Origin of the sequence: Vibrio sp. SCSIO 43136 (genome assembly GCF_023716565.1) — a bacterium.
Lineage (GTDB): Bacteria > Pseudomonadota > Gammaproteobacteria > Enterobacterales > Vibrionaceae > Vibrio.
Genome location: NZ_CP071848.1, coordinates 1897587 through 1953019, shown reverse-complemented (window position 1 = coordinate 1953019; position 55433 = coordinate 1897587). Strand labels below are relative to the sequence as shown.

Genomic DNA, 55433 nt, shown 5'->3' with positions numbered 1-55433 from the left:
CAGCCTGTTAGCAGATTTAGTGGCGGCACTGCTTGACCCACGCTTGAGCAAACAAGGCCAGTAGTAATGAACACTCTATTGAATAAAAAATATCAGTTCTACCTTGCGCTGTTTGTCGCACTGTTTACCGTAGTTTTGGCGCTTATTGGGCCACTATTGGCACCTCATGATCCCCTTGAGGCGGATTTTCTCTACCTATTGTCACCACCCAATGAAGAGTATCTGCTCGGGACTGACCAAGTCGGGCGCTGCATTTTGTCGCGTTTACTCCACGGTGCTGCAATCTCGCTGGGTATCACATTTGGCATGCTCGCCATCATTTTTGTGCTCGGGGTTGCGATTGGCAGTTTAGCGGGAATGCGTGGTGGCTCAACAGATACGTTTTTGATGCGTCTCTCAGATACCTTCTTAGCCTTCCCAGATATGGTGTTTGCTATCGCAGTCGTGGGTCTATTGGGGCCGGGACTTATCAATATGATGTTGGCGCTTGGCATCATCTGGTGGACCAAGTTTGCTCGTTTGAGCCGAGTGCTGATCAAAACCGAAATGCAGAGTGAAGCCATTATTGCTGCACGTATGGCAGGGGCGAGCAATTTCAAGCTGTTTCATGCTTACTTACTTCCAGCCGTAATGCCAGCCTTGTTAACTCAACTTAGCCTTGATATCGGCAACATGATGCTCGCAATGGCGGGGCTCTCTTTCTTGGGGCTGGGTATTCAGCCGCCAACACCGGAGTGGGGCAACATGCTCAGTGAAGGGCGAGCGTATCTTCAAAGCGCACCTTGGCTGGTTATTTATCCGGGCATTGCCATTTTTATCGTCGTCATGATCTTCAATGTATTGGGCGATGCTACCCGTAAGTTTTTAAACCCTGAGCGCCAATAGGGCGTCGTTAAATATGGACTTTAAGATGAAAACATTTCTTCGTACTTTGCTGCTCGCAGTGAGTGCTATTACTTGTGCATTCACTGCCAATGCAAGTGATTCGGACAAAACCGTCAATATGGCGCTATTTTGGCTAGATGGTGATGTTGAACCAACCTCTGGATGGAATGGCTGGACACTAAGCCGCTGTGGCGTGGGTGAAAACCTAGTTCAAATTGACGAGAACCTTAAGTTCAAACCAATGATCGCATCGAGCTGGAAACAACTTGATGAGCTGACCACTGAGTTTACGATTCGTGAAGGCGTGGTATTTCACAACGGTGAAAAAGTAGATGCAGCAGCAGTAAAAGCGTCACTTGAGCGTGTTGCAAACATCACAGACAGAAAAGACCTTGAACTTCCAATTGAATCTATTCAAGCAGATGGTATGCGCCTAGTGGTTACGCTGAAGTACCCATACGCAACGCTACTGAATGAGCTTGCCGATCCGCTATATACCATCATTGATGCGAATGCAGCACAAGGTAACGACAACTTCCGTTTCCAACCTATCGCAACAGGTGCTTTCAAAGTCGAGAGCTTTAACGCAGAAACTGGGCTTGTACTGAAAAAACATGCGGAATACTGGAATGGCGAGCCAAGCATTGAAACCATCAATGTTAAGTACATTCAAGATGCAGCGGCTCGTTCTATGGCACTTCAGTCGGGTGAACTGGATCTGGCAACACAAATTAGCCCAATGGATCTTAAGATTCTACAAAACGATCCAAAGCTCAACGTACTTACTGGTCCGAACCTGCGTATTTTCTTCCTGCGTACTAACTTTGACCATCCTTGGATGCAGGTGCCTCAGTTCCGTCAGGCAATCCGTCACGCTATTCGTAAAGACGTATACGCAGAGCGTATTGCTGGTGGTATTCCAGCGCGTGGTCCATTTACCGAATTGCTTCCATTTGGTCTAGGTGGTGATGATGTTTACGCTTACGATCTAGACAAAGCGAAATCTCTGCTTGATCAAGCTGGAATCAAAGATACCAATGGCGACGGTTTCCGTGAGTTTGAAGGCAAGAAACTTACGCTGAAGTACGTGAGCATGACTCACCACGGCGCTGTTGCGAAAAACATTGGTATCGCTATGCAATCTGAACTGAAGAAAGTCGGTATTGACGTTGAAGTTCTGCAAATGGAAAACCATGTTGAAGTGGCAAAACAGGGTCAATTTGACTTCATTTATGAGCGTTGGACATCTGCCCCAACGCTCGATCCTCAGTACTTCCTAGAATCAAGTTTTAAGACCGGTGCTCGTGGTAACGTTGGTGGCTACAGTAACCCTGAATTGGATGCACTGCTGGCAAAACTTGAGCGAGTGACGGACAAAGAACAACGTAATGAGCTAGGTAAACAGGGCTCTAAACTGTTGATGGAAGACGCCGCTGGCATTTTCTTGTTCTATCAACAAGGTAACCTAGTACATAACAAGCGTATTGAAGGCATCTACAAGTTTATCTCAGAGATCTACTACGTCGATGACCGCATAAAATTAGCTGAATAATTCCGTAGATAACGATGACAAAACCCATTCTTGAAGTCACTGATTTGTCGGTATCTTATGACCGCAGCTCTCAAGTGTTGAAGCAGATTGAGTTTTCCTTGCAGCGAGGAGAGATCCTCGCTGTTGTGGGAGAAAGTGGCAGTGGTAAATCGACCTTGATTCGTACTATTATCAACTTGCTCGGCAAAGGGGCAAAGATTGATACTGGGAGTGTCCGATTTGATGGCCAAGATCTGTTTCAGCAGTCGCCTCGTCAGTGGCGCTCATTGAGAGGCGGGCGTATAGCAATGGTGTTTCAAAACCCCGGTGCAACGCTAAGCCCTATGGTGAGCATTGAACGTCAGTTTGTGGAGGCGATACGCAATCACAAAGCTATCTCTAAACAAGAAGCGAAAAAACTTGCGATTGAGGAGATTGCTAAGCTCGGTCTACCAGATCCAGAAGCGATCCTTAAGTCTCGCCCTTGGCAGTTAAGTGGCGGCATGAAACAGAGGGTTGCTATAGCGATCTCTTTGGCGATGCAGCCAGAGTTGATTTTGGCGGATGAGCCGACGTCTGCACTCGATGTATCTACTCAAGAATTGGTACTTAATGAGCTTCGTCAGCGTAAAGAGCAGCATGATACGGCGGTGATTATGGTGAGCCATAACTTAGCTGCATGCGCTGCTATTGCGGACAAAGTCTTGGTGATGAAAAGCGGTCAAGTCGTAGATTTCGGAACGCTCGACCAGATCCACTCAAGGCAATCAGACTGCTACACCTGTGAGTTGTTGGACGCTGTGCCGCGACTTAAACCATCGAGTAAGGCGGTTTAATATGGCTCAAGTTGTTGAAACAAAAAACGTTTGTCAGACTTTCTTACGTAATGGTGAGAACTTCAAAGCTTTAAACAATGTCAGTGTTCATGTCGGCGATAAAGAATGCGTTGGCATTGTTGGTGCGAGTGGCTCTGGTAAATCGACGTTGGCGAGACTGCTGTGTCGAATCAAATCTGCTGACAGCGGTGAAATTACTTTTGATGGGAAACCAATCGATAGCTGGAAGCTGAATGATTATTACCAGCAAGTTCAGATGGTGTTTCAAGACCCGTTAGCGACTTTTCCAGCCAGAATGAAGGTGAAGAAGTATCTTCTTGAGCCTTTCATCAACTTCAAACTGATCAATAAATCGCAAGGTGATGCGTTGGCGCAAGAGCTTTTAGAAAGAGTTCATCTTCCAATAGAGTTGCTTGATAGATATCCCAATCAGTTATCTGGCGGTCAGCTTCAGCGAATCGCTTTTGCCCGGGCCACTGGCTTGTCACCTAAACTACTGATATGTGACGAAGCTACTTCGGCACTAGATGCTACCATCCAAAAGCAGATTGTCGCTTTGTTCCATGAGCTCAAAGCGAAGCTTAATTTTGCTTGCCTATTCATCACTCACGACCTAGCACTTGCCGAAATGCTATGTGACCGAATCTATGTAATGCATGAGGGTGAAGTGGTCGAAGAGCTCTCTAGTGGGTGCATTGTTGATGAAGCGAAACACCCAGTCACGCAAAACTTGGTGACGGCGAATCTTAAGTTGTCGAGTGCGCTTAGGTAGCAGCGATTTTAGTGTAAGGGCTAGTGAAAACTAGCCCTTTTTTTGTGCCTATCTTAGCTCGGACTTCTAGTATGCAATTGCGTGTATAAATTCGGATTTGTCTTTGTTATGTTAATCATTGTTATTTAGGCTGTTTTTGAGATCAATAGACCACAGGTGTGCATTCTAAACATTGGTGGGAAGTGAGGTACACATGGAAGACGTAATTGCACAATACACAGGGGCTGATGAAGACTCCCGACTTACAAGGCAATATATCGCCCAACTTGAATACGATACCACCATGCACAAACTAGCGACTTACCTTACGGTTGGGACTAAAGTGTGCGAGGTCGGGGCGGCGACGGGTCGATACTCGTTGGCTTTCGATGAGCTAGGTTGTGAGGTGACAGCGGTAGAACTTGCTCCGGAACAAGTAGAGATGCTGCGGAGCAAAGCGCTTGAGCAGCAAAGGTGTTTGTTGATATATCAAGGTAACGCCTGTGACTTATCGTTCATTGAAAGTGGCTCGCAGGATGTGTGTGTTATCTTGGGCCCTTTGTATCATTTGAAAACGAGCCAAGAAAGGGTTCAAGCAATAACAGAAGCTAAGCGGATTTTGAAATCTGGAGGCATTCTAGCAGTAGCGTATATTTCTAGGTTTTTTGTCGCAGGCTTATTTGCGCATAAGTTCCCACACTTGATGACACCAGCAGTGCTTAACGAGCTACATCAATCTGGCACAGTGTCTGACCCAACAGCACCTGACTTCTTTAACGTCGGCTATTTTTCTAGTCCAACAGAGATCGAAACATTACTTGCTAAGCAAGGCCTGTCTATTATATCCCATTCAGCGACAGACAGTTTTAATCGATATATCGCAACTGGTGTGAACAACTTTAGCCCATCACAATACCAAACTTGGCTCGATTACCATTTGCAGTGTTGTGATGAACCCTCATTGCTGGGAGCAAGTAATCATGGGTTGGTGGTAAGTCAGGTCTAGCAATTAGACCCCAATACATTAGGACACTTATGAAATTCTATGACCCATGCGATTACCAAGCCAAATGCGATCAGCTATTTGCTGAGTATAAGCCTCGTATAGAAAAGTTATTGCCTCACGCTACCATCGAACATATCGGTGCATCTTCCGTTCCTAATTTGATCTCTAAAGGCGACCTCGACATTTATATTGGCGTGGAAGCGGGTTTGTTAGAGGCCTCAGTGGAAACACTTAAAAAGATTGGTTTTGAGGAGAAAAGTGGCACTTTGAGAACCGATGAACTTTGCATGCTTGAGTCGCAGCGAGGTGATGATGTCGCACTCCAGGTCGTCGCCCAAGGTTCTCGCTATGAGTTTTTCCTTAAGTTTCGAGACTGTTTACGGGCAAACCCTGTATTAGTCGATGAATACAATATTCTGAAATCATCCAGCATGGATTTGTCTCATGATGAATATCGAGCCAAAAAATCTGTGTTTATTCAACGAGTCTTAGACAAAGGTGAGTAAAAATTAGCAGGTTATGTTGGGATTCATGCTTGAGAAAACTGACCATTTCGTTGTTAAGCAGTGTTCATTTGAGTTGAAGAGTGTGGCTTACTGACGTTAAACAAGGAGGTTTATATGTTTAGTCATATCATGATTGGGTCCGATGACATTGAAAAGTCACGACAGTTTTACAATGAGGTACTTGGTGTACTGGGAGTAGAAACGCCGGTTGAAAACAGTAACGACACTGGGCAAAAGCGGATTTTCTATATCCATAACGGTTCTATTTTCGGTATTACCGAGCCGATCAACCAACAAACAGTGACAACAGCCAATGGGTCAACGATTGGTTTTAGTTGTAACTCCCCCGAGCAAGTGAAAGAGTTTCATGATGTTGCGGTAGCAAATGGTGCCACTAGCATTGAAGATCCTCCCGGCTTACGAGATAACTCAACAGGCAAAAAACACCTCTGCTACTTTTTAGATCTCGATGGTCACAAGATTTGTGGCATGTACAGATGCTAGGCACTTATCTGACTTTAAGATCATGAAGACTTTCAAACTCATCTGTCATCGTGCCATTGGTCCAATTCAATTCGGCATGACTAAGCAGCAGGTGTTCGAAGTGCTCGGTGAGCCGGATGTGGTTGTTGGTCATCACTATGGGTTTCTCGGTGGGCTATTTGTGCATTTTGATGCAAGCAGCAAAGTCGAATTTATTGAAGCGACAGCCAGTGAGCAGTATGAAGTTTTGTTCGATGGGGTTGATGTACACCGAAGGCTAGCGGTAGAGGTCATTGAGGTGGCGTTGCAGCAAGATACCTTTGATGCTCAAGACCCAGACTTAGGACATGCCTACGTATTTAATCGGCTCGGGCTATCTTTTTGGCGTTCAGTGATACCAGAGAGCTTTGATGGGGAAGGGCGTTATTTTGATTCTGTTGCGATTAAGGCGCATTGAAATTTAATCATCTACACGCCTTAATCTGTGTACCTACACCAGAGCTAGTTCTTTTCTTACGATTTCTGCCCCTTCGCTCAGAGCATTAAGCTTCGCTGATGAAACCTCCCTAGACAGAGGTGCCATACCGCAGTTTGTACACGGATAAAGCTTATCAGGGTCAACGTACTTAAGCGCTTGGCGCAGTGTGTCCGCTACTTGTTGTGGTGTTTCAATTTCGTTGGTGGCGACATCAATCGCACCGACCATCACTTTCTTGCCTCGGATCAGTTCTAGTAACTCGATTGGCACTCGTGAGTTATGGCATTCCAGTGAAATGATATCAATGTTGGATTGCTGCAATTTTGGGAACACTTCTTCGTATTGACGCCACTCCGTGCCAAGTGTCTTTTTCCAGTCAGTATTGGCTTTAATGCCATAGCCATAACAAATGTGGACTGCTGTTTCACATTTTAGTCCTTCAATAGCACGTTCAAGCGCAGCGATACCCCAATCATTCACGTCATCAAAAAAGACGTTAAATGCCGGTTCATCAAACTGAATAATATCGACGCCAGCGGCTTCAAGCTCTTTAGCTTCTTGATTGAGGATTTTGGCAAACTCCCAAGCCAGCTCTTTGCGACTCTTGTAGTGAGCGTCAAACAGTGTATCAATCATGGTCATTGGGCCGGGAAGAGCCCACTTGATTGGCTTATCAGTTTGCGAGCGCAGAAACTTCGCGTCTTCAACAAAGACGGGTTTCGGGCGGCTTACTGGGCCAACCACACTTGGAACGCTCGCTTCATAACGATTACGTATTGTCACGGTTTGGCGTTTTTCAAAATCAACGCCGTCTAGATGTTCAATGAAGGTAGTGACAAAGTGCTGGCGAGTCTGTTCACCATCACTAACAATATCGATGCCAGCCTGCTGCTGCTCGTGAAGTGCAATACATAGCGCATCTTGTTTGCCATCTTTGAGTTCCGAGTCTTGCAGTTTCCAGGGAGACCATAGTTTTTCTGGTTCTGCCAACCAAGAGGGTTTTGGCAAGCTACCTGCGGTGGATGTTGGTAAAAGTGTTTTCATATATCTGTCGAACCTCTTAATCGATACTTATGCGTAACTTGCTGACCATTGTTCAAGAATGGCCTGATATGGCTTGATGAAATGCTCCTCGGCAAACTTACCTTGTTCAATCGCTAGTCGGCTGCGCTCTTCTCTGTCGTAGACAACTTGGGTAAGAGAGTGATCAGCATTTTTCAAGTTCGGTTGGTAGCGGTTGCCAGCGACTGCATTGGCGTTGTAGATCTCTGGTCGATAGATTTTCTGAAAAGTCTCCATAGTGCTGATGGTACTGATCAGTTCGAGGTTGGTGTAATCATTAAGCAAGTCACCAACAAAGTAGAATGCAAAAGGTGCAACACTGTTTGGCGGCATGAAGTAGCGTACCTGTAGACCCATTTTTTGGAAGTACTGTTCGGTGAGCGAAGACTCATTCGGCAGATACTCAAAGCCCAATACCGGGTGCTGGTTTTCAGTTCTTTGGTAGGTTTTATTGTCCGAAACGCTCAAGCAAATAACAGGTGCTTTTTTGAAGTGGTTTTTATAAGTTTGAGAGTTAAGGAAGTACTTAAATAATTTTCCGTGCAGTTCACCAAAATTATCAGGAACACTAAAACCTTGCTTGCCTTTATTATGGTCCAACAATAGAACGCTGAAATCGTAATCGCGAACATACGATGAGAAGTTATTTCCTACAATGCCTTCAAAGCGCTCATTGGTTTTATGGTCAATGATATTGGTCTTCAATACTTCGATGGATGGGAATGTTTGACCACCTTGCTCTACATCCATATCAACCGAAACAATCTCTAGCTCGACTGAGTAGCGATCACCCGCTGGGTTGTCCCAATAAGCCAATGAATTGAAACTGTTATCTATCATTGTTAGTGCGTTGCGCAGATTCTCTTGGCGGCTGTCACCACGAGCTAGATTTGCAAAATTGGTGGTGATACGAGTGCTATCTGATGGCTTATAGTTTTCATCGAGCTTGATGCTATTAATACGAAAAGTGAAGTCTGTAGTCATAATTATTAATCCCAATTCCTAAACTGAATGCTGTATGCCTAGTTTTTACTCAAGGCCTATTTGTCATTTTTGTTATGAGCTAAGGTGTTTATACCGTGCTTCAGGGTTGGGAAAAAAGCGTTATTCATTCAACATCAACATGAGGATATTTCATGATATTTTTTGCAGACTGTCGGTTATAGCAAGTCAGAAAAAACAAAACCGATGCCGATCCTTTCTTGCTTGACGTTGTAATCAATCAGGCTTTCACCGTAGCCGTTTATGTATTGGGTGTAGAGCTTGACGTTGTCTAGTAAGGGGACGGTAACACCAAGTTCCAAGTAGCCTTTACCAGTACTGACATTGTAGCGGCCCACTAGGTTGTAGTTGGCTTCTTCTCGGCGCAGGATTGCGTTGAGTTCGCCGTGTCCGTAATAGTCGATGATGTCAGGATTATCATCTCCAACAGGCGCATACTCATACTCTTTCGCATCTTCTTGTAAGCGGTGCCATAACTTGAATGAAACCGCATAGTTATGGCCCGTGTCTTTAACGTATTGCACGTAAACACGATTCCAACTACGTGACAGATATTGCACCTCTCCATTGGATTCATGTTCAAGGCCAAAGGCAATCAAACCACTTTTGTCTTCAAAGGTTGTGACTGGCATGACGTAAAAGATTTCGGGGTTGTAGTCTGTGGTTCGAAATGGTCTAGATGCATCAGCGGCGTATACTTGCCAGTGTGATTTGAGGGTCATCCCAAAGTAGATCCGGTCTTCGGTAAATAGATCTTTTACTAAAGGCATCTTCAAGCTGAGCTGAAACTTGGCTTCGGTGTTAAGAAAACTGTCTGTGAGCCCTTTGTCGTCGATGTCGTCATACACGGCAGTATTTACATTTGACATATAGGTGACAGGCAGCAGGTAATTCATTTTGTGGGTTGATAAGGTGAACGGGTTGTCTTCCGACTGTTTTTCCAGTTCTAACCGGTGTTTGATCAGATCGATGTTTTCAGTAGGCGGTTGCGGCTCTTCATCTGCAAGCACTGGGAATGCACCGAGCACTGTGCTCAATAGTACGAAACGGTAATCCATGTGACTCCTACACTTCCTTTGATCGTTAATGGGTTAGACGCTGGCTGAATCTAACGTTTTATTGTCCGTGCGTATAATATAAATAAGTGATACTAACTTCAATATACTTTCCATTTGGACAGTAAATTAAGTAGGAATGATGGAGATATGTTGAAGAAAACAAAAAAGCCCCGAGCAAGGGCTCGGGGCTTAGAAAGGTGATGAAGCTAAGGTTTACTTCATGGTCGCTACTTGTTTTTGTAGGGCATCAAGTTGTTGCATTTTTCCTTGTAGACCGAGGCTTTGGTAGCTAATAGCTGCTGGGTTCATTAGCTGACCTTGTTGCATCGGGTAGTCAGGCAGTGTATTGAAGAACTCGCCCAGTACCTCTTGCATTGGTACAAATAACCACATGTTGTCGGCCATCCAACGAAGGTACATACCTGACTCGTGCGGTGCTCTTTCAAATGGGTCGGCACGAAGGTGGATGATCTGAGGCCAGTTTGGCGAGAAGCGAACAGCATCAGAGATGTTACCCTCCATTACCGCAAAGTTAAGCTTCCAGTCACCCCAACGTACAGCATTTAGCTCACCATTAGCACTGAAGTACAGTAGTGATTCACGAGGGCCTTGCTCTTCTTTACCTTCAAAGTACGGCATAAAGTTATGGCCATCGATATGTACGCGCCAATCTTTACCGTTAGCTTGGTAGCCTTGGGCCAGTTTCTCTTTCACATCTGGCACGCCAGCCGCTGAGAGTAGAGTTGGTAGCCAATCTTGGTGCGCCATCATCTCGTTGATCTTAGTGCCAGGTTCAATCACACCAGGCCAGCGTACGAGCTGAGGAACACGCATACCGCCTTCCCAAGTAGTACCTTTTTCACCATGGAACGGTGTTGCACCGCCATCAGGCCAAGTCACTGTTTCTGCGCCGTTATCAGTCGAGTAGATAACAATAGTGTTATCTTCAACACCAAGCTCTTCCAGTTTATCCAGCAAGATACCAACATGGTCATCATGCTCTAGCATGCCATCGGCATAGATGCTCACACCAGATTTACCGATATATTTCTCTTGCAAGCGAGTCCATACGTGCATACGAGTGGTGTTGTGCCATACGAAGAAAGGTTTGTCTTCCTTCACGGCTTTTTCCATAAAGGCCAGTGACGCTTCAAGGAACTCTTCATCGGCTGTTTCCATGCGCTTACGCGTCATAGGGCCTGTGTCTTCAAGTTTGCCGTCAGCATAAGATTTGATCACACCTCGAGGGCCATAGTTTTTACGAAACTCTGGGTCTTTCGGGTAGTAATAAGTTTCAGGCTCTTCTTCAGCGTTGAGGTGGTACAGGTTACCGAAGAATTCATCGAAGCCGTGCTCGGTTGGTAAGTGCTGGTCTTGGTCACCTAGGTGGTTTTTACCAAATTGCGCCGTCACATAACCTTGCTCTTTAAGTAGATCTGCCGTGGTTGGTGCCCAGTCAGGGATACCGTGAGTAGAGCCTGGCATACCGATAGTAAGAAGGCCGGTACGGAAAGGTTCTTGGCCAGTGATGAATGAAGCACGACCCGCAGTACAAGACTGCTGACCGTAATGGTCGGTAAACAGGGCACCTTCGTTTGCAATGCGGTCAATGTTAGGGGTTTCGTAACCCATCATTCCTTGGTTATAGGCACTGATGTTCCAGTAGCCCACATCGTCACCAAAGATTGCCAGAATGTTTGGTTTGTCGGCCGCCATTGCAGTGGTTGAGGTGATCAACGCACCCACACCAACCGCAACTTTACTCATTTGCATAGCCATAATTCGCTCCAACTAGTGAATGTTTAAATTGATGCCTGACCAGTGCCACGCATCGATGGAGCTAATGTAATGTGCATGGCAGCGAGCTGTCGCTTTATAGCGGTTATAACCAATAGTTATGGGGCAGGGCGCTAAGATGAGTGAACATTCTTCATCAAGGGCATCACATGAACCAAGCACAGCAGACCATCAAACAGTTGATTGAATACACTGAAAAGCAGGTGATAGGCCAAGGTCACGTGGTTGAAGCCTTAGTGATTGGGTTGTTGACCAAAGGACATGTATTGCTCGAAGGCCTGCCGGGAACGGCAAAAACTCGCTCAGTAAAAGCATTGGCGCAAGCACTTCATACAAGTTTCGGCCGGATCCAATTCACGCCTGACCTTTTGCCTTCTGATGTGACGGGTACAGAGGTGTATCAAGAGATCGCAGGTAAGCCGACGCTACGTTTTCAAGCCGGACCAATATTCAACTCCATCGTACTGGCGGATGAAGTCAACCGAGCGCCGGCAAAAGTACAAGCAGCACTGTTAGAAGCAATGGCTGAAGGCACTATCACTGTTGCAGGTGAAACACACACGCTGCCAGAGCTGTTTATGGTCCTTGCCACTCAAAACCCAGTTGAACAAGAGGGCACGTACCCTTTGCCTGAAGCGCAGATGGACCGCTTTGCTTTAAAAGTGAATGTGGATTATCCCGATCATCAAGCCGAGCGAGACATTATCCGTTTAGTGCGTAGTGAAGAACTCACCGTTGTCGCTGCCAATGGCGACAAAGCGGATATCGATCCAGAAGCGATGGCAAACAGCATTACTCCAGAAAAGCTGCTAAAGGCAAGAGTAGAAGTCTCGCAAGTCAATGTATCTGAATTGGTTGAAAACTATATTTTGGGCTTGGTGATGGCAACTCGCCACCCGCAGCAATACCAAGCCTCACCATTAGCGCAATGGATTGAGGTCGGGGCAAGCCCGAGAGCATCAATCACTCTAGATCGCAGCGCACGTGCTAAAGCATGGCTTGAAGGTCGAGATTACGTGCTGCCAGACGATGTTAGAGCGATTGCCCCGTCGGTACTGGGGCATCGATTAACACTGTCATATCAATCGCTTGCCGAAGGTGTAACGGCTGAGGCGGTGGTCAATGAGATCCTAGATGTCGTAAACGTGGGTTAAAAGGAGTCTGCGATGAATGACTCAACGGACCTTCGCATTCACACATCACAAGCGCAGCTGATGGCGCTTAAATCCTATGCGGCAAAACTTAATTATCACCCAGCGCTCAAACACACCTCATTGATGGCTGGCCGGACTGCTTCGGCATTTCGTGGTCGAGGACTGAATTTCGAAGAGCTTAGGCATTATCACATTGGGGATGATGTGCGCAATATTGACTGGAAGGTCACTATGCGTACAGGGAAACCTCATGTGCGCAGTTACACCGAAGAGAAAGATCGTAATGTGATCATTGTGGTTGATCAGCGTAGCGGCATGTTCTTTGGTTCGCTTGAGTTGATGAAGTCGGTTGTCGCCGCTGAACTTGCTGCCCTTTACGGGTGGAAAGTGTTGAACCATGGTGATCGAGTACGCTTGATAATGCTAACACCAGACACATTGTGGATAGGGCAGCCACAGCGTCAGCAAAGTGGATACGCACAACAGTTGGCCCAGCTCGTGGCACATAACCAAGCGCTCAATGTGGAAAGCCGAGATAAACCAGAGGTGAGTTTTACTCATATGGTATCCCAGCTTGAACGAATGAAAATTAGGCAATCTACCATCGTCATCATCAGTGATTGGCACGATTGCGACGAGAACCAGCTCGATCAACTCAAACAGATGCAGCGAAGAAATGATGTGATTGCCATTCGCGTTGTTGACCCTATGGAGCAAACCATCCCTCAAAGCATGGCGCAAACCCCTTGGGTCGTAGGCGATGGCCAGTTTCAAACCAACCTAGATATGAGCAGCAAGATTGATAAGGTCAATCAGCGCCTTGAACAGTGGCAATCACAAAGCACTGCAATTCTTAATAACCTGATGGCTATTAAACGCCTGCCTTACCTAGAGGTAAATACTCTAGGAAATCATATCTCTGATTTTACAGCGCAATTTGGAGGTCGTTGACATGGTTGAGCATCATGCACCAAGCACTTACATCTTGCGTAATTTACAAGATGTTGAAGTCTTAGCCCCTGTTTCTTGGATGCCTCAAACGCTCGGTTGGAAAGTACTGTTTAGTTTGGTCGCAACCGTTTGTGTGTACTTATTAATTAATCAGATACGCCGCTGGTGGGACCAAAGATACCGTCGTGAAGCCTTAATGGTGTTAACCCGAGCCTGCGCCGAGCAACACAAGTTGGAAGAATCGACGTATCAAGTCTTGAAACTAGTCATGACCTACATTCAGCCGACGTCTGCGAGCCTATTTGGTGCGCCATTCCTGCAAGCCTTAGAGCAGATGACCGATGGGCAAGTTCGCTTTGATGACAAGCTCGGGAAGTTATGGATGAACTCGGTGGTGAATCCAAGTGTAGAGCTGTCACTCCAGCAGCGTAATGAACTTACCCTACGAGCCATGCAGTGGTTAAAGCAGCATAAACCCGCAATTGCCGAGGTGAGCCATGATTGAAGGGATAAAGCATCTAAATCTAGTGTTTGAACAACCATGGATGTTCATGGTGTTGCCTCTGCCGGTGGTGATTTACTTCCTAGTGCCTGCTTATCGCAGCAAGCAATTTGCGATCAAAGTGCCATTTTTCAATCGTATCGTTGAAGCACTTGATGAGCCTTTAACTGAAGGCGCCGACCAGCTCTCACCAAAGTGGTGGCAGCGCTTGGCGTTAATTTTTACTTGGGTGCTTATCGTTTGTGCAATGGCGAAACCTGTGGTGCTGGGTGAAACACAAACTCGGGAGAAATTTGGTCGAGATATTATGGTGGCGCTTGACCTATCAGGTTCGATGGCCGAGCAGGACTTTATCTCAGACACAGGTCATAGGTTGTCTCGTCTTGAGGCCGCTAAAGCGGTCTTGGCAGACTTTGCTAATCGGCGTCAAGGAGACCGATTGGGGCTTATTTTGTTTGGTGATGCGGCGTTTGTACAAACTCCATTCACCGATGATCTCGATGTTTGGCAAGCACTGCTCAATCAGACCGACGTAGCGATGGCCGGACAGAGCACCCATCTTGGGGATGCGATCGGTTTAGCTATCAAGGTGTTCCAGCAAAGTGAAGTGAATGATGATCGTGAGCAAGTGGTGATCGTTTTAACGGATGGCAATGATACAGGTAGCTTTGTTGAGCCGATCGAAGCGGCCAAGGTGGCGAGTGCGCTTAACGTTAGAATTCATGTAGTGGCGATGGGTGACCCAAACACCGTCGGTGAGTCGGCGATGGATATGCATACCATCGAGCGAATAGCCAAAGATACTGGAGGGCGTGCTTTTCAAGCGCTTGACCGACTGGCGCTTGAGCATGCATATCAACAGATTGATGCGCTTGAGCCGCAACGCTTTGAAAGTACCACTTATCGACCAAAGCAGAGTGCGCATCACTACTTTATCAGTTTGGTGGTAGTGATTTATTTGTTGGCGTTTAGCGCCGCTTCAATGAAACGACGATGGAACCGTCTCGCCCAATCTTCCACCGTAGGAGACAAGCATGTTTGATGGGTTCCATTTGAATGTTCAGCACTTGGTGCAGGGGTTATCCCAGTTCCATTTCTTACGTCCTTATTGGCTGTTAGCACTGCTCCCTTTGTTGGTACTGCTTTGGCTTCGCTGGCGAGAGAACACGCAGCCTAAATGGCAGCAAAACTTGCCTGAGCATCTGCGCAAAGCTCTTACTGTGGGTGAGCAAGGTTGGAAGCGTCAACTACCGATCAAAGTGCTCACTCTCGTTGTGATATTGAGTGTGTTTATCAGCGCAGGTCCAAGTTGGCAGCGTCAAGCATCGCCATTTAATGAAGATAAGGCGTCAATGTTAGTGGTGATGGATGTCAGTGACAGCATGAAGGCAACGGACATTGCACCAAGCCGTCTTGAGCGAGCAAAGCATAAGGTGCGTGACCTGATTTCTGCTCGCCAAGGTGGGAAAAGTGGCCTAGTTGTATATTCTGGCTCTGCTCACATCGCTATGCCATTGACCCAAGACAGCTCGGTTTTAGTGCCATTTCTAAATGCCATTGAACCTGAAATTATGCCAGTGAAAGGTAAGCAAGCTGAAAGCGCATTGCCCCTTATCGAGCAGCAGCTTCAAAGCACACTAGGTGCTACCGTTGTGCTGATAAGCGATGGTGTGAGTGCTCCTGCTATTGATGCTTATGCTGATTACTTTGACCAAAGCTCGCACCAGCTATTGGTGCTTGCTGTTGGAGAAGAGAGCGCTTCAAGCTTTGATTTGAACTCGTTGCAGGCTTTAGCCAAGAGAACTCAAGGCTCTCTAGTTAGAATTTCGATAGATGGCAGTGACGTTAGCCAACTAGACAGCTTGGTTGAGCGTAATATGCAGCTCAACGGTGATTCAGCCATGCCTTGGCAAGATATGGGCTATCTACTAGTTTTCCCCGTAGCGATTTTGGTCCTGTTGTGGTTTCGCCGTGGATGGCTTGTGCAATGGTGTTTGTTGGGAGCAGTACTCATGCCAATCGGCTATTCCCCAGCTGTGCAAGCGCAGTTTGTTACATCAAGCAATTCCATCGAGGTTGAGGTGGTGCCTGTAAGTTGGCAGCAAAAGATGGCTCAACGCTGGTGGGATATTTGGTTAACTCCAGATCAGCAAGGTCAACGTTGGTTTGAGCAAGGAGAATACGCTACAGCGGCGGAACACTTTCAAGACCCAATGCGACAAGGCATCGCTCACTACTACGCTCGAGAGTTTAAACAAGCACATAGTGCTTTTATGCAGGCCGCCAGAGTTGAAGTAGGCGACAAGGCGCAACTCAGCTTGGTCAATGCCGCTAGTGCATTGGCAAGGCAGCGAGAATACCTTGCCGCTCGTAACTTGCTGGCTGAACTAGCTCAAAGTGAATCGCTCAGTGACACGCTTCGTCCAATGGTTGAAAACAATCTTGAAGTGGTGAGTGGCATAGTCGAAGAGATTAACCGTGTCAGTGAAAGCCAATCAGGTACAACCGATGGACCAGAAGAGTCGTTTGAGTTGCCTGATGAAATGCCGCAAACCGCCGATGGTGCAGAAGAGAAAACCGCGGATAAGTTGATGCTTAAAGAGACGCTAAACGCCAATGAAATACTTGGTAGTCAAGAGCTGGCAGATAAATGGCTGTCACGAGTCGAGAGCGACCCCAAGCAGTTTTTGCGAGCCAAGTTTCACCTTCAGCATTTGCAATCACAGGCAGTGCCAACGCTTCCATCGGAGGTCAAATGAATAATACAGGGCTAAAACACATACTGCTGTTTGCTTTAGCGGGGCTGTTTTCTTTGATGGCCTATGCTCAGCCAATGACGTTGGCAGATATGAAGGAAAACGGTGAGTTCGAATTAGTAGCGTGGATCGATGAATCGCAGCAAAACACTCACGTACGGCAACAGACCATTCTCAATATTGAAGTAGCAACAACCCAATGGTTTACCGGTGGTACCCAAATTGGCCACGTTGACATTCCTAATGTGTTTGTTAAGCAGCTAAGTCCATTAGCCACCAATTACACCGAGCGAAAACACGGGAAAACTTGGTCTCGCCAGCGTTGGGAAGTTGCACTCTATCCAATGGCATCAGGAGATTACCTTGTGCCACCCCTTCCAGTATCTGTTCAAGTGGCAGCAAGTGACAGAAGCAAAGTAGCAGGTGTTGTCTATACACCACCAATGCGCTTTACCGCTGGACTAGCATCCGCTCACCTTTCTCACGATGGTGACTGGTTCATTGCAACTCAAGCAAGCCTTAAACAGAGAGTCGAGCAATCTAGCTCTGAGCTAAAAGTGGGCGATAGTATTACTCGAACCATCACCCTTGAGGCGCACAATAGCTTTTCTCCGTTGTTGCCAGATTTGATGCCGTTTGGGGCTAACCAAGCGTATCAAGTCTACCCACAACCTAAGATTCGACAAGACCACGTCAGGCGCACAACCAATGTCTCGACATTAGAAGAGTCCCAAGTGTATGTGTTGCAGCAAGGTGGCAGCATTACTTTTCCTGCCATCGAGTTAGTTTGGTGGAATAGTGATATCCAGCAACTAGAAACCTTGGTCGTTGAGGAGTATACCATTGAGGTTTCACACACACTCTCGTCTTGGCTGGCAGCGCATAAACTGGCTCTGATATCTCTAGTTGCAGCAATGACTCTCATCATCATGTTGTGGCTGGGTACCAATCGTTACTTGAAAAATCATCCAACGCCTGAAATAGCCCTATTGCTTACAAGTTTACATAACCAACAGTGGGCAATTGCGTTGCGATTGATCTACAAGCGGCTTCGCCACCAACAAGCTCAATTGGAGCTAGTTGATTCGAGTAGGAGTGAAGCGGACAGAGAGCGTGCAGAGCGAATTCAAAATCATCCAAGTTCTCCGCTACCTTATCTGGCTTGCTGGTTAAAAATAACCAAGGTCTGGAGGGGAGCGAAAGGTGTGGTGTTACCTAAAGCGATTCCACAGCTAGCAACGATTAAAACAAGTAAGGACCTCAAACAGTGAGAACACTTGGGTACCGATTTTTCTAACTAGTGTTTAAGTTATATTTACGGTGAGTAACTCATTAATAAATAATGTTTTTGTGTCCATTTCTTAATCTGGTACTGTTAGGGGAATGTTATGCGTTTACTTGCATTTATCTGTTGTTTAAAGGGAGTGAGCAATGATAAAACGAAAAGACTTTATTGATGATTTATTTCTTATAGGACTATTGCTGATTGTTGTCGTTTATTATTATGAAACGGACATTATCCCGCTCATTATATCGTTGATTGCGTACATCAATATAAGAGTTCAAAAATCAGAAAGGAAAATCTTGGAAAAATCGCATCCTCAAATAAGGTCACAGGATAAGGTTGTTGACGAAGTCGAAACACCCGTAGGCGTCGAACAACGTAAATAGAGTCATTGAGAACAAAGAAGATCAGGAGAGGTATGAAGAGTACTGAACTCAATTTAATACCAATTTTTGTGGCGATTTATGAAGAGCAGAGTCTCTCCAAAGCTGCGACTCGACTAGAGATTACACAGCCAGCGGTCAGTAAAGCGCTGGCTCGTTTACGTGATGTCTACAATGAACCACTATTTCATCGCAGTGCGTCAGGGGTTGAGCCGACCAGTTTTGCCAGTGATATCTATCCTGCCTTGTCTGCAGCATTAAAGAACTACACTTCTACGTTATCGGCCTCAACCGAGTTTGAGCCCTCGGTATCTAATCGAATATTTTCTTTGGCTTGTATGTCTGTGGCGAGCTATGCGCTGATTCCAGAATTGCTAAAACAGATCCGCCAGATCGCTCCGAATATCGGCTTAGAGGTACACCCGCTGTTTACCGAAGATTATGAAAGTGATTTGCGCTTGCAACGTTATGATTTGATCATCGACATGCCACCTGACGGCCACTCTAATTTGAAAGTTGATGAGCTGTTTAGTGAGCAACTGATGGTGGTATGCAGTGAAAATCACCCAAGAATAAGTGACAGTATCACTTCTGAGCAGTTTCTAGAGGAAGAGCATATCGTGGTGTCGCGCTGGCATTCGAGAGGCAGCTTACTTAAAGAGCAGCATATCGCCGACATCACTAAGCGAAAAATTGTATGTCGAGCGGCAGGTGCTTTGGAGATGTTGCCATTGATCAGCGGGACAGAATATATCGGCATTTTGCCACACTCGACGATTAACGCATTTGCAGACAACTATAAAGTGAAGGCGGTACCTTTGCCTTTTGATAACTCTTTGCACTACCTCTGCGCTATTTACCATCCAAGTCGCATCAACGACAGTGCGCACATTTGGCTGCGAAAGCAGTTAAAACATGCAGCCAAAACCATTACTAGCTAGGTCAACACGCCCTAATCAAAAAAAGCCCTCGCTTAAATTCAAGCGAGGGCTTTATTCGAGACTTAAGGTTAGTCGCTGCTGAACATCTCGGCAATTTGTGAGTTGTAATCCCATTTCCCTTGTGCGATTTGTGCGTTGCACTCTTTTGCATCGAGAGTCCATGTGCCTTGGGAGGCTCGCTGGTTCATTTCGGTGAGAAAATGCGCCTGTCCTTTGGCGGAATTACTCGCGATGTCGTGTCCATACTGTTTGCAAAGCTCAGCGTCGGTACTTGCGAAGGCGCTGACGGAACCCATAAGCCCCAATAGTACGATGAATGTTCTCATATGTTTCTCCTTGAGATGAACGACTCAATAAAAACTTAGTGGCTGTCGTACGGTATATCAAATAGGTTTACGTTTATTTGCTCGCCTTTACAACTATTTACGAGTGAAATCTAAGGTTGAATAACTTCAGTTAGCACTTCGCCCACCGCACCGCTAGGCTGGGTGATCCTGTTTTCCTAGTTAGCATCTTTGGCGAGACGCAGTCCCATGTCGGACATGATGATGTTTTGGCTGGCAAAATCTCGACGGAAATTTTGCGATTCGTCGCCGTCATACGCAAAGCTTCCACCCCGCACTGATTTGTGGGCAAGACCTGCTTGTTCTTGTTTGGCATTGCTTGGGTTTTCGCTTGGGCTATAGCGGTAAAAGGTGTCGTCATATGCGTCGATCACGAACTCGCCGACGTTGCCCGTCATGTCATAAAGGCCAAGCTCGTTGGGTTGTTTTTGCCCCACAGGCTGAGCTCGATTGTTTGAATTGCCTGCATGCCATGCAACGGCGTCTAAGTCGTTAGAACCGGCGTATGTATAACCTAAACTCATATTGCCGCCTTTGGCTGCGAACTCCCATTCGGCCTCGGTTGGCAGGCGATAAGTCTCACCTGTTAGCGCATTGAGTTGGTCGATAAAGTAGTTTGCTTGCTGCCAACTTAGGTTATTGACCGGAATATTGGGGTCAGGAAAAAAGCTGTTTGAGCCGCCCATCACTGCCTCAAACAGCTCTTGGGTCACCTCAAATTTCGCAATATAGAAGCTGCTGACGCTGACGGAATGTGCAGGCTGTTCTGCTTTGCGAGCGATTGCGTCATCCGAGCCCATAACGAATTGACCACCCTCAACTAACACCATGTCTTGATTGATCTTTTCAGCCAGAGGATGGGGTGGTGTAGTGGCACACCCTGCCAGTGACAAAGCGAGGGTAGAAACCAGTGGTAGAGTCCAACGAGTATCGATTTTAACCATCAGTGCGCCTATATGAGATAAGGGAATTTATGTGGTGTAATCTTAACCAGTCTGGACATGAAAAAAGGTTATAGTCTCTATAACAAGCCACCACTCAGGGGGCGGTTTATGATGGCTCTCGAAACAGCAAGTTCGAGGTGACACATGCATTTAACTCAAGGTCCACAATTTAACGGTAAAGCGTCTAAACGTATGCACGCAATGGCAAAGCCTATTGGTGCGGCATGCAACATCGATTGTGATTACTGTTACTACCTGAGCAAACAAGATCTACTGGATTATAAACCGGGATGTTCGCCAAAGATGGATGATGTGACACTGGAGAATTACATTCGCCAGTACATTGAAGGACAAAATACCCCGGAAATCATTTTCTCTTGGCAAGGTGGTGAGCCAACCATGCTGGGGGTGGATTACTTTCGTCGTATTGTTGAGTTACAGAAAAAATACTGCCCAGAAGGGATAGTTATCTCGAATGATCTGCAAACCAACGGCACACTACTCAATAAAGAGTGGGCGCAGTTTTTAAAAGAGAATAACTTCTTAGTTGGTCTTAGTATTGATGGGCCTGAACTGCTACATAATACTTACCGTACCAATAAAGCAGGTCGAGGTACGTTTCGTCAGGTGATGCGTGCGGTAGAACTGTTACACGAATATGAGGTGAAGTTTGCAACCTTAACCTGTGTTAACAACCTCACCAGTCAAAATCCACTTGAAGTGTATCGCTTCTTGCGTGATGTGGTTAAGTCACCACAAATGCAGTTTATTCCTATCGTAGAGCAAAAGAGCTTTCGCACTGTAGCGCCGCAAACCCAAGACCATCAAGTTAGCTTCAAGCAAGGGGATAAAAGACTGATCCCAGGCAACAAGGATTCCATTATGGAGCCTTGGTCTGTTTCTGACGAAGCGTGGGGAAACTTTTTGATTGCTGTATTTGATGAGTGGATGGCAAAAGATCTGGGCAAGGTGTTCATCCAGTACTTTGAAGCCAGCGTAGAGACATGGATGGGACGTCCAAATCCGTTGTGTACACTAAGCTCAGTTTGCGGTAAAGGCCTTGCTGTAGAGCCTAATGGCGATGTGTTTGCCTGTGACCACTATGTATATCCAGAATACAAAATTGGGAACATCGAGCAGAAACCATTAGATGCGATGGCTTATGGCCCAGAGCAGCAAAAGTTTGGCTTTGCTAAGACGCGTAACTTACCGAGCCAGTGTCAGCAGTGTGAGTACCAGTTTGCTTGTCATGGTGAATGTCCAAAGAATCGATTCATTGCCACCAAAGAAGGTGAAGAAGGGCTTAACTACCTGTGCAAAGGTTGGAATAAATTCTTCAAGCATGCTGACCGAGGCATCGCACAGATTTTGCGAGCGACACGTAATCCAGTGGCTCACGGCCGTTTCAACGACCAAAAGCTTCAGCAATTGATGGCGCAAAGCCATACATTCCAAGTGCAGTTATAAGGAACTAAAAAATGAGTAAAGTCAGCCTTATCGCCGCATTGTGTCTGGTGTGTTCAACAACAGCTTTCTCTGCACCAATCACTCAAGCACCTAGGGTGGAAGTACCTAGCACAGCCCAACCATCGGCAGCGCAGCGGGTCTCGCAACTCTCGTATACCGCTCAGGATAAGAATGCCACCATTTCGGAGCGAGTGACGGCTTTAAATGAGCTTGCCAATTTCCCAAGCCAAAATGCGCTAGTTGCTGTTGCGCGCGGTTTGTCGTCCGAACATAAAGAGATTCGATTAGCAGCCGTCGAGGCCAGTACACCTTATCAATTAAGCTATCGCTGGCGATTAGTGTCACCTCTGCTAGCCGATAAGGATCAAGATTTAAGGTTCGCCGCTGCGATTAATTTATCGAAAGAGTTCAGCAAATTAGATACACCAGAGCAAACGTCGTTGAGCCCTGTGCTTGCGGAACTTACCTCGGTATTAAAAACCAGTGAGAGCTTAGAAGCAGACTTACTCTTAGCCAATATCTATCGCTGGACAGGTGACTTTGAGAATGCGCAGCCATTGTATCAAAAGTTGGCAAATGATCATCCTGAATACTCTGCCGATGTGTGGCTTCACTATGCCGATAACTACCGAGCAAAAAGCAATGATCAGCAAGCGTTGAAGGTTTTAGATGAGGGGCTGGTTTATTTTAAGCAAGATGAAAACCTGCTCTATTCCAAGGCGCTTACTTTGGTGAGGTTGGATAACAAGCCACAGGCGGCTATCTCGATGCAGCTAGCTGCGAACAAAGCTAAGACCAACAGCTATTTTTGGTATTTAAATGGGGTGCTGCAAGAGCCGATCGATATGGCGCAGTCGGTGACATCATTTGAGCAAGCCTATTTGCTCTCTGGAGCACCTGAGCAGCTTTATGCGCTTTGCGATATTTACATTAAATCAGGCAGTGATAAAACCGAGCAATGCCTAGCGCAGCTTAGTGAAATAGCGCCACCGAAAGTGGTGGCGCAACTAAAAAGCCAAGAGTAACCCTGTTTCTTGCGTAAGCAATTAAAAATGGGAAAGTTTAAGCTTCTATCAGACCCCCTCCCAACCTCCCCTTGGCAAGGGGAGGGGCATTCTTTGCCAATTTAACTCAAGCCCTTAGAAACAGCACCAAATGGCACTTTTATTCTTGAAGTTCTAGCCATAATCACTGAGGTGTGTGCCCGAGTGATTTTGTTGCTTAAAAGTAGTAGTTCGCTTGGATCCAAGTGGTGGTTTCTGCTTTGCGCTCTTCACCCAGTTCCGAGGCGAGTGTCTTGCCTTGTACTTTGCCTGTGTGTTCAAGCTTTAGGCCGATCGAGGCATTGTCTGCCACCATGAAACCGCCACCTAACTCAACTTGCGGGATAGTCTGCTCAGTGCTGCTTACACGGGTGACTTTCGGGTTAGCATATACCCAGTGACCTGCGTCAAATCCGTACATGGCGTAAACGCCGCCTTGGATAAGCGTAGAGCTATTATGATCTTTGCCTGTTTCAAGCACAGACTGTTTCTCTCCAAAGTGGGTATAACCAGCAGAAAGCATTGGGAACACCATGACATTATCTGTTACTTGGAATTTGTAAATCATGCCGGCTAGTGCTGTGGTGCTAGCGTTGTTTTTCTTCATATCACCCAGGACATCGACCGAGTAACCAATGCCATCAGTGACGTGGAAGTATCGACCACGGTAGCTCATGCTCTCTTTGGTAAATTTGTGGTCGTTGGCAGTCAAATCGAGTTGGTAGATATTTGCACCTGCCCCAACCATCATGTTGAGCTGGGTAGCGTTATCGCTGCGCGAAACGCCGAGTGTTGAGAAAGAGGCGGTTGGATCGCCATAGTTAACTTGTTCTTCTTGTGCTGGAACTTCGTTTGCCATTGCGCCTGATGATAGAGCAGCAAGTGTTACGGCTAGGAATGCTTTTTTCATTGGAATAACCTCGTAATATGTAAAAGCTCCTTTCTTCTTAACGGCAAATCCGTGCCTTACGAATATTTAACCAAAGTAATTTGATGATATTAAATGAGCACCTATTAGATTGGCTAATAGGTGCGGCAAGGGCATATATTTTATGGGCTTAAGAAGTTTGTTTGCTGGTTTTCTTATCGCTACTAATCAGCTTTCTCCACTGAATTGGCATCATCGGCACTACGATAAGTAAAATACCGACCAAGGTGAGTGCATCTGGTATCTCATCAAACCACATCACACCAAAGGTGGTAACAAAAACTAAACCGGAATACTCCGCTAGCGCGATCTGGTTAGCGGGTGCTTTTTTGTATGCCATGACAACAAGGGCGTGATACCCGAGCACAAATAGATTCACGGCGGTGATCCAGCCCAAATGGGTCAGACTGATGTCGCTCCATTCTCGAATCGCAAGCACGAGTGATACGGGTAAAGTCAGTACACTGGTCCAAAATAGCGTTGAGATTATATGCTGGTCTTGAGGCAGGCGTTTGATCAAGATATTACCTATGCCCATCGCAAGTGCACTGCCTAATGCTGCAATAGCCGCCCAATGGAAATGGTCTGGTCTAAGCACGATCAACACACCAAAGAAACCAATTAAGGTCGCAATCACCTTGCCACGAGTAGGGGACTCTTTGAGCACCAGTATTGATAAGGGCAACATTAATATCGGGCCAACATAAAACATGGCGTTGGCTGTGGCCAAAGGTAAATAGGTCAGAGCGATCAGTGCACATGCGCTGCCCATTAAAATAAATTGCGCCCGCCAAAAGTTAATTTTTCCGCAGCCTTGCATACGCTCGACACGAGGCAATTTTAGCCACAGCGGCAAGAGTATAAGCACCGTGAGTGTTTGGCGAATAAACACGTATTGAAAAGTCGGAACTTCACCATTTAGAATTTTGAGCGATACGTCTGATAACGACGCAAGAAGGTTGGCGATGACCAGCAAAAATATCGCCTGATTAGCTGCTTGGGACATGAAAATTTATTTGTCATACAAAATTGCCCGCATACTAACCTAGTTGGTCAATTTTAGTGACAAAAATCGTGCAGATTTGATTTCAAACGGTGAAAAGGTAACCACCCAGCCTAAAGTCCAATGACCTATAGCTGGGTGGTGAGAGTTTAAATTTGAGCTAGAGTGATGAGTTCGACCAGTTCGTTTTCAGTCGTTGGCATTTTTTGAAGTTCGATGCTTGGAGAAGAACCGCCTTTTAGCATATAGGCTTTGTCAGTGCAGTGGTCGTGGTGATACCACTTTCCGTTAATACATACGTCCGTGTAACATCTAGGGTCTTGCTTAAGTTCCATAAAGCACCTCACTTATCTTTTTATGTAACGCACAGTTAACATTGCACGAAAATAAGTAACGCAAATTGATTTAAATCAATTTTGTGTGGGTGTTATACGTAAGTAGTAGATAGGAACCCAAAAGTGCGAACTAGGTTTTAAGTAGAACTAATTTCTTTGGATTTTGTTGCTCTATCAGTAAGTGTCTGACTTGTTATCGGCTAAAAAAGCTTCAAACTCTCTTCGATATCGTGGCAACATGGACTCATTGCCGATCAGGCCACCTTGATGCACATAAATCAGTGTTGAGTCGGGATTTTGTTTCAACCAAGGTCGTAGACAACGCCACATCATCGGGTCATAGAGCAGATCAAATTCAACGTAGGTTTGCTCTTCTAATTGTTGCCAGATTTGATAATCATCTAAGTACAAATGACCAAAGTGATGCTTATCTTCGAGCGTCAGTATGGTTGGATGGGCGCTTTCACCCAAAGAGTCCCATTGTTGGGTAAGGTAGTCGGGGCCGCCCACACAGGCGCACGTCAGTACGGGTACATCGTAACGTTGAAGGTACTTTTGCAAATAAATTGAAGTGGTTCCCGTGCCACTCGGCAATGCAACAACGGGCTTGGTCGGGCGTTTTTGCATAATCCAATCGCCAATCTCTCGTGCAAGTCCCGTCACACCAACTTCCGACATCTGACTGCGTCCACCTTCAGGCACAAATAGGCAGTTAGCTTGAGGGTTGCGCGCTTGAGTGATGTAGTCACTAGGATGCACTCCTCTTGGTGTTTCAATGATTTGTGCATCCATTTCTAGCGCGGCTCGATAGTTGCCAATCGGATTTTGCTTTAACCAGTTAGGAATGTTGGCAACATAAAACTCCAGCTTCCATCCTCGGATCTTGGCTAAGGTAGCCAGAGAATAAAGCGAGTTGGCTTGGGCGCTGCCGTAACTGATCAGAGTATCAATCTCGTGAAACTCTTCTTGCAGTAGCGACATAAACTTTCTTGCTTTATTGCCACTAAACTGCGAGTGCAGCAGGTCATCGCGCTTGAGATAGAAGGTGCGATCCTCGAACTGGTGCGTAGTGATTGGGCTAGAGCTAAGTTTCATGGTCAGTGCAGTGCAGAAAAATTGGGGGCTAAGACTATCAGGGAAGTGGAGGGCAGAAAAGAGAGAAAAGTAATAAGACGTTACTGAGCTATTACGCTAATTTATATGCATCAAGGTACTCGATAAAATTCCACTGTGATTTTTAGTCACGTTTTTTCGTTTTCAGCTCGCATAATCAAACGCTTATGGCTATGTTTTAGGGTAGTCATTGTGAGATAGATGGAGTGAAAATGGCGGAACTGACTGATAATAAACTGATCCGACTGATCAAGTATGCACCAGCCAGTATTGTTGCTTTGTTTACTTTGATTTGGGTAGTCTTCTCAATACAGACAGCGTTGGATAACTCTCAGCAAGAATTGGAAAGTCTGAGAGAGCAAAATCAGCAGCGCCAAGAAGACTTGATTAAGAATCAAGTTAACTACATCACTCAGCAAGTCACTTTCGCTAAAAACCGTACCGAGCATCAGCTCGAATCTACCATTAAGTCTCGTATCTACGAAGCACATAAAATTGCCACCCGTCTTTATGAAGCAAATAAAGATAAGCCTGAAGAACAGGTAACCAAACTGATCACCGATGCGCTCCGAGACATTCGCTTCAATGACGGCCGCGGCTACTTTTTTATCTATAAAACCAACGGTATCAACATCATGCACCCACTACTGCCACAAGTAGAGGGCAAGTCTTTGTGGGACTTTAAAGACGTGCGTGGTTCGTACATCGTGCGAGAAATGGGTGAACAAGTAAAAGAGTATGGCGAAGCATTTTATCGCTGGTGGTTCGTAAAGCCTCAAAACAAAAATCAAGAATTTGAAAAGGTTGGATTTGGTAAATACTTCGAACCTTATGATTGGTTTATAGGCACTGGTGATTATGTCGTGGATGTAGAAGCCGACATCCAGCGAGAAGTGCTTGGCTGGGTAAAGCAGCTTCGCTTTGGTGAGTATGGCTATGCATTTATCTTTGACTTGCAAGGCAATGTACTGGCTCACATTGACCGCTCTTTGGTGGGGGCGAATGTTTTAGACATCACTGAAAACCCTGACCGTATTGAAGAGATGACGCAATTATTGGCGGCGGATAAACAGTTTATCACCTACCAAAGCCCATACATTCCCAATAACGTCTCTGATCCGACTAAGAACAGTTACGTGGTGCAGTTGAAAGATTGGAACTGGGTGATTGGCAGTGGCTCTTATGCGCAAGTGACGGACCGCTACCTTAATGAACGAGAGCAGCAAGTTCGCGAGTTGAATGAGCGTGCTCTGACACAGATGGCAACCATCGGCACAATTACAACCATAGTGGTTGCCTTCTTCTCCCTCGCTTTAAGCCGAATGATTGGTCGTCGCTTTGAGCGTTTTCAATCCAAAATCAGCAGTGACTTTAATTCTCTTGAAGATACCAAAAACCAGCTTGAGCACATGGCGCTGCATGACTCATTAACTGGGTTGCCGAATCGAACTTTACTGCATGAGCACATCAACAAAGGCATTGAACGTTCTCAACAAGAGTACAAACAGTTGGCAGTGATGTTTGTCGATCTTGATGACTTTAAGAAAGTGAATGATCTCTATGGTCACTCTGCGGGGGATTTATTGCTGGGTAAAATTGGTGAACACTTTAATGCGTTGCTCGGCGACGATGAAGTCGTGGCGCGCTTTGGTGGTGACGAGTTTGTGTTCTGTTTCCCTTGCCTGTCGAGTTTAAGCGAGGCAGAGAAGAAAGTAGAAATGATCCAAAACGTGTTTAAGCAGCAGTTTGTGATTGAAGGTAAAGTGTTACACACCTCTTGCACTATCGGTGTGTCAATGTATCCGTCGGATGGAGACCAGCCAGAAGAGTTGATCTCTAAAGCCGATATCGTGCTGTACAAATCGAAAGCCAAACAGAAAGGGGATGTGCTGTTTTTCGATCAGACCATCAATCGTCAAGTTCAGTACGATTTCCTTCTGGAGCGAGAGCTTCGTGATGCGTTAGACCGTGGCGAGATTTCAATTCACTATCAACCACAAATCGAAGCAGCAACTGGCGAGCTGTATGGCGTTGAAGCCCTGCTTCGCTGGCACAACCAACAGCTTGGGCATGTATCCCCAGCAGAATTCATTTCGGTGGCAGAAGAGATAGGCTTGATAGATGATCTCGGCATGTTTGTGATGAGCCGGGCGTGCCAAGAGATTGGTGAGCTGTTTGGTAATGATGAAATGCCGATCTGCTTGTCGATTAACCTGTCTCCATTGCAATTGATGGCACCAGATTTCTTGCCTCGTTTGCAAGAGCTAATGGAAACCACCAAATTAGATTCACAACACCTCACTTTAGAGATCACCGAAAATGTATTGATCAATGATTTGGTCAAAGTGACCCCAGTGATTGAATCCTTACGTTCACTTGGTTTTAGTATCTCCTTGGATGATTTCGGTACAGGGTATTCATCCCTGAGCTACTTGAGTCACCTACCGATCAACGAAATTAAGATCGATCGTAGCTTTGTAGACAAGATGATGAGCTCAAAACAAAGTGATTCGTTAGTGAAAGCGATCATCGCTATTGGCCACTCTTCTAGCATGAAGATTGTCGCCGAAGGGGTAGAAACGGAAACTCAAAAAGATGTTTTGAACGCTTATGGCTGTGACATCTTGCAAGGCTATTACATAGATAAGCCTCTGACTATCGAGCAACTCAAAGCAAACTATGTAGATAAATCTGCCTAAAAACTCCTTCACAAACTCGCAGTTAGCTATTTATTGACTAGGCTAATATTAATGTCAGTGGATTAGGGAGTTGCGAGTGTTACTTATTCGAGCGCTATTCAGCGCAGCTTTGATATCACTGTGTGTGCTGTTCGCAACTCAAAACTCACTGCTGACCATGGTGATATTTTTATTGTCATCTGTGCTCAACGTGGCGGTGTTCGATTTTGCTTTGAAAAAGCAGCAAGCCCAAATGGAAAGAGAGTTGGTTGACAAGCAGATACTTTGTCAGCAGCTCACGGATTCTATTAACCCACTGGTTATTACTAACTTAGAGTCTGCTCTATCTCAGGGGGAGCATTCGATTCAACAGCTTACCCAGCATTTTATTGACCTCAAGCAATCTCAGAATTCCGACGAAATCGACGCTATCCGCAACCAAATCTTGATGGAGCTACAGTTTTTTGATCGAGTAAATCAAAACCTAACTTCGACACTCAACGGGATCAAGACCTTAGATGAGCAATTACATAACTACCAATCTGGGCACGCTTTCACGATTAATAAAGTGATTGAACATCTTGAACAGCCGGAGGAGACGGGCAGTAAACAGATGGCTAAATCAGATAAAGATATGACGTTTTTTTAGCAGGGAGTAAGCATGAAAACAGTACTGATTGTTGATGATTCCGATTCACTGCGCCAGGTGGTGAGTATTGCGCTCAGTGGTGCTGGCTATCATGTCGTCGAAGCATGTGACGGGCAAGATGGACTCGAAAAGCTTGCCAATGATCGGGTGCATTTGATCATTAGTGACGTCAACATGCCGATTATGAATGGGATAGAGTTCGTCAAAGCGGTTAAACAAATAAAAGAGTATCGGTTTGTTCCCATTATCATGCTCACAACCGAGCAGCAAGAATATCTGATGGAAGAGAGCAAAAAGGCTGGCGCTAAAGCATGGATGGTCAAGCCATTCAAACCCAACCAAATGTTGGAAGCCGTTAAAAAGCTACTGCCAGTGTAAGGGTTGCCTATGTTGTTAAATCTGCCTAACGAACTCACCATTTATGAAGTCAGCGATTTGCACGTCGAGCTACTGGAGGTTTTGCAGTCTTTACCAGAATCACTAGTGGTTGATGGAACCAAGGTCGAAGCGATAGATAGTGCTGGCGTGCAACTGGTGATTTGGCTTCAGACTTATTGCCATCAACAGTCGATAGATATTGAGCTAAATAAATCTGAAATCCTACAACAGTGGATGCAGAATCTAGGTGTATCTCAAGTTGATGAAGGTGTGAGATGAACCTAGATAAAGCGGTCATTACCTTTATCAATGAGTCCAATGAGCTTCTAGAAGATGCCGAGCAGCAGTTGCTTGCTATTGATGGCGCATCCTCCCAACAGCAGCTCCACTACATTCATGCGCTTTTTCGTGCCGTTCATACCATCAAAGGCAGTGCGGGTCTGTTTGGCTTCGAAGTGATCGTTGAAGTTGCCCATAGTGGGGAAAGCCTGCTGGATGAAATTCGCAATCGCGAATTGGTGCTCGATAAGCCTTTGGTGGACTTGTTTCTAAAGCTTAAAGACCACTTGGTCGGTTTGGTAGCAAACTGCGGTGATGAGTCCAACAAGCTGAGTGACCTCGATAAACAGATGATTGCCGAGCTCGATACCAAGTGCGTCGAGCTAACTAACGGGGCCTGCGAGCATCAAACTCAGTGGTGGATCTCTTTTTACCCCAACCCAAGTGTATTTCAAGATGGTTTGGACCCGAGCTCCTTTATTCACTATCTAGCTCAGCAGTATCAAGTGACAGATATGACTTGCGTACCTTCTCCATCAATGATGGAGCAAGGGTTCAATCCTGAAATTTGTTATCTCGGGTTTGAAATACTGCTCAATGCTGATGCGACTGCAGAAGAGGTGCGGGCTGCTTTTGAGTTCATTATTCACGAATCACAGCTCTCTATACTTCCTTTCAATTCACCTAGCGTTGCGGTTGATGCCAATGAAATTTCACTCGCTCCTGATTGGCTGGCGTTAAGAGAGCAAGCTCTTCAAACCATGGGTATTGCAGTTCAGTCAGATAGCCAAGATCAGCAAGCCAGCCCAGAAAGTATCAATGACATCAACCAATCTTTGGCCCTCCAATCGAGCCGGACATTACGAGTCAATGCCGACAAGCTCGATAATCTTATCGATCAAGTCGGCGAGATGGTGATCAGTGGCGCAAGAACCGGGTTGCTGGCTCGCTCGCTGGGTAACGAGGAACTTAATGAGTCCATTAGCCAGCTTGAACGGCTGGTGGAAAATGTACGCGACAGCAGTCTAAAGCTGCGGATGATCCCGATTGGCGAAACTTTCAATAAATACAAGCGAGTAGTTCGCGATCTCGCCGCTGAATTGGGTAAAGAAGTCAATTTGAGCATTCAAGGTGCAGATACTGAACTTGATAAAACTTTTATTGAACGAATCAACGACCCATTGCTGCATATATTGCGTAACGCCGTCGACCATGGACTGGAGTCGGCAGAGCAACGTCAAGTGCTAGGGAAATCGCAAGCAGGGCAAATTACTCTCGCAAGTTACCATGACGCAGGCTCCATTGTTGTGGAAGTTAGAGACGATGGTGCGGGGCTTGACCTTGAGTTGATAAAAGCCAAAGCAGTCGCGCAAGGCCTGATAGCTAACCATGAAGAACTCGCTGAGCGAGAGCTCTTAACCTTAATCTTTGCCCCCGGTTTTAGTACCTCTTCAGATGTGACCAACATTTCCGGTCGCGGCGTTGGGTTGGATGTAGTAAAGCAAAATATCGAGCAACTACGTGGAGCCATCGAAGTCGATTCTAAGCCTTCGCAAGGTACCTGCTTTCGTTTTCGCTTGCCGTTAACGTTATCCATCATTGAAGGTTTCATGTTCGAAGTTGGCCAGTCTAACTATGTGGTGCCGCTTGATACCGTGGTTGAGTGTATGGAGCTATGTGAAGTGGTCGCAGAGAGCGAAATAGCCAACAAAGATTTTCTATATCTACGCGGTGAAGTTTTGCCATTCATTCGTTTAGAGACCCTGTTTGGGAGTCTCACCCATCAAGCGTTTGAGAAGCTCTCTTTGATTGTCGTTCAGTTCGGTGCTGTGAAAGCAGGGCTGGTGGTGAACACGCTCAAAGGGGAGTTTCAAACTGTAGTTAAACCGCTCGGAAAACTGTTCGAAGGAATGCGCTGTATCAGTGGTGCCACCATTTTAGGCTCTGGCGAAGTGGCGTTTATTTTAGACGTATCGGCACTTATCCGAGTCGCTATCAATGACTATCAGCTGAACCACCAAGTCACCAGTGCTGGGTGAGGAGCATAATATGATCAAATACCTAACCATTCGCAGCAAAATCATCATCGCCATGCTTAGTATGGGCATTTTGATGTTGGTGATCGCCATTTCGGTTCAAATCAAAAATCGGCAGATAGAGGACTTTGCCATTTGGGTCGGTAAGTTCAATATCCCTGAGTCGATATTGTCTCTGTCGATGCTCGATGAACTGGGGGACATGAACTCGAACGTATTGGAGTTCATCACCGGAGAGGCGGATGAGAAGGAAGATTTTCGTGCCAACTATACCGAGTTTGTTACTTTCTTCGAGGAGCTAAAACAGCTTAATAGTCTCGACCCAGTGATTGTTCGCCAGCTTGAGAGTTTGTCACAGCGCTATTATGACGAGGCTCAAACGCATGTGTTTAATGCTTTTGACCCACAACAAGAGCAAAAGGCAATCGACAAGTTTAACTACATCTATACCGAGTTTGCTGAACCCTTAGAAGCACTGCTTGATGCGATGAAGGAAGAAGAAGTTCAAGACGCTGGTTCATCGGGTGATTTTAATGAAGTGCTTAACGACGATCTGCAAGGTGTTCGTTACTACCTAGAGATGATTGATGAAGAAGGGGATATGATTAACTCACTAAACGCTTATATGCGTGGTGAGATTGGTGCTGTTAATGCGTTCGAAAAAGATTCGCGAGCTTTTGCTAGCTTCTTAGCCGAGATAAAGCCGCTAGAGCGGCGTCCGCAAGAGATCAAAAACTTAGCCGAACTTGAGCGCATGTATCTGGGCATCTATAACGGTGGTAAAGAGCTGTTTGCCACTTATCGTCCTAGAGACAAAATTATTGCAGCTCAGCATATTGACCGATTAGAGCATGACGTGTTTCGCATCATGGAAAAACTGCTCGACCAAATCAGCTTAGACGCTAATGAAGCGTCCAAAAAATCGTTAGGTTCGTTAATCGATGCGGCGGAAGAGAGTATTGTATTGGTTTGGAGCTTGCTCGGACTAGCGTCACTTTTAGCCTTTGGTATTGCCCTGTTCCTGATTCGTGGCATCGTTGTTCCGATTAATGCGCTCGCAGAAGCGGCTGAAGATCTACGTTCTGGCCAAGGGGATTTAACCCGCCGTATTCCAGAGTTTGGTGATGATGAAATTGGCGAAACAGCGAAAAGCTTTAATGGCTTTTTGCAGCGGCTACAAAATATCTTGCTTGATATTCAACAGTCGGTGGAGTCCATTGCCCACAGTACCAATGAAGTGACCACGACCTCGCGAATGTTGAGCTCAAGTTCGAATCAGTTGGCCGCAAGTGTTGAAGAGACGAGTGCATCATTGGATCAGATGAGCTCCTCGATCTCGATGAATACCGACAACGCCAAGACCACCAATGAAATCGCCACTCAGTCGAGTATTGAAGCCAACGAAGGTGGCGGTGCGGTGCGAGACACGGTGTCAGCGATGAATGAAATCGCTGAGAAGATCAGCATCATTGAAGATATTGCCTACAAAACCAACTTATTGGCGCTCAATGCCGCAATTGAGGCTGCTCGTGCAGGTGAACACGGCAAAGGGTTTGCTGTGGTGGCAGATGAAGTGCGGAAACTGGCTGAGCGCAGTCAGGTTGCAGCGCAAGAGATTAGCTCTTTGGCAGAAAATAGCGTGAAAATTGCCGAGCATGCAGGCGGCATGCTGGAGCGTATGTTGCCAAATATCGATAAAACGGCCGATTTGGTTCAAGAAATCACGGCAGCTTCGACCGAGCAAAGCACCAGTGTAGCGGAAATTAATCGTACCGTATCTCAGCTCGATGAGATTGCACAGCAAAATGCTTCGGCATCTGAAGAGTTGGCATCGACGGCGAAGATGGTGCAAGACCAAGCAGGCGAGATCCGTGGCACGGTATCCTTGTTTAAGTTACGTAGTGAGAGTGACAAACAGTATCGCAGTCGACCTACACCACCGATCAACTCGTCACCAAATAGTGACAGTGAACACTATGTGCCATTTGAGGAGTGAGTGCGATGAGTGGGCAGCAATCGTCACAATATTTGACCTTCAAGTTGAGCCATCAGTGCTGTGCGCTGCCGATCAGCGAAATCCGCGAGATCATCGAGTATCCAAATGTTGACCCGTTGCCACTGACGCCAAGCTATGTGATTGGGGCGACTGAACTGAGGGGCAGTGTGGTGCCAATTATTGATCTTGCCCAGCGACTTAATGTGGCCACCGAACCTGCAAATCAGCGCACTTGTGTTGTTGTTCTAGATGCCAGCTCGAAAACTTCTGAATTATTTGGGTTCAAGGTGGATGTGGTAATGCAAGTGGTGTCCATATCCGATGATCAAATTGAACAAACACCGGAATTTGAAGGTGTTGCGAGTGACATCATTTTATCTGGGCTTGCCCGAACTCAGAAGGGGCTCATCGCAGTAGTCAACCCACAAGCGTTGCGCTCTTTGGTTGAAAGCTCAGTGATGGCTGTGTCTCAGGAGCATTATCATGTCCGATGAAACCAATAAACGTTTTTTGCTGGTCGATGTCGCAGGTGAAAGAGCGTGTATTGATATCGCCTTCGTGCAAGAGGTGATTGAGCAAGTTCAGATGACGGCCGTTCCGATGTGTGAGAGCGTAGTCTCTGGAGTGATGAACGTTCGAGGTAGCGTGGTACCAGTTATCGACTTGACGCAACGTTTGGGCTTACAAGCCAAGCCGTATGATCGCTACAGTTGTGTGGTGCTGTATGAATTAGTTGATGATGAGAGCGGTGTGCACTCAGTGGTCGGTCTGCAAGTAAATCGCGTTTATTCCATCGAGCGATTTTCTACTGAGGCATTAGTTGAATCACCAGATTTTGGTTGCCATATAGAGCGTCGATTCATTCGAGCTTTAGCGTCGTTTAATCACTGTATGCACACTTTGCTGGCGATGGAACAAGTGTTAGATATTGCCCAGATCAACCAATCAATGCTTGCATCACAACAGGACTTTTTCACTGCATTAAGGCGGCAGTAATGAGCAGCCATAGCTTAAGTCAGTTAGAGTTTGAAATGTTGCGTCGTATGCTAGACCAGCATACGGGTATTGATATGCCACAAGACAAAAAAGACATCGTATACAGTCGACTGATCACTCGCTTAAAGTCGCTCAATCTGCATCGATTTGGGCAGTATATTGAGCTAATTTCAAGCCCTGAAGGGAAGACCGAACTCAACATCTTTATTGACAAGATGACGACCCATGAAACCTACTTTTTCCGCGAACCGTCCCAGTTTGATTTTTTGCATGATTATTGGAACAAGCGCTATCGCAGCGGGTTGAAATTGTCGGCATGGAGTGCTGCAAGCGCCAGTGGCGAAGAAGCTTATAGTCTAGCGATGGTGCTCGCCGATATATGCGACAAGCATGCATGGCAGGTAATAGGGACAGACATATCTTCAACGTCAGTGTCTATTGCACGAGATGCGTGCTATCCCATTTCGGCGGCTGAACGAATCCCATCACAGTGGCGTAAGCAGTACTGCTTGAAAGGTATTGGTCCCGTCCAAGGACGATTTGTTATTGGTGATGAGCTAAAACAGCGCTGTCTGTTTGTCGAAGATAACTTGTTGTCACTTAAAAATGCCAATCAAACTTTTGACATCATTTTTTTACGCAATGTGCTGATCTATTTTGATGAGTTCAAGCAACGCAAAATTCTCGATAACGTAATTCAAAGGCTAAATCGCAGTGGGCTGTTGTTTCTTGGTCATGCAGAAACCCCGCGCCAAAAGCGAGCTGAGCTAGAGCTATTAGAGCCGTGCATCTATCGTAAGGTGGGCGTATGAGTGCTGGAGTCTATATCATTGATGATTCTGCTGTCATGCGCCAAGTGATGGCACAGGTGATTGATGCTGACCCAGACCTGCACTGTGTTGGTAGTGCCCCTGACCCCATTGCTGCACAGCGACGTTTGGCTAAAATCACACCCGATGTATTGCTGTTAGATGTGGACATGCCAAGAATGGATGGTGTGACCTTCCTTAAGCACATCATGTCGCACCAACCTATTCCCGTGATCATCTACACTGGTGTCACTAGTCGTCATGCCACTTTGGGTTTGGAAGCGTTAGCTTCAGGGGCAATTGATGTGATCGAAAAACCAAAAAGCCAGCTGACTCAGTTTTTGAAAAGTGAGGGCGTAAAGGGGGTTTTGGATGCTCTGAAAATTGCGGCGAGCACTAAGGTGAAACCACTCAAATACCTCAACGAGCAAAACTTGCGTCCAAAAGGGGATATTGACCAAATACTCAAGCCTTCGTTACCTCATGTGCCCGTCGATGGCAAACGCTTGATCGCTATCGGTGCATCCACAGGAGGCACTGAGGCAATTGCGCATCTCCTCAAAGGTTTGCCTTCAAAGATGCCGCCGATAGTCATTGTTCAGCATATGCCGCCAAGTTTCACTCAGGCGTTTGCGACAAGGCTAAATGCGACGACGGGCCACCGGGTGATCCACGCAACCAATGGACTAAAACTCAAAGCTGGGCATGTGTATATCGCCCCTGGTGGACGACACACTATGGTCGTCGATAACGATGGTTACCAAGTCGACTTGTCTGATGGTCCACTGGTGCAGCGGCATAAACCGTCGGTGGACGTGCTATTTCGTTCGGTTGCTCAGTCTGCTGGCGCTCGAGGGATAGGGGTCATTTTAACCGGCATGGGCAGCGATGGTGCTCAAGGACTTTTGGAAATGCGCCAAGCAGGGGCGATGACTTATGCAGAAAGTGAGATGAGCTGTGTAGTTTTTGGCATGCCAAAAGAAGCAATTGCCCTTGGAGCCGTGCAAAAAATCTATTCTCTGCAAAGCTTACCTTATCAGCTACAAAAATCTCTGGTGGATGAATGAATAATCTTGGTGAACAGATTAAAGCAATGCGCATTGCGTATGCACTGCTAGATGGCGACTTAAATGTGCTTGAGTTGTCACAAACGGCGGCGACCTTGTTTGCGGTGAAAAAAGGGGAGCCGCTGTTTAGTTGCACTGAGGTCAAATATCACCAAGAAAGCTTTGAACCCATGAATCTAGAGCAGTGGATCAAACAAGGGATTGGTAGTGATGAGAAACTGTCGGTAGAAGTTGGGATATCCGCTCCTGAACGTAACATGACTTGGCTACGTGTTCACCTCATCCCATACAAAGGCTATGTCATCTTGCAGCTGGATAACATTGATGAGTTGATTGGTGCCCGCCGATTAAATCGTCAGTTATCCATCCGCGACCCCCACACCGGACTTTTCTATCGTGAAGCCTTTTTGAAAGAGATCTCTCGTCAGCAAACCTATGGCACCGTGTGTTGTGTTTGGATTTGTAACTATCAACGCTTGAATGAAATTTGGGGAGTAGCCGTCGCCAATTTGGTATTTATGGAGTTTTTGGCTCGAGTGCAAGGCCGCTGGGATGACGCACTGTGCGCCAAACATTCCACTGATAGCTTTAACGTATTTGTACCACACCATGTCACGGTAGATATAGAAGAGCTTTATGCGCTGCTAAATGAGCCGTTTTGCTTAAATGGCCACAACTTTTATAGCAACGTTGCATTGGGTTATTACAAAGAAAAGCCTGACGATGACCACGAACAAAGCCTGAATAAATCTGAGATGGCGATTCTAGACTCTAACAACAGTCATGGTCGCTTGGTGGAATTTCAAGAGGACTTTGCACGCCATATAGAGCACCAAAACAACTTAGAAACTGCGATGCGTTCCGCTCTGGCTTACAACACGGTGGCGGATCAGTTTTATGTGGTTTTTCAGCCGCTGCACGACAGTGAGACTGAGGCCGTGGTTGGGGCAGAGTGCTTAATGCGCTGGGAGTTAGATGGCAAGTTTGTCTCTCCTGTTGAGTTTATTCCTATTGCGGAGAAGCTGGGTGAAATTAGCGAGCTGACTCAGCTGAGTATTACTCGATTGGGGGAATTGGTGACCAAACTCAAGGGGCTCAACCTTGACGTAAACAAGATGCGCTTTGCCATAAACATCAGTGTGGTGGAAATTCTCGATGTCGATTTTGTTACTAAATTGGCAGCCGCAGTTACCCACGCAGGCCTTGACCCTGCCAACATTAAGTTGGAGCTCACGGAGTCAGCGCTGATCGATAATTTCAACTACGTCAATGACGTGCTTAAGTCACTTCAATCGCACGGTTTTCGGATCTCAATTGATGACTTTGGGACTGGCTTTTCATCTTTAAGTTACTTGTGTCGATTAAGTTTTGATGAAATCAAAATTGATCGAGCTTTTGTGACGGATGTAGCCAAGGATGACAAGTTGCAAACCGTGTTTAACTCAGTGGTGTCGCTGGCGCAAAACTTAGGCAAACCTGTGGTGGCGGAAGGGGTAGAGGATGCCGAGCAACTTGCCTATGCGCGCAGTAAAGGTACCCAATACATCCAAGGCTACTATTTTAGCAAACCGCTAAAATTCGATGAATTTTTGGCTTACGTGAACAAGTAGTGCACACGCCTTGGTCAACAGGGTTGGCTAGCGCTCGCCTTGTTGACTGGAAAGACTAAGAAATTCGTTAAAAATCCTATCTAAAGTATCGATTATTTATCTCGTCGCAATATAATACCAGTCCAACTAATTATCTGATCAGTCTAGCTAGTCCATATTTCCTTTATCTGCGTTAGAAATCGTATCCCTAGTCCCTGCTAGGCATAAGATTTCTGCCTTGCTAAAGAAAATCTGTCCGTCGCTATACAAGATCACATAATTAGTCGTACTGGTATAATGCTCAGTTCAATTATCCTTGTTGATACTTAAATGGCACTTATTGATGAAATAGGAGTCATAGGTAGTCTGCATAGAAGGACATGCATAGGCGTGTTGCCATCAACAAGACACATGAAACTTTTAGGGGAAAAGAAGTGAAGTTAACTTCGAAGCATCTTTGGGGCTTATTTGCGATTGCAATTTTGCTGCGACTGATCACGCTTGGTCTGTATCCACTGATGGATACTACCGAGGCTCGCTACGGTGAAATGGCTCGTATTATGTGGGAGACAGGTAACTGGCTTACCCCGATGACAGACTACGATGTTCCATTCTGGGGCAAACCACCAATGTTTACTTGGCTAAGTGCGGCGGGTATTCAACTGATGGGGCTTTCTGAGTTTGCCGTTCGAATGCCGCACTGGCTAATTGGTGTAGTAACGATTGGTATTTGTGCGTACTTCGCTAAACGAGTTGGCATTAATCCGTTGGTTTCAAGTGTTGTGATTGCAACCACTGCAGTATTCTCTATCTCTGCGGGCGCAGTGATGACGGATATGGCGATGACAGTATCACTAGCGTTTGCATTGGTAGGTTTCTACCTGTGCTGGCAAGGTGACCAGAAATGGGGTTACATCGGCTTTATCGCTCTTGGCTTTGCGCTTTTATCCAAAGGCCCAGTAACTATTGTAATCTTTGGCCTAGCGGCGTTCCCATTCTTAGTGATTCAACACGGCCTTATTGGTGCATTTCGTGAATTGTGGCAGCGCTTCCCGTTGATCAAAGGTCTAGCACTGATGTCGATCGTTGCTGTGCCTTGGTACATCATGGCAGAGCGTGCTACTCCGGGTTTCTTGGACTACTTCATCATCGGTGAGCACTATTTGCGCTTTACTGTGCCGGGTTGGGATGGTGACCTGTACGGTAACGCACACGATGAGCCACGCGGCATCATCTGGTGGTTCTGGATTCAAGCGGCAGCACCTTGGTCGATTTCTCTTATTTTGATGTCTTGGACGCGTCGCACACAAATCAAAGAATTTAACGCAGCAAACCCTGGGCTACTTAGCTTCCTGGTTTGTTGGATGATTTCTCCAATGATCCTGTTTACCTTCGCAGGCAACATCCTTCCGGCATACGTACTGCCAGGAACACCTGCGGTAGGTTTGCTGATGGCTTGTTTGATCCGTGGTGATGAGAAGTGGTTTACCAAGGTGGCGTTGATTGTGCCAGCACTACTTATTTTTGCTGTGATCTTTATCGGTGTGAAGTCTGGTGAAGAGCGTAGTGACAAAGCGGTATTTGCGGACTACGAAGTGGGCGTTCCAGTTTACTACGTGGGTAGCCGCCCATTCTCTGGTCAATACTACTCGGAAGGTAATGCGGTTCGTTACAAAGACCCAGAGGACTTACGCGGCCACGAAAACGGCTATTACCTAGCTGGTCGACCGCATGAAATCGAAAGATTCCTACCAGCGCACAACCTGCAAGAAGCGTGTACGTTAGAAAACGGTACTGAGCGTCGCCAGCTGGTTCGCTGTAAGTAATGCTCAATCAACCTTTGATCCAAAATCTATTGCAACATAGGTTGGTCAAATTTGCTTTCGTCGGCGGGGTAGGTTTCCTCGTCGACTTAGCAGTGTTTTCGTTCTTTTTAGAATGGGTAGAGCTAGAGACCTTTGTTGCTCGTGTCATCGCATTTATATGCGCAGCTACCGCAACTTGGTTCGGCAACCGAACTCTCACCTTCTCTGACAGAGAAAAAGAGAGCAAAAGAACGCAATGGCGCAAGTCACTCATGGCCGCTTGTATGTCAGCACTGCCAAACCTACTGGTGTTTAAGCTGATAATCATCGGTTTTGGAGAGCAAGGCTTAATGCCTTACATCGCACTCGTTGCAGGTATATTGGTGGGTATGTTTAGTAACTACTTCTTGAGCTCTAAATGGGTATTTGCTGACAAGAAGAGTGATTAAGCGCTATATCGATTGAATAAAAAAATGGCTCACTGTGTTCAGTGAGCCATTTTTTATAGCTTAACGCTGGCGAGCTTTCTGCTTATTACGGTTGCCGCTACCTTGCGGTTTACCACGACCATTGGCTTGGTTACCTTGCGCTTTGCCTTTGTTATGACCCGAGTTACCAGTGGTGTTTGACTTGCCTCGGTTTCCTGAGTTGTTTCCACCATTGCTATTCGGACGTGAGCCAGAGGGCTTACCTCGTTGGCCATCTCTTTGACCGTCACGCTGACCATTGCGAATATCTGGTTGCCCTTTGGTGTGCTTAGTCGCAAAACGGTTTGCACCATGACGACCGGACTTACGACGCTGCGCTGGTGTAAGTGTGTCTTTGTCTTCTGCTGGGATAAGGCAGTTTGGCTTGTCTCCAATCAGGTGCTTCTTACCCATGTTAGTCAAGGCTTCACGAAGCAAAGGCCAGTTGGCAGGATCGTGATAACGCAGTAGTGCTTTGTGCAAGCGACGTTGACGATCACCTTTAGGTACTGTGACTTCCTCACGCTGCTTGTATTTCACGCGCTTAAGCGGGTTGGTCTCTGAATAGTACATTGAGGTCGCATTACACATCGGCGACGGGTAGAAGTTTTGTACTTGGTCACACTCCAGGTTGTTGGTTTTTAACCATAGAGCTAGGTTAAGCATGTCTTCGTCTTCACAGCCTGGATGTGCTGAGATGAAGTAAGGGATCAGGTACTGTTTCTTGCCTGCTTCACGGCTATATTTCTCAAACATCTCTTTGAACTGATCATATGTGCCCATGCCCGGTTTAAGCATGAGATCCAAAGGACGTTTCTCAGTGTGCTCTGGCGCCACTTTCAGGTAGCCACCGACGTGGTGTGTTACGAGCTCTTTGACATACTCAGGTGAACGAACCGCAAGGTCATAGCGAACACCAGAGGCAATCATGACTTTCTTCACACCTTTCACTTTACGTGCGGCGCGGTAAAGGTCGATCACGTGCTGGTGGTCAGTGTCTAGCTTGTTACAAATGCCAGGGAATACACAAGATGGGCGACGACAGTTGGCCTCTGCTTTTGGATCTGAGCAGCCAAGGCGGTACATATTGGCACTTGGGCCACCAAGGTCTGAAATGGTGCCCGTAAAGCCCGGCACTTTGTCACGAATGTCTTCAAGCTCATTCAAGATAGATTCTTGAGAGCGGTTTTGAATGATTCGACCTTCGTGCTCGGTAATCGAACAGAAAGTACAACCACCAAAACAGCCACGCATGATATTCACCGAAGTCTTGATCATGTCGTAGGCAGGAATTTTTGCTTTGCCGTAGCTTGGGTGAGGCACACGCGCATAGTAGAGACCGAAGACGTAATCCATTTCTTCTGTGGTTAGAGGGATTGGTGCTTGGTTTATCCATAATTCACGGTTACCGTGACGCTGAATTAGCGCACGACCTGAGTACGGGTTGGTCTCAAGGTGCATGATACGACTCGCATGAGCGTATAACACACGGTCATTGTTTAACTTGTCATACGCAGGCAATCGAATTGCGGTGGTATTGGCATCATGACGTGAAGGTCGCACCTGAATAGGCTTTGCTTCTTGTGCATTATCATCTTGCTTGGTAGCACATTCGCTTTCAACTGCATATGGGTTGGTTGGGACAAATGCTGCTTTACTCGGCTTCTCAATTCGAGATGAGTCGATGATTTTGTAGCCTTCAGGCTCTGCTGCAAGATTGAGTGCGGTACCACGAATCTGTTTTAGTTCGGCGATATCTTCACCATTGGCTAGACGATGTGCCACTTCAATCAGTGCTCGCTCGGCGTTACCAAATAGCAGGATATCCGCCTTCGCATCGAAAAGAACAGAGCGACGAACTTTGTCTGACCAGTAATCGTAGTGAGCAACACGGCGTAGGCTAGCTTCAATGCCACCAAGTACAATTGGCACATCTTTATACGCTTCGCGGCAGCGCTGGGAATAGACTAAGGTTGCACGGTCTGGGCGCTTGCCACCTTCGTTATTTGGTGTGTAGGCATCGTCATGACGAAGTTTACGATCCGCCGTATAACGGTTGATCATCGAGTCCATGTTGCCAGCAGTGATACCAAAGAATAGGTTAGGCTTGCCTAGTTTAGTAAAATCGGTTTTATCCCCCCAAGCTGGCTGCGCAATGATACCAACACGAAAGCCTTGCGCTTCAAGAAGGCGACCTATGATCGCCATACCAAAACTTGGGTGATCGACGTAAGCATCACCGGTTACGATGATGATGTCACAGCTATCCCAGCCAAGGGCATCCATTTCTTTACGACTGGTTGGCAGGAAAGGTGCAGTTCCATAGCACTCTGCCCAGTATTTAGGATACTCGAAAATTTTGTTTTCAATCATGCACTTAATAACTCTTACTGTTCTTGTGGGGCATTTGAGTGACACTTTTGCCATATTTTTGATTCAACATGGCAATTTGGTCTTGGGTGTGTTCATCTACCCAGTCGCCATAAGTGTTGTAAATCTCTTTCGCAGAACTGTGTCCCATCTGCCCAGCAATGAATGTTGGATTCGCTCCACCGGATAACATCCAACACGCATAAGTGTGTCTTGTCTGGTATGGTTTACGAGAGGCAATACCAGATCGCTTTATAGCTCCATGCCACTTGTCGTTTATCGACGTATGAAAATAATAGTCGCCTACGTCCTTTCTAGTAGCTGTCACCTGAGGTGAAAACACTGGGCGAATTTTAAGGGGCAGCATTTTACCATGTTCACGCTGTGCTACGTTAATAAAAATATGTGGGCGCATAAACGTGAGCAATTTCTGTTGCTTAAGTGCATCAATGGCTGGATCGAGCAAGGTAATTACACGTTCGCCTGACTTTGTCTTCGGTAGCTTAAACTCGCCTTCCAGCGTTAAGTTACGTTGTACCGTTATCGTTCCTGTCACTAAATCGATATCTTCCCAAGCTAAAGCGACAAGCTCGCCATGTCGTAGACCTGTGTAAACGGCCACGGTCCAAAGATTGCGATCTTGTTCGTTTCTGCAAGCATCAACCAGCCTAGAGAATTCATCACGAGTTAACGGGGTTGGCTTATTCTTATCTTGCTTTAGTTCCTTAATGCCGGTTAAAACTCTCTGCTCCATAAACTCATTGTTGATGGCGTATTGGATCAGGCCCTTAATAGTTCGCATGTAAGTGTTTGCGGTACCAGCTGATGTGGTAACCAAAAACGCATTCCTAAGATCTAGCAAGCTAGCTTGGTTAATATTAGATAGTAGAGTATTGCCTGGAATATGAAGACGCATTTGCAAAAGTCGCTGTACATAGTTCTTCATCGTTGCGGGTGTAACTTCAACTTGCTTGACGGTTAGCCACTTTTCACAAAGCTCGTCGAGCGTCATGTCTTTGGTGCTGGTACCGCTAAACCTGTCAGCGTTCTTAGACTCAGGGAACCATTCTCTATATTCAAATGATCCGGTTCGAATTGCGTGGGTAATAGAAGTGCGACGTTCACCAGCCAGTTTTAGATTCTTGGCGGTTGGTTGAACGCTTAAAGATTCGCGGCAACGAATGCCGCGATACATGAACCATATTCGAACCAATCCAGCGTGAATCTCTACCCCAGTAGGTAATTTCTTCTTGGTCATTGGTGTCTCTAGTGGTGTTGTGGGTACGTTTCGATCCAACGGTTAATTTCAGGGAGGTTGTACACAATCTTAGCTTTACCGGCTGACGCCTGCCCAGATGTACCTATTTTTCTAAAGTGCTTACCTTGCTCCCAAATCTTACTACGATAGTTTTTCAGGTTGTCTTCGCTTAACCCAAAGGTTGCCTCGATTACGTTGTCCCCAACCCACTTATTTGCTGGCAGTGCTATTTGTTCCATTTTCGTCTCGTCTATTCTCAGTTGCGCAGTGAGAAGACAAGCAGAGAGGGAACATAACTGGCCTTGTGTTAATGTCTCTGCCTATCTTGGTCAATTCTCGTTTGCTTAGGAAGGCCCTGTATTAATTTAGTTACTTAAGCCACCCATGCCGCCAGAAAGGATTTTCTTTCTGGCAAACTCAAGGCACTTAGAATACGAGCGGCGCTTGTCTCGCTGCTGTAGCTTTTTAGCCAACTCTTTGATCTGATTATCTTGCTCAGAGTTAGCTACCTGTTCTGCGAACCCTTTTCTCATCTTGAACCCTTCAGTCCTGGCAAATGCCGATATAAACCCGCATCTTCTTGCCGTTAATTTCAATTTCACCTAGATCGACTTCGTTAACTACGTAGCCACTTAGGATTGTTTCAGCGACCATGTCGTCAAACTCTTTTTTAGTTTGCTCAGCTGCTTCTTGTGCTGTCATGTTTAACCCCAATCGTCAGAACGGAATGTCATCATCAAAATCCATCGGAGGCTCGTTATATTGCGGCTGATGGTTTTGTTGTAATCGGCTTTGCTGTGGCTGACGTGGTTGCTGTGGTTGCCCCCAACCGCCTTGCTGCTGATGTGATTGGCCTTGAGGCGGTGCACTTTGGCTTTGGCGATTTCCGAGCATCTGCATCACACCGTTAAAGCCTTGAACTACAACTTCGGTTGTGTAGCGGTCTTGTCCAGATTGGTCTTGCCATTTGCGTGTTTGAAGCTGGCCTTCAATGTAAACTTGAGAGCCTTTGCGCAGGTACTCACCAGCCACTTCTGCCAGCTTGCCAAATAGCGCAACACGGTGCCATTCTGTTTTTTCACGTTGCTCACCAGTTGCTTTATCACGCCAACTTTCCGACGTAGCAATAGTGATATTCGCCACGGCACCACCGTTTGGCATGTAGCGAATTTCAGGGTCATTTCCTAGGTTGCCAACCAGGATAACTTTGTTGATTCCTCTAGAGGCCATTTGATTTTCTCTCTTATTGAGGGGCGGACTAAGCCGCCACTCCTTGATGTTCCAACCAGTGCTTAAGTTTATGCTTTAACAACCCAAACACAGCTATGTAGCCAACGGTCGTGCTATCAACTTTGATAGGCTTCCAACCGTTGAAAATCAAAACGCCTTCGCTGCTAAGCTCTTTCATGTACCTGAAGATGTCGCCTTCACGAACGCTGAAGCCATATTGACTTAGCTTGCCGCACGCATGATCAACATCAAAGTCAATTGATGAAATCTTCATTAACTGAACAATCATCCACTTGGTGTTTGCTTTGGTTTTCTTTAGTGACCTAGCTCTGGTCTTTAGGTTCATGCTGCCACCCCTTGGTGTTCCGCTTTAAGTTGAGCAATACGCTCAGTAGGGTCATTGGTCTTGGAACCAACGAAATACTGTTCTTGCTTCCCGTCGCCAACATTGATGTACATAGTTATGAAGTCATCTATAACACCACAGCCATCAGTTATACTTACTGAAGATAGGTACCCAATGGATAGAAGCTCAGATTGTGCTTGTTGGGCCTCTGCAAGTTGTTCTTGTAATGTCATGCCGCTGCCTCATTTACACTCTCAACATACATAGAACTGCGGTCTACCTCTCTATCATCTCTAGTAGTAACAGATTCAATAACCTCGCCAGTTTCCGGCGCTAGCTCCAGAGCTTCTTGAGGATCGCTCGCTACAACCTTGTAAGTCGTACGTCCACGGCTATACCCACTCCATTCAGCACGAACTTCAAATGTTTTTACTTCGCAGTTTGCCGCAGGTTGTTTGGTCTCAATCTCGGAAACTTGCGTGGTCGCTTCTGTTTGTTGAGCTTGGATGGTTTCAAGTTGCTTGGCTTGGCCAAGCATCATCTCTAGCTGCACTAAAACGTTAGCCAGGGATGCCTTGGCTTCCTCAGTACGCTCACCAAACTCATCCACCGGCACATCAAAGCCTTTCAGTGAATCAATCTTGCGTTGAATCTCGCTTGAGTGCTTACCCATCAAACCAAGCGGAATCTGAGCAAGGTTATTCAGGCGCTCTTGAATACGGCTTTTCTGGCGTTCAGCTTCAAGTAGTCGGTCTTGCTCTCTGGCCTTTTCCTCTTCAATGATCTTAAGAATGCGATCATTTAGAACCTTAACTGCAGATGAAATAGCACTAGCTGCGTCGGCAGTGAACTCTTCAAAGCCTTCGCTGACATCCATTGCTTCTAGTGCATCAATCTTGGAAGCGAGGTCTTCTTTGCTATCACTAGCATTAAACTGGCCAAGGCTTTCAATGTTGGTGATGCGACCCTTAATGCTCGCAACACGCTCAGCCTCAATGCGATCTTGCTCTGCCTTCCACTCATTGCGTGGTTTTAGAACCTCTTCACGAACACTATTTAGCTCAGAGGCTACAAACTTCTTAACCTCATTAGCGCATTGCACCTTGGACTTCATGTCTGCTACGGACTTGTCAATAGCTTCAGTTAGCGCAGTACGAGATTTTGAGACCTTGAGGGCAGTAGAACCAATCTCATCACGGCCTTTCTTGGTGCTAACGTTTGGTACGAGGCTAAGTGCTTCCTCCTTAACTTGAGCAATCAGCGGAAGAACGTTCTCTTTAACAGAGAAAAAATCGATCGCTTTCTTGCCAGTCAAAGCTGTTGCTTGGTCGAAAGTAGTAATTGCTGTATTTGACATAGTGTTATCCATTCATCTGTAGTTGGTTTAAGCGCTCTTGGCACTTCTGGGTAAGCGTGTTGAGTAGCGGCTCGCTGTCAAAAGGCTGTCCGTTTGTTCTAGTTTTCAAGTTCTCACCTAGAGTATTTCGGTAGTTCTCAACCGTTGACTTCGTTGGAAGTTGGTTAAACATCAATACCTCTTTGAGCAACCAACTCTCGACCTCCTTGAACTTCTTAGCGTTGATCTCGTTGATAGATGCCAAGATTTCTTTCTTGCGCTTGTCCTTAGCCTTGGTGGCCTGGTCAAGCAAGTCATCAGATTGCGAAGACTCAGACGCTCGATAAGCCTCAGTAAATGCATCTCGTAACTGCTCGATATCTTCTGCGATATTAATCTTGTCGATAAACTCTGAGTAATCCTCGAATGGCAGAGCCCATACTGGCAAGCGTGGGTTAGACCATCCTATAAGTTGCTTAATGCTCCTGTTTTGCTTATTTGGGTAATGTGTATGCACATTGACGGCATCACGGCGGTTCTCAACAAACAGACAATCAGCAAAGCAAACATCCAGTTGATACAGATAACGGCCGATACCTAGCTGAACAGCGCATCGCTTCATTGAGTCAGATAGAGCGCCTTTTAGTGGTTCGATATTCGTGTACTCAGCACCGTCCCATTTGGTTACTGACTTGCCGTCAAGGTGGATGGTGATTCCACACAAGTAGCCTTTACCGTCTGGTGTTGGTTTGTAGGCATTTTCCCAACCGAACGCACCAAACACTTCATCAAGACGCTTTTGAATCGCTCGGTTGCTGATGTATGGAATCGCCATTACATATGGCTTGTCACCTTTCGATACCCCAGCTTGCTGAACTCGCCATTGGATATCTTGCTCATCAAAAGGGCGCTGAAGGTCTTTCTCGATGTTTTTCAAATTACTCATGGTTAGTAACCCGCCGCCAGTAAGGATTGTTCATTTTGGTGGGCTTGAAGCCCTTGGAAGTAAGCCGCCTGAAACTTCGGAACATTGGCTTCCATGAACTTATCGAATAGAGTTTTTAACTCTTCAGACTGTGCGCCAAGTAATGGTGCGGGGCACTCACTCTTAAAGGTGTAAACACTACGGATAATTCCATTAAGGAATCTATCTGGGGCTTCATTGACGATGAACTCTACAAAGTCTGAGTAAGATAGGCCGCAAAACTCTTGGCCTCGTTGGATGCGGAAACGGCCTTTAGCGAGAAACATATCAAAGGCTTTCTCTTGGCTATCGTTGATTTTGAACTGTGCCATTGTTACTATCCTTATTGCTTATCAAGTCGGGCGGTCACCCGAGTTGTTAAAAAATCCCAAGATTTCGTCTCGTCAAAGTTGAATGTCTTGGTATGAGAGCCCCTCACTTTGAGGGGCTTTTTCGTTCTGTAGCTAAATCAAACTTGTCTGTGATTTATGCTTGCGAGAACGAGGCTTTGAGTTAACAAACGGCTTGCTAGTAGCCGTTTTTGGCTTCTTAAACTTGTAACTGGGGTCATAAACCTGAGCGAACTTAACGCCTGCATGGCACAAAGAGTCAAAATAGGGATCTTTGTGGTTGCCTTGATTAAAGAACTTCACCCCTTCAAGTGACGCTTTATGTGCTGCGTTCTTGCTGCACCCCCCCCCAACTAGATATTTGAAAATTTCATTTTTGATAAAAGCTTCTGCGTCCATTTGATTAAACTCACTTATCACTTTTCTGATTTAAACCGAGCCCAGTCGTGTTCTTTTATGGCTTCGATTGTCGTATCAATTTCCTGAACTCTGTCGATCGCTCGCTGGAAGTTCGATTCCGTAATCTCTGCTATCGCCGCACTTGCTGAGAAGTTCAAACCATCTACAAAATGCTTGTGTAGAGCCATCTTCTGACCATCACTTCGAATGCTTGATAGCGAGATAACCAGTTCTAGCCTTAGAGTGCTTTCCAAACCTTGGAGCATGTGTCCCTCATTATTCAAATACAGCATCGGTTAAGTGCTGCCTTGTGTTTACGTTTTAGAATTTAACTAAAAGTAAAATTCAGATCAAGCTTTAATTAATAACTTTTAAGTAATAAATTTTCTTCAGACGTAAAAAAGCCCCAGTGATGGGGCTATAGAATTGGTTAGGATGCGCTTAGTTATTTAAGGTTTTGCGCTGTAGGCGGCCACTCTGCCAATTACGCTCATGTCTTCATTAAGCTCTGTGTAGCGGAATTGCTCTGGAATGCCACTTGCAGTTGCTTCCAGCATGATAGCAGCGCCCATGTTTCGGTACCGCCTAACCAGTAATGTGTTTTGCTGGTCTCTTACCAGGGCGAACTCGCCTGAAGCTGGCAATACTCCTTGCTCAACAAACACAAGGCACTGATTTGGTAATGAGATCATGTCATCAGAGATATGTAGAGCAATTAAGTTCTCACCGTCTACTGGAGAGCCAATTGGCACAGTTGCCTTAAACCCTGATGGCTCACTCTGATCTGGAATGATTACTGTTGCGGAACTTATGTGTTCAGTTGGCGCATCGTCTTCAACTGGGCCTCTTCCGAGAATCAACCAGTTGATCGAGCACTTTAATGACTTAGCAAGCTTGATCGCTGTTGTGGCTCTGACGTTTGTTGCTTCGCCATTTCTGATTCGCATCATGGTCACCGAGGTCACTCCGGCTTCTCTGGCCAACTGCGCCTGGCTAATCCCAACAACATGCATTCGCTCGTTTACTCGCTCACCTATACCCATAGTTAGTTACTTATTGTCCAATTGAACCAGCAATTTTAATTAATTTTTGTTTCGTTAGCGGTTGTTGTCTTGTCATTGTTATTACTTTTAAGTATATTCCAAAGAGTTAATTGGAGGTTTGAATGGAACGTTTTAGTAAAGCTGCATTCTCCAGAGTATTACGTTGCTTTAACTCTCAGTCAGAAATGGCAAGAGCATTTGGAGTCACACCCGTTTCAGTTCATCGCTGGAAAAAACTTGGGTTACCAGAGCTTAGAGCGTTGCAGGCAGACAAATACCTTGGTGTGCAGTACGAACCAAAAGAATACGACTTTGACTGCGCACCTCTGCTTAGCAATAGGCTCGAGCAGGAGAAGAACGCAGCATAAACAAAGCCCTTTAGCAGTAGGAAGGGCCCATATAAAAAATCTTTGACGAGGCGGATATGGAATTACGGGATTATTCAACATTGATAAAGGAGCGATCACGAGTAGGTAAAGCAGGACTACCGGATGAGCTTGTTAGGGAAGAACACATCAAGGTTCGACCTTACAAACAAACTATCGACCAATTGAAAGGGTTATCTAAAGAAACTGGGATACCCGTAGCAGTGATTGCGATGTATCTGATTGACAAAGGAACAGAGGGACTAATCGATGAAATTGACAGAGAAGCAAGCGTGTGAGGCTGGAGAGGTGCTTGAAAAATTAGATGTGGGTGACAGCAGTTGCCCTCGTTTTCAGGCATTGGCACGTGTGATAGCTCGTGATTGTGCGGCGGGGGAGGTGACTAATTCAGCCCCTGTATTAGAACCATCGGAACAATAAGCAAATAACCCGCCTGAGTGACCGCTCGTTGGCGGGTTATGCAACAAACAGGTTAATTATGAAGCATTTAGATCACATTGCAAGTGCCAGGGGCGACTCATGGCAATAATTCGCAAGAAGCGCGAGTCGCATTTTACCACCATCAGCAATGTTGTTTTTCAGCGCAACCAACTGTCATTTCAAGCGATGGGAATGCTTGGTTATTTGCTGTCAAAGCCAGACAACTGGCAAGTGAGTGTAGCGGAGCTTCAGAACGTTACCAAAGGCTCAGCCAAACCAACGGGCCGAGAGGGTGTTTACAACATTCTAAAGGAGCTAAAGAGCTCTGGTTTTGTGGTTACTCAGAAGCAATCCTCGGGAGAAATGGATTACTACGTTTTTGACGAGCCGGTGCAGGAAATTGAGCAGGATAAAAAGCCTAATTCGGCTAAGCCTAATCAGGCTAAGCCTAATACGGCTAAGCCGACACAAGTAAATACTGATCTTAAAGTAAATAAAGATCTTAATAAAAAAAGTACCAAAAAAAATGGTTTGGACTTCACGCCACTTGGATTCACTGATGAGCAAGTCGAAGAGTTCAAGCAGCTTCGCAACAACGCCAAGGCTCCGATCACTCAGCGTGTGATTGCTAGTCACGGCAAGCAGTTCGATCAAACCCGTCAAGCGGGATACACCAACGACCAAATTCTAGACCTATGGGCGGACAGAGCGTGGAAAGCGTTCCGTTACGACTGGTTTATCAACGCTATGCAGAACAACGGAGCGTTTAGCCATGCAGAAAATCGACAAGTTAATTCCCAGTCAACATCAAGCCTTGCAATCGAAGAGTCAAAACTCAGCCGAGACGACAAAGCAATCCTCGCAACACTGCGAGAGCATGGAGAGCAAGCTTGCTTACGAGCTGGCGTTTCAGCGGAACATGTTGGGCGCTTACGGAAGTTCGTGGGTTCATCAAACTCTACCGGCTTCATGGTCGAGGGAGATTTTGAAGTACTCGCCAGAGCAGTTGACCAAGGCCATTCACAAAGCCCAGCGGGTTTACAAAGACTTCCCGCCAACGCTGGGCCAGTTCGTGGAGATTTTGGAGGGGAGATATTTTGATTTTGATGCTGCGTACTGGCGAATGGTTCGAAAGCAACCAGAGGGCAGGGCAGAGCGATATGTCTCTGGCGAGATGGGTTTCAACCTGCGCCAGATGCGAGACGAAAAGGCTCGGAGAGAGTTTAAGTCCCTGCTAACCGAGGCGATTGCCAGAGAGCAACGAGGTGAGCTTGTCTTGCCTGAGGAGCTTCGAGGTAAAGCGTTACCCAAGGCATCAGCCATCAACACCAACGACCTAGCAAGGCAACGAGCAAACGAGCTAGGTCTAGATAAACCAGAGAATTTTCGCACCGGAAGCGTATTTCAACGTATTGCGGAGCGAGCAAGGCAGGGAGCATAACCATGGATGGATTCAACGCAATGGTGCGGTTCGGTAAGCAGGAGGCTGTATGAGTCAAGTTCAGTGGTATTCAAACAGTATATGCATGGCAGTGAGAAAGCCTTTGCCTTTAGAGCCTGAGAAAAACTTCTACCGAGCTGTTGCACAGTGTGTGGAGTTTGCTGGCAATGAGCCGAGCTTTATGGGAATCAAGCTGGCGATCATCGCCGTGGATAGTGAAAAACGCTTAGTGGTGAGTGCATGAGAGAGGGGTGTTTGTAATGGCTCAAGAGTTCTTAATCCGCAACACGGAAGAGCTGACTCAAATTGTATCGTACATCCACGATCACTTTGAGAGCAGCAACAAGCCGATTAAAACCAAGCTTACCCAGTACGGGAGGCGCAGCTTGTCACAGAACGCTTTCCAGCATGTGATTTACGAGAAGATTAGTAAGTTTCTAATCAGTCGAGGTCGAGAGGAATGGACACCCGCATTCGTCAAAGAGAACCTCAAGAATAAATTCTTAGGGTGGCATGAGAAACAATACATCGACGTAGAGACGGGTCAGAAGCTCGTTAGAAGTGTTTTACGTAAAACTTCGAACCTAGACAGGGGTGAGGCGTTTCACTTCACCACGGCGATTCTAGAGTGGTCTGAGTCGATTGGTTGTCGAATAGAAATTCCGGCTGAATGTGAATACAGGGAGTTGATGAATGCACAGTGTCAGTAATCTAGCTAATTCAGCCCCTGGTATGAGTGAGGTGTAAGCATGGCGAAACAACCAATCTGTAAACAGTGCGGCAAGCCTTTCGAGCGAACCTACCGATCAACTCAACAAGTGTGCTCGATTAAGTGTGCTCGTGAATTTGGCAAGGCCAAGGTCGAAAAGCGTAATAAGCGTGAACAGGTCAAGGTTGAGCGGGAAAAACGCCGCAACCTGAAAGAGCGCAAACAGGCTCTCAAAACTCGCACTCAGTGGCTCGATGACCTCCAAAAGTGGGTAAACAAATACGTTCGCCTACGTGACCGAAATGAACCGTGCTGCACCTGCGGTACCACAAACCCAAACATCAAGTACGATGCCGGGCATTTTCGAACTCGTGGCGCATCACCAGAGACTCGCTTTGAGTTGATGAACATCCACAAACAATGCTCGGTTAAATGTAACCTGCATGGCTCTGGAATGCGCTTGGAGTATCAAGAGTTCTTGATAGCCAAGTACGGACAGGACAAGGTTGACTGGCTTAACGGCAAGCATCCAAGCCTAAAGGAGCAATATCCAACCATTGACTCCATCAAGGCAGAGATTGCGAAGTTTAAGGCTATGTGCAAGGAGCTGGAACAGAGATACAAGGAGGTGGCGTGATGGAAGAACCCGAACTACACAAGATGCTAAGGAATTGGGGAAAGTGGGCAAGCAATGCCACCGGAACAGGATACCATTGCCCACTTGCTGACTATGACCAAGAGGCTAACCTTACCAGTGACCAGATCGAGGAAGCATTCCTTGTTGATAAGGCAGTAGCCAGAACCAAGACGCTAAACGAGAATTACCCATTCTTGTTGTATCAGCATTTTGTGAGAGGGAAATCTGCGAAAACCATCCATGCGGATTGGATGGGTGTCTATACCAAATGCAAAGCAATGGGAGGAGAGGGTAAAAAGCCACCTAGTGTTACTGTTCTCAAGTCTCAAATTGAGGTTGCAGCTGCTGCATGTGGGGGATATTTGCTCGGATTATGTGATGCAGCTTAAAAGTGTGATGAAGATATTGATTTAATTAAAGTTATCCACAGATTTAGTGTTGATTTGGTCGGCCGAAAAGTGCATAATTTATGTCACGTTGGGGTTTAGTGAATCCAACACAGAATTATATAGGCTCAGTTTTCGGACTGGGCCTTTTTTGTATCTAATACAGCCCCTCACATTGAGGGGCTTTTTCGTTTTTGGGGTTCTTATGTCTAACACTGCGACAGCAACAGCTATGGTGTCGGGCGTAAGCTCAGCAGCAGTAGCACACCAGATGACAACCAACCCACCATCGATCATGCGAGCTGTGCTGATTGATTTTGGTGAGTACGCACTTTATGCGGGTGACTTACTAACGATTGTGGGTATTGGTGTAGCGGTACTATCAGCAAGGGCGGCATTAAAGCGGCCAACAGGGAAGAAAGATGGATCTTAAGCAGTTACTAGAAGAGGTCGTGCGACCTACTTTGAAGAAATTGGGTATGCATAGCGCATCAGCGGAGCAGCTGGTGATGGGAACCATTGCCCAAGAGAGCCGTGGTAAGTACATCAAGCAGCTTGGTAGTGGCCCCGCACTTGGTTTGGCTCAGATGGAGCCGTCAACGCATGATGACATTTGGCTTCACTACCTCAACTACAAGCCAGTACTGGCAGAGAAAGTCTCCGAACTGGGTAGCGTGGTAAACATGCGCAGCTTTGGTGGTCAACGCTCACCATCTCACTTGGAGTTAGTAACCAACTTGGCCTACATGGTGGCTATGTGTCGCATTCACTATCGACGCAAGCGAGAGCCACTACCAAAGGCAGGCGATATTGCGGCGTTGGGACATTACTGGAAAACGCACTACAACACACCATTAGGGAAGGG

65 protein-coding genes (2 of these 65 cut by a window edge) are annotated in these 55433 nt (G+C 46.2%); 42 read left to right on the top strand and 23 right to left on the bottom strand.

The features are described from left to right. From J4N39_RS09195 to J4N39_RS09155, 9 genes are all read left to right on the top strand, one after another. Positions 1 to 64: the 3' end of an ABC transporter permease gene (locus J4N39_RS09195; protein WP_252018400.1), read on the top strand. The gene continues 869 nt to the left of window position 1, outside the view; 64 of the gene's 933 nt are visible here — the last part of the coding sequence; its start codon lies off the left edge, out of view; the stop codon is at positions 62 to 64. A 2-nt stretch (positions 65 to 66) separates the two neighbouring features. Continuing rightward, positions 67 to 885 carry an ABC transporter permease gene (locus J4N39_RS09190; RefSeq protein ID WP_252018398.1) on the top strand — a complete coding sequence of 273 codons (819 nt, stop codon included), beginning with the start codon at positions 67 to 69 and terminating at the stop codon, positions 883 to 885. A 25-nt stretch (positions 886 to 910) separates the two neighbouring features. Beyond that, entirely contained in the window at positions 911 to 2437 is a 1527-nt protein-coding gene (locus tag J4N39_RS09185; RefSeq protein WP_252018396.1) for an ABC transporter substrate-binding protein, read from the top strand. 14 nt (positions 2438 to 2451) lie between these two features. Continuing rightward, a complete protein-coding gene (locus J4N39_RS09180) occupies positions 2452 to 3252 on the top strand; it encodes an ABC transporter ATP-binding protein (RefSeq protein WP_252018394.1) in 801 nt (266 codons plus the stop codon). A gap of 1 nt (position 3253) precedes the next feature. Beyond that, the gene (locus tag J4N39_RS09175) at positions 3254 to 4024 is read left to right on the top strand and encodes an ABC transporter ATP-binding protein (protein WP_252018392.1); all 771 of its coding nucleotides are present in this window, start codon (positions 3254 to 3256) and stop codon (positions 4022 to 4024) included. Between the two features lie 193 nt (positions 4025 to 4217). Further along, on the top strand, positions 4218 to 5009 hold the full coding sequence (locus J4N39_RS09170; protein WP_252018390.1) for a class I SAM-dependent methyltransferase: 792 nt from the start codon (positions 4218 to 4220) through the stop codon (positions 5007 to 5009). Positions 5010 to 5038: 29 nt separating this feature from the next. Beyond that, the gene (locus J4N39_RS09165) at positions 5039 to 5515 is read left to right on the top strand and encodes a GrpB family protein (RefSeq protein WP_252018387.1); all 477 of its coding nucleotides are present in this window, start codon (positions 5039 to 5041) and stop codon (positions 5513 to 5515) included. A gap of 114 nt (positions 5516 to 5629) precedes the next feature. Then, positions 5630 to 6019, top strand: a complete 390-nt coding sequence (locus tag J4N39_RS09160) for a VOC family protein (RefSeq protein ID WP_252018385.1) — start codon at positions 5630 to 5632, stop codon at positions 6017 to 6019. 22 nt (positions 6020 to 6041) lie between these two features. After that, complete coding sequence (locus tag J4N39_RS09155) at positions 6042 to 6455, top strand: hypothetical protein (protein ID WP_252018383.1); 414 nt, start codon at positions 6042 to 6044, stop codon at positions 6453 to 6455. Positions 6456 to 6488: 33 nt separating this feature from the next. On the opposite strand, the gene J4N39_RS09150 is transcribed toward J4N39_RS09155, so the two are convergent. The 4 genes from J4N39_RS09150 to J4N39_RS09135 all read right to left on the bottom strand — a co-directional run bounded on the left by J4N39_RS09150 (position 6489) and on the right by J4N39_RS09135 (position 11377). Further along, a complete protein-coding gene (locus J4N39_RS09150; protein ID WP_252018381.1) occupies positions 6489 to 7520 on the bottom strand; it encodes a methionine synthase in 1032 nt (343 codons plus the stop codon). A gap of 27 nt (positions 7521 to 7547) precedes the next feature. Beyond that, entirely contained in the window at positions 7548 to 8522 is a 975-nt protein-coding gene (locus tag J4N39_RS09145; protein ID WP_252018379.1) for a DUF1852 domain-containing protein, read from the bottom strand. A gap of 176 nt (positions 8523 to 8698) precedes the next feature. Continuing rightward, positions 8699 to 9598: a phospholipase A gene (locus J4N39_RS09140; RefSeq protein WP_252018377.1), complete on the bottom strand. Its 900-nt coding sequence runs from the start codon at positions 9596 to 9598 to the stop codon at positions 8699 to 8701. 213 nt (positions 9599 to 9811) lie between these two features. Continuing rightward, the gene (locus tag J4N39_RS09135) at positions 9812 to 11377 is read right to left on the bottom strand and encodes an arylsulfatase (protein WP_252018374.1); all 1566 of its coding nucleotides are present in this window, start codon (positions 11375 to 11377) and stop codon (positions 9812 to 9814) included. Positions 11378 to 11544: 167 nt separating this feature from the next. On the opposite strand from J4N39_RS09135, the gene J4N39_RS09130 reads away from it, so the two are divergent. The 8 genes from J4N39_RS09130 (at position 11545) to J4N39_RS09095 (ending at position 19367) form a co-directional block, all read left to right on the top strand. Then, entirely contained in the window at positions 11545 to 12549 is a 1005-nt protein-coding gene (locus J4N39_RS09130) for an AAA family ATPase (protein ID WP_252023683.1), read from the top strand. Positions 12550 to 12561: 12 nt separating this feature from the next. Beyond that, the gene (locus J4N39_RS09125) at positions 12562 to 13500 is read left to right on the top strand and encodes a DUF58 domain-containing protein (protein ID WP_252018372.1); all 939 of its coding nucleotides are present in this window, start codon (positions 12562 to 12564) and stop codon (positions 13498 to 13500) included. Between the two features lies 1 nt (position 13501). Then, positions 13502 to 14005, top strand: a complete 504-nt coding sequence (locus tag J4N39_RS09120) for a DUF4381 domain-containing protein (RefSeq protein WP_252018370.1) — start codon at positions 13502 to 13504, stop codon at positions 14003 to 14005. Continuing rightward, positions 13998 to 15044 carry a vWA domain-containing protein gene (locus tag J4N39_RS09115; RefSeq protein WP_252018368.1) on the top strand — a complete coding sequence of 349 codons (1047 nt, stop codon included), beginning with the start codon at positions 13998 to 14000 and terminating at the stop codon, positions 15042 to 15044. Before J4N39_RS09120 ends, J4N39_RS09115 begins: the two co-directional genes overlap by 8 nt. Continuing rightward, on the top strand, positions 15037 to 16761 hold the full coding sequence (locus J4N39_RS09110) for a VWA domain-containing protein (protein WP_252018365.1): 1725 nt from the start codon (positions 15037 to 15039) through the stop codon (positions 16759 to 16761). Before J4N39_RS09115 ends, J4N39_RS09110 begins: the two co-directional genes overlap by 8 nt. Continuing rightward, positions 16758 to 18029: a hypothetical protein gene (locus J4N39_RS09105; RefSeq protein WP_252018363.1), complete on the top strand. Its 1272-nt coding sequence runs from the start codon at positions 16758 to 16760 to the stop codon at positions 18027 to 18029. Before J4N39_RS09110 ends, J4N39_RS09105 begins: the two co-directional genes overlap by 4 nt. 160 nt (positions 18030 to 18189) lie before the next feature. Beyond that, positions 18190 to 18429 (top strand): hypothetical protein, encoded by a 240-nt coding sequence (locus J4N39_RS09100; RefSeq protein WP_252018361.1) that lies wholly within the window; start codon positions 18190 to 18192, stop codon positions 18427 to 18429. 32 nt (positions 18430 to 18461) lie between these two features. Beyond that, positions 18462 to 19367, top strand: a complete 906-nt coding sequence (locus J4N39_RS09095) for a LysR family transcriptional regulator (protein WP_252018359.1) — start codon at positions 18462 to 18464, stop codon at positions 19365 to 19367. 68 nt (positions 19368 to 19435) lie between these two features. Here the strand turns inward: J4N39_RS09095 and J4N39_RS09090 are convergent, their stop codons facing one another. Both J4N39_RS09090 and J4N39_RS09085 read right to left on the bottom strand, forming a co-directional pair. After that, positions 19436 to 19693: a hypothetical protein gene (locus tag J4N39_RS09090; RefSeq protein ID WP_252018357.1), complete on the bottom strand. Its 258-nt coding sequence runs from the start codon at positions 19691 to 19693 to the stop codon at positions 19436 to 19438. A gap of 176 nt (positions 19694 to 19869) precedes the next feature. After that, positions 19870 to 20655 carry a formylglycine-generating enzyme family protein gene (locus J4N39_RS09085; protein WP_252018355.1) on the bottom strand — a complete coding sequence of 262 codons (786 nt, stop codon included), beginning with the start codon at positions 20653 to 20655 and terminating at the stop codon, positions 19870 to 19872. A 144-nt stretch (positions 20656 to 20799) separates the two neighbouring features. On the opposite strand from J4N39_RS09085, the gene J4N39_RS09080 reads away from it, so the two are divergent. Next, positions 20800 to 22122: an anaerobic sulfatase maturase gene (locus J4N39_RS09080; RefSeq protein ID WP_252018352.1), complete on the top strand. Its 1323-nt coding sequence runs from the start codon at positions 20800 to 20802 to the stop codon at positions 22120 to 22122. A gap of 11 nt (positions 22123 to 22133) precedes the next feature. Continuing rightward, the gene (locus tag J4N39_RS09075) at positions 22134 to 23147 is read left to right on the top strand and encodes a hypothetical protein (protein ID WP_252018350.1); all 1014 of its coding nucleotides are present in this window, start codon (positions 22134 to 22136) and stop codon (positions 23145 to 23147) included. 196 nt (positions 23148 to 23343) lie between these two features. Here the strand turns inward: J4N39_RS09075 and J4N39_RS09070 are convergent, their stop codons facing one another. The 4 genes from J4N39_RS09070 to J4N39_RS09055 all read right to left on the bottom strand — a co-directional run bounded on the left by J4N39_RS09070 (position 23344) and on the right by J4N39_RS09055 (position 26526). Further along, entirely contained in the window at positions 23344 to 24075 is a 732-nt protein-coding gene (locus tag J4N39_RS09070; RefSeq protein WP_252018348.1) for a hypothetical protein, read from the bottom strand. Positions 24076 to 24223: 148 nt separating this feature from the next. Continuing rightward, on the bottom strand, positions 24224 to 25099 hold the full coding sequence (locus J4N39_RS09065; protein ID WP_252018346.1) for a DMT family transporter: 876 nt from the start codon (positions 25097 to 25099) through the stop codon (positions 24224 to 24226). A 146-nt stretch (positions 25100 to 25245) separates the two neighbouring features. After that, complete coding sequence (locus J4N39_RS09060) at positions 25246 to 25431, bottom strand: hypothetical protein (protein WP_252018344.1); 186 nt, start codon at positions 25429 to 25431, stop codon at positions 25246 to 25248. A gap of 174 nt (positions 25432 to 25605) precedes the next feature. After that, positions 25606 to 26526 carry a 1-aminocyclopropane-1-carboxylate deaminase/D-cysteine desulfhydrase gene (locus tag J4N39_RS09055; protein ID WP_252018342.1) on the bottom strand — a complete coding sequence of 307 codons (921 nt, stop codon included), beginning with the start codon at positions 26524 to 26526 and terminating at the stop codon, positions 25606 to 25608. Between the two features lie 230 nt (positions 26527 to 26756). Between J4N39_RS09055 and J4N39_RS09050 the strand changes: the two genes are divergently transcribed. The 13 genes from J4N39_RS09050 to J4N39_RS08990 all read left to right on the top strand — a co-directional run bounded on the left by J4N39_RS09050 (position 26757) and on the right by J4N39_RS08990 (position 41275). After that, entirely contained in the window at positions 26757 to 29243 is a 2487-nt protein-coding gene (locus tag J4N39_RS09050) for a bifunctional diguanylate cyclase/phosphodiesterase (protein WP_252018340.1), read from the top strand. 76 nt (positions 29244 to 29319) lie between these two features. After that, a complete protein-coding gene (locus tag J4N39_RS09045; RefSeq protein WP_252018325.1) occupies positions 29320 to 29871 on the top strand; it encodes a hypothetical protein in 552 nt (183 codons plus the stop codon). Between the two features lie 12 nt (positions 29872 to 29883). Continuing rightward, positions 29884 to 30249 carry a response regulator gene (locus J4N39_RS09040; protein WP_252018321.1) on the top strand — a complete coding sequence of 122 codons (366 nt, stop codon included), beginning with the start codon at positions 29884 to 29886 and terminating at the stop codon, positions 30247 to 30249. A gap of 9 nt (positions 30250 to 30258) precedes the next feature. After that, on the top strand, positions 30259 to 30528 hold the full coding sequence (locus tag J4N39_RS09035; RefSeq protein ID WP_252018319.1) for an STAS domain-containing protein: 270 nt from the start codon (positions 30259 to 30261) through the stop codon (positions 30526 to 30528). Continuing rightward, complete coding sequence (locus J4N39_RS09030) at positions 30525 to 32567, top strand: chemotaxis protein CheA (protein ID WP_252018317.1); 2043 nt, start codon at positions 30525 to 30527, stop codon at positions 32565 to 32567. The genes J4N39_RS09035 and J4N39_RS09030 overlap by 4 nt, the downstream gene beginning before the upstream one ends. 61 nt (positions 32568 to 32628) lie before the next feature. Then, positions 32629 to 34560, top strand: a complete 1932-nt coding sequence (locus tag J4N39_RS09025; RefSeq protein WP_503063917.1) for a methyl-accepting chemotaxis protein — start codon at positions 32629 to 32631, stop codon at positions 34558 to 34560. A 5-nt stretch (positions 34561 to 34565) separates the two neighbouring features. Further along, entirely contained in the window at positions 34566 to 35054 is a 489-nt protein-coding gene (locus J4N39_RS09020) for a chemotaxis protein CheW (protein ID WP_252018311.1), read from the top strand. Then, the gene (locus tag J4N39_RS09015) at positions 35044 to 35556 is read left to right on the top strand and encodes a chemotaxis protein CheW (RefSeq protein ID WP_252018309.1); all 513 of its coding nucleotides are present in this window, start codon (positions 35044 to 35046) and stop codon (positions 35554 to 35556) included. The genes J4N39_RS09020 and J4N39_RS09015 overlap by 11 nt, the downstream gene beginning before the upstream one ends. Continuing rightward, positions 35556 to 36368: a CheR family methyltransferase gene (locus J4N39_RS09010; RefSeq protein WP_252018306.1), complete on the top strand. Its 813-nt coding sequence runs from the start codon at positions 35556 to 35558 to the stop codon at positions 36366 to 36368. Before J4N39_RS09015 ends, J4N39_RS09010 begins: the two co-directional genes overlap by 1 nt. After that, entirely contained in the window at positions 36365 to 37432 is a 1068-nt protein-coding gene (locus tag J4N39_RS09005) for a protein-glutamate methylesterase/protein-glutamine glutaminase (protein WP_252018303.1), read from the top strand. Before J4N39_RS09010 ends, J4N39_RS09005 begins: the two co-directional genes overlap by 4 nt. Continuing rightward, on the top strand, positions 37429 to 39042 hold the full coding sequence (locus J4N39_RS09000; RefSeq protein WP_252018293.1) for a bifunctional diguanylate cyclase/phosphodiesterase: 1614 nt from the start codon (positions 37429 to 37431) through the stop codon (positions 39040 to 39042). Before J4N39_RS09005 ends, J4N39_RS09000 begins: the two co-directional genes overlap by 4 nt. Before the next feature lie 413 nt (positions 39043 to 39455). After that, positions 39456 to 40847 (top strand): ArnT family glycosyltransferase, encoded by a 1392-nt coding sequence (locus tag J4N39_RS08995; protein WP_252018291.1) that lies wholly within the window; start codon positions 39456 to 39458, stop codon positions 40845 to 40847. Beyond that, the gene (locus J4N39_RS08990) at positions 40847 to 41275 is read left to right on the top strand and encodes a GtrA family protein (RefSeq protein ID WP_252018289.1); all 429 of its coding nucleotides are present in this window, start codon (positions 40847 to 40849) and stop codon (positions 41273 to 41275) included. The genes J4N39_RS08995 and J4N39_RS08990 overlap by 1 nt, the downstream gene beginning before the upstream one ends. A gap of 60 nt (positions 41276 to 41335) precedes the next feature. On the opposite strand, the gene J4N39_RS08985 is transcribed toward J4N39_RS08990, so the two are convergent. The 13 genes from J4N39_RS08985 to J4N39_RS08925 all read right to left on the bottom strand — a co-directional run bounded on the left by J4N39_RS08985 (position 41336) and on the right by J4N39_RS08925 (position 50589). Further along, complete coding sequence (locus tag J4N39_RS08985; protein WP_252018287.1) at positions 41336 to 43666, bottom strand: YgiQ family radical SAM protein; 2331 nt, start codon at positions 43664 to 43666, stop codon at positions 41336 to 41338. A gap of 4 nt (positions 43667 to 43670) precedes the next feature. Next, positions 43671 to 44921, bottom strand: coding sequence for a site-specific integrase (locus tag J4N39_RS08980; protein ID WP_252018285.1), 1251 nt, complete (start codon positions 44919 to 44921; stop codon positions 43671 to 43673). Between the two features lie 8 nt (positions 44922 to 44929). Continuing rightward, on the bottom strand, positions 44930 to 45160 hold the full coding sequence (gene xisR, locus J4N39_RS08975; RefSeq protein WP_252018281.1) for an excisionase family protein: 231 nt from the start codon (positions 45158 to 45160) through the stop codon (positions 44930 to 44932). Positions 45161 to 45286: 126 nt separating this feature from the next. Next, entirely contained in the window at positions 45287 to 45454 is a 168-nt protein-coding gene (locus J4N39_RS08970; protein WP_252018279.1) for a hypothetical protein, read from the bottom strand. Positions 45455 to 45464: 10 nt separating this feature from the next. Further along, positions 45465 to 45623, bottom strand: coding sequence for a hypothetical protein (locus tag J4N39_RS08965; RefSeq protein ID WP_252018276.1), 159 nt, complete (start codon positions 45621 to 45623; stop codon positions 45465 to 45467). 15 nt (positions 45624 to 45638) lie between these two features. Then, positions 45639 to 46151 carry a single-stranded DNA-binding protein gene (locus tag J4N39_RS08960; protein ID WP_252018274.1) on the bottom strand — a complete coding sequence of 171 codons (513 nt, stop codon included), beginning with the start codon at positions 46149 to 46151 and terminating at the stop codon, positions 45639 to 45641. A gap of 28 nt (positions 46152 to 46179) precedes the next feature. After that, a complete protein-coding gene (locus J4N39_RS08955) occupies positions 46180 to 46497 on the bottom strand; it encodes a hypothetical protein (protein ID WP_252018271.1) in 318 nt (105 codons plus the stop codon). Continuing rightward, on the bottom strand, positions 46494 to 46730 hold the full coding sequence (locus J4N39_RS08950; RefSeq protein ID WP_252018269.1) for a hypothetical protein: 237 nt from the start codon (positions 46728 to 46730) through the stop codon (positions 46494 to 46496). Before J4N39_RS08950 ends, J4N39_RS08955 begins: the two co-directional genes overlap by 4 nt. Then, positions 46727 to 47854 (bottom strand): hypothetical protein, encoded by a 1128-nt coding sequence (locus J4N39_RS08945; protein WP_252018267.1) that lies wholly within the window; start codon positions 47852 to 47854, stop codon positions 46727 to 46729. The genes J4N39_RS08950 and J4N39_RS08945 overlap by 4 nt, the downstream gene beginning before the upstream one ends. 4 nt (positions 47855 to 47858) lie before the next feature. After that, a complete protein-coding gene (locus J4N39_RS08940) occupies positions 47859 to 48779 on the bottom strand; it encodes a Rad52/Rad22 family DNA repair protein (RefSeq protein WP_252018264.1) in 921 nt (306 codons plus the stop codon). Positions 48780 to 48781: 2 nt separating this feature from the next. Further along, complete coding sequence (locus J4N39_RS08935; protein ID WP_252018262.1) at positions 48782 to 49129, bottom strand: hypothetical protein; 348 nt, start codon at positions 49127 to 49129, stop codon at positions 48782 to 48784. 434 nt (positions 49130 to 49563) lie between these two features. After that, the gene (locus J4N39_RS08930) at positions 49564 to 49839 is read right to left on the bottom strand and encodes a PapB/FocB family fimbrial expression transcriptional regulator (protein ID WP_286036789.1); all 276 of its coding nucleotides are present in this window, start codon (positions 49837 to 49839) and stop codon (positions 49564 to 49566) included. A 156-nt stretch (positions 49840 to 49995) separates the two neighbouring features. Next, a complete protein-coding gene (locus tag J4N39_RS08925; RefSeq protein WP_252018257.1) occupies positions 49996 to 50589 on the bottom strand; it encodes a helix-turn-helix domain-containing protein in 594 nt (197 codons plus the stop codon). A gap of 122 nt (positions 50590 to 50711) precedes the next feature. Here J4N39_RS08925 and J4N39_RS08920 point away from each other — a divergent pair, with 122 nt between their 5' ends. From J4N39_RS08920 to J4N39_RS08875, 10 genes are all read left to right on the top strand, one after another. Continuing rightward, positions 50712 to 50957, top strand: a complete 246-nt coding sequence (locus J4N39_RS08920; protein ID WP_252018254.1) for a helix-turn-helix domain-containing protein — start codon at positions 50712 to 50714, stop codon at positions 50955 to 50957. Between the two features lie 267 nt (positions 50958 to 51224). Next, on the top strand, positions 51225 to 51395 hold the full coding sequence (locus J4N39_RS08915) for a hypothetical protein (protein ID WP_252018252.1): 171 nt from the start codon (positions 51225 to 51227) through the stop codon (positions 51393 to 51395). A gap of 99 nt (positions 51396 to 51494) precedes the next feature. Beyond that, on the top strand, positions 51495 to 52496 hold the full coding sequence (locus J4N39_RS08910; protein WP_252018249.1) for a hypothetical protein: 1002 nt from the start codon (positions 51495 to 51497) through the stop codon (positions 52494 to 52496). 22 nt (positions 52497 to 52518) lie between these two features. After that, complete coding sequence (locus J4N39_RS08905; protein ID WP_252018247.1) at positions 52519 to 52836, top strand: hypothetical protein; 318 nt, start codon at positions 52519 to 52521, stop codon at positions 52834 to 52836. 49 nt (positions 52837 to 52885) lie between these two features. Then, positions 52886 to 53080, top strand: coding sequence for a hypothetical protein (locus J4N39_RS08900; protein ID WP_252018245.1), 195 nt, complete (start codon positions 52886 to 52888; stop codon positions 53078 to 53080). Between the two features lie 16 nt (positions 53081 to 53096). Beyond that, positions 53097 to 53546: a NinB/YbcN family protein gene (locus tag J4N39_RS08895; protein WP_252018243.1), complete on the top strand. Its 450-nt coding sequence runs from the start codon at positions 53097 to 53099 to the stop codon at positions 53544 to 53546. A gap of 39 nt (positions 53547 to 53585) precedes the next feature. Next, positions 53586 to 54182 (top strand): recombination protein NinG, encoded by a 597-nt coding sequence (locus tag J4N39_RS08890; protein WP_252018241.1) that lies wholly within the window; start codon positions 53586 to 53588, stop codon positions 54180 to 54182. Then, positions 54182 to 54571, top strand: coding sequence for a hypothetical protein (locus tag J4N39_RS08885; protein WP_252018239.1), 390 nt, complete (start codon positions 54182 to 54184; stop codon positions 54569 to 54571). The genes J4N39_RS08890 and J4N39_RS08885 overlap by 1 nt, the downstream gene beginning before the upstream one ends. Positions 54572 to 54773: 202 nt before the next feature. Then, positions 54774 to 55001: a hypothetical protein gene (locus J4N39_RS08880; RefSeq protein ID WP_252018237.1), complete on the top strand. Its 228-nt coding sequence runs from the start codon at positions 54774 to 54776 to the stop codon at positions 54999 to 55001. Next, positions 54991 to 55433, top strand: the 5' portion of a protein-coding gene (locus J4N39_RS08875) for a hypothetical protein (RefSeq protein ID WP_252018235.1). It continues 49 nt past the right edge of the window; the window shows 443 of its 492 coding nt (coding positions 1–443); the start codon lies at positions 54991 to 54993; the stop codon falls past the right edge of the window. The genes J4N39_RS08880 and J4N39_RS08875 overlap by 11 nt, the downstream gene beginning before the upstream one ends.

Excerpts from the sequence above, each read along its gene's own strand:
- J4N39_RS09090 (WP_252018357.1), bottom strand. The coding sequence starts at position 19,693 with ATGAGAACATTCATCGTACTATTGGGGCTTATGGGTTCCGTCAGCGCC.
- J4N39_RS09145 (WP_252018379.1), bottom strand. The coding sequence starts at position 8,522 with ATGACTACAGACTTCACTTTTCGTATTAATAGCATCAAGCTCGATGAA.
- J4N39_RS09035 (WP_252018319.1), top strand. The coding sequence starts at position 30,259 with ATGTTGTTAAATCTGCCTAACGAACTCACCATTTATGAAGTCAGCGAT.
- J4N39_RS09025 (WP_503063917.1), top strand. The coding sequence starts at position 32,629 with ATGGGCATTTTGATGTTGGTGATCGCCATTTCGGTTCAAATCAAAAAT.
- J4N39_RS09130 (WP_252023683.1), top strand. The coding sequence starts at position 11,545 with ATGAACCAAGCACAGCAGACCATCAAACAGTTGATTGAATACACTGAA.
- J4N39_RS09005 (WP_252018303.1), top strand. The coding sequence starts at position 36,365 with ATGAGTGCTGGAGTCTATATCATTGATGATTCTGCTGTCATGCGCCAA.
- J4N39_RS09170 (WP_252018390.1), top strand. The coding sequence starts at position 4,218 with ATGGAAGACGTAATTGCACAATACACAGGGGCTGATGAAGACTCCCGA.
- J4N39_RS09010 (WP_252018306.1), top strand. The coding sequence starts at position 35,556 with ATGAGCAGCCATAGCTTAAGTCAGTTAGAGTTTGAAATGTTGCGTCGT.
- J4N39_RS08925 (WP_252018257.1), bottom strand. The coding sequence starts at position 50,589 with ATGGGTATAGGTGAGCGAGTAAACGAGCGAATGCATGTTGTTGGGATT.
- J4N39_RS09120 (WP_252018370.1), top strand. The coding sequence starts at position 13,502 with ATGGTTGAGCATCATGCACCAAGCACTTACATCTTGCGTAATTTACAA.
- J4N39_RS09085 (WP_252018355.1), bottom strand. The coding sequence starts at position 20,655 with ATGGTTAAAATCGATACTCGTTGGACTCTACCACTGGTTTCTACCCTC.
- J4N39_RS08945 (WP_252018267.1), bottom strand. The coding sequence starts at position 47,854 with ATGTCAAATACAGCAATTACTACTTTCGACCAAGCAACAGCTTTGACT.
- J4N39_RS09150 (WP_252018381.1), bottom strand. The coding sequence starts at position 7,520 with ATGAAAACACTTTTACCAACATCCACCGCAGGTAGCTTGCCAAAACCC.
- J4N39_RS09190 (WP_252018398.1), top strand. The coding sequence starts at position 67 with ATGAACACTCTATTGAATAAAAAATATCAGTTCTACCTTGCGCTGTTT.
- J4N39_RS08905 (WP_252018247.1), top strand. The coding sequence starts at position 52,519 with ATGGTTCGAAAGCAACCAGAGGGCAGGGCAGAGCGATATGTCTCTGGC.
- J4N39_RS08935 (WP_252018262.1), bottom strand. The coding sequence starts at position 49,129 with ATGGCACAGTTCAAAATCAACGATAGCCAAGAGAAAGCCTTTGATATG.
- J4N39_RS09080 (WP_252018352.1), top strand. The coding sequence starts at position 20,800 with ATGCATTTAACTCAAGGTCCACAATTTAACGGTAAAGCGTCTAAACGT.
- J4N39_RS09075 (WP_252018350.1), top strand. The coding sequence starts at position 22,134 with ATGAGTAAAGTCAGCCTTATCGCCGCATTGTGTCTGGTGTGTTCAACA.
- J4N39_RS08915 (WP_252018252.1), top strand. The coding sequence starts at position 51,225 with ATGAAATTGACAGAGAAGCAAGCGTGTGAGGCTGGAGAGGTGCTTGAA.
- J4N39_RS09070 (WP_252018348.1), bottom strand. The coding sequence starts at position 24,075 with ATGAAAAAAGCATTCCTAGCCGTAACACTTGCTGCTCTATCATCAGGC.
- J4N39_RS09000 (WP_252018293.1), top strand. The coding sequence starts at position 37,429 with ATGAATAATCTTGGTGAACAGATTAAAGCAATGCGCATTGCGTATGCA.
- J4N39_RS08985 (WP_252018287.1), bottom strand. The coding sequence starts at position 43,666 with ATGATTGAAAACAAAATTTTCGAGTATCCTAAATACTGGGCAGAGTGC.
- J4N39_RS09065 (WP_252018346.1), bottom strand. The coding sequence starts at position 25,099 with ATGTCCCAAGCAGCTAATCAGGCGATATTTTTGCTGGTCATCGCCAAC.
- J4N39_RS09135 (WP_252018374.1), bottom strand. The coding sequence starts at position 11,377 with ATGGCTATGCAAATGAGTAAAGTTGCGGTTGGTGTGGGTGCGTTGATC.
- J4N39_RS09050 (WP_252018340.1), top strand. The coding sequence starts at position 26,757 with ATGGCGGAACTGACTGATAATAAACTGATCCGACTGATCAAGTATGCA.
- J4N39_RS09020 (WP_252018311.1), top strand. The coding sequence starts at position 34,566 with ATGAGTGGGCAGCAATCGTCACAATATTTGACCTTCAAGTTGAGCCAT.
- J4N39_RS09175 (WP_252018392.1), top strand. The coding sequence starts at position 3,254 with ATGGCTCAAGTTGTTGAAACAAAAAACGTTTGTCAGACTTTCTTACGT.
- J4N39_RS08900 (WP_252018245.1), top strand. The coding sequence starts at position 52,886 with ATGAGTCAAGTTCAGTGGTATTCAAACAGTATATGCATGGCAGTGAGA.
- J4N39_RS08910 (WP_252018249.1), top strand. The coding sequence starts at position 51,495 with ATGGCAATAATTCGCAAGAAGCGCGAGTCGCATTTTACCACCATCAGC.
- J4N39_RS08960 (WP_252018274.1), bottom strand. The coding sequence starts at position 46,151 with ATGGCCTCTAGAGGAATCAACAAAGTTATCCTGGTTGGCAACCTAGGA.
- J4N39_RS09125 (WP_252018372.1), top strand. The coding sequence starts at position 12,562 with ATGAATGACTCAACGGACCTTCGCATTCACACATCACAAGCGCAGCTG.
- J4N39_RS09140 (WP_252018377.1), bottom strand. The coding sequence starts at position 9,598 with ATGGATTACCGTTTCGTACTATTGAGCACAGTGCTCGGTGCATTCCCA.
- J4N39_RS08955 (WP_252018271.1), bottom strand. The coding sequence starts at position 46,497 with ATGAACCTAAAGACCAGAGCTAGGTCACTAAAGAAAACCAAAGCAAAC.
- J4N39_RS09015 (WP_252018309.1), top strand. The coding sequence starts at position 35,044 with ATGTCCGATGAAACCAATAAACGTTTTTTGCTGGTCGATGTCGCAGGT.
- J4N39_RS09110 (WP_252018365.1), top strand. The coding sequence starts at position 15,037 with ATGTTTGATGGGTTCCATTTGAATGTTCAGCACTTGGTGCAGGGGTTA.
- J4N39_RS09100 (WP_252018361.1), top strand. The coding sequence starts at position 18,190 with ATGATAAAACGAAAAGACTTTATTGATGATTTATTTCTTATAGGACTA.
- J4N39_RS09040 (WP_252018321.1), top strand. The coding sequence starts at position 29,884 with ATGAAAACAGTACTGATTGTTGATGATTCCGATTCACTGCGCCAGGTG.
- J4N39_RS08950 (WP_252018269.1), bottom strand. The coding sequence starts at position 46,730 with ATGACATTACAAGAACAACTTGCAGAGGCCCAACAAGCACAATCTGAG.
- xisR (WP_252018281.1), bottom strand. The coding sequence starts at position 45,160 with ATGGAACAAATAGCACTGCCAGCAAATAAGTGGGTTGGGGACAACGTA.
- J4N39_RS08880 (WP_252018237.1), top strand. The coding sequence starts at position 54,774 with ATGTCTAACACTGCGACAGCAACAGCTATGGTGTCGGGCGTAAGCTCA.
- J4N39_RS09115 (WP_252018368.1), top strand. The coding sequence starts at position 13,998 with ATGATTGAAGGGATAAAGCATCTAAATCTAGTGTTTGAACAACCATGG.
- J4N39_RS09095 (WP_252018359.1), top strand. The coding sequence starts at position 18,462 with ATGAAGAGTACTGAACTCAATTTAATACCAATTTTTGTGGCGATTTAT.
- J4N39_RS08895 (WP_252018243.1), top strand. The coding sequence starts at position 53,097 with ATGGCTCAAGAGTTCTTAATCCGCAACACGGAAGAGCTGACTCAAATT.
- J4N39_RS09030 (WP_252018317.1), top strand. The coding sequence starts at position 30,525 with ATGAACCTAGATAAAGCGGTCATTACCTTTATCAATGAGTCCAATGAG.
- J4N39_RS08920 (WP_252018254.1), top strand. The coding sequence starts at position 50,712 with ATGGAACGTTTTAGTAAAGCTGCATTCTCCAGAGTATTACGTTGCTTT.
- J4N39_RS08930 (WP_286036789.1), bottom strand. The coding sequence starts at position 49,839 with ATGCTGTATTTGAATAATGAGGGACACATGCTCCAAGGTTTGGAAAGC.
- J4N39_RS09185 (WP_252018396.1), top strand. The coding sequence starts at position 911 with ATGAAAACATTTCTTCGTACTTTGCTGCTCGCAGTGAGTGCTATTACT.
- J4N39_RS08965 (WP_252018276.1), bottom strand. The coding sequence starts at position 45,623 with ATGACAGCACAAGAAGCAGCTGAGCAAACTAAAAAAGAGTTTGACGAC.
- J4N39_RS08980 (WP_252018285.1), bottom strand. The coding sequence starts at position 44,921 with ATGACCAAGAAGAAATTACCTACTGGGGTAGAGATTCACGCTGGATTG.
- J4N39_RS09055 (WP_252018342.1), bottom strand. The coding sequence starts at position 26,526 with ATGAAACTTAGCTCTAGCCCAATCACTACGCACCAGTTCGAGGATCGC.
- J4N39_RS09165 (WP_252018387.1), top strand. The coding sequence starts at position 5,039 with ATGAAATTCTATGACCCATGCGATTACCAAGCCAAATGCGATCAGCTA.
- J4N39_RS08970 (WP_252018279.1), bottom strand. The coding sequence starts at position 45,454 with ATGAGAAAAGGGTTCGCAGAACAGGTAGCTAACTCTGAGCAAGATAAT.
- J4N39_RS08885 (WP_252018239.1), top strand. The coding sequence starts at position 54,182 with ATGGAAGAACCCGAACTACACAAGATGCTAAGGAATTGGGGAAAGTGG.
- J4N39_RS08990 (WP_252018289.1), top strand. The coding sequence starts at position 40,847 with ATGCTCAATCAACCTTTGATCCAAAATCTATTGCAACATAGGTTGGTC.
- J4N39_RS09160 (WP_252018385.1), top strand. The coding sequence starts at position 5,630 with ATGTTTAGTCATATCATGATTGGGTCCGATGACATTGAAAAGTCACGA.
- J4N39_RS09060 (WP_252018344.1), bottom strand. The coding sequence starts at position 25,431 with ATGGAACTTAAGCAAGACCCTAGATGTTACACGGACGTATGTATTAAC.
- J4N39_RS09155 (WP_252018383.1), top strand. The coding sequence starts at position 6,042 with ATGAAGACTTTCAAACTCATCTGTCATCGTGCCATTGGTCCAATTCAA.
- J4N39_RS08940 (WP_252018264.1), bottom strand. The coding sequence starts at position 48,779 with ATGAGTAATTTGAAAAACATCGAGAAAGACCTTCAGCGCCCTTTTGAT.
- J4N39_RS09180 (WP_252018394.1), top strand. The coding sequence starts at position 2,452 with ATGACAAAACCCATTCTTGAAGTCACTGATTTGTCGGTATCTTATGAC.
- J4N39_RS09105 (WP_252018363.1), top strand. The coding sequence starts at position 16,758 with ATGAATAATACAGGGCTAAAACACATACTGCTGTTTGCTTTAGCGGGG.
- J4N39_RS08890 (WP_252018241.1), top strand. The coding sequence starts at position 53,586 with ATGGCGAAACAACCAATCTGTAAACAGTGCGGCAAGCCTTTCGAGCGA.